The sequence below is a fragment of the Ramlibacter sp. genome (assembly GCF_035627355.1).
GTDB lineage: Bacteria > Pseudomonadota > Gammaproteobacteria > Burkholderiales > Burkholderiaceae_C > Ramlibacter.
Genome location: NZ_DASPLW010000030.1, coordinates 55,513 through 111,746 on the forward strand (window position 1 = coordinate 55,513; position 56,234 = coordinate 111,746).

49 protein-coding genes (1 of these 49 running past the window's edge) are annotated in these 56,234 nt (G+C 70.6%); 28 read left to right on the top strand and 21 right to left on the bottom strand.

Annotated elements, in window-relative coordinates:
• The 4 genes from VEC03_RS08380 to VEC03_RS08395 all read right to left on the bottom strand — a co-directional run.
• On the bottom strand, window positions 1–61 hold the start of the coding sequence (locus tag VEC03_RS08380; RefSeq protein WP_324914319.1) for a hypothetical protein. It extends 323 nt beyond the left edge of the window; the window shows 61 of its 384 coding nt (coding positions 1–61); the start codon lies at window positions 59–61; its stop codon lies beyond the left edge, outside the window.
• Window positions 62–127: 66 nt separating this feature from the next.
• On the bottom strand, window positions 128–670 hold the full coding sequence (locus tag VEC03_RS08385) for a VOC family protein (protein WP_324914320.1): 543 nt from the start codon (window positions 668–670) through the stop codon (window positions 128–130).
• Between the two features lie 32 nt (window positions 671–702).
• Window positions 703–933, bottom strand: a complete 231-nt coding sequence (locus VEC03_RS08390) for a DUF2783 domain-containing protein (protein ID WP_324914322.1) — start codon at window positions 931–933, stop codon at window positions 703–705.
• Between the two features lie 14 nt (window positions 934–947).
• Window positions 948–2,606, bottom strand: coding sequence for an FAD-dependent oxidoreductase (locus tag VEC03_RS08395; protein WP_324914323.1), 1,659 nt, complete (start codon window positions 2,604–2,606; stop codon window positions 948–950).
• Between the two features lie 198 nt (window positions 2,607–2,804).
• Here VEC03_RS08395 and VEC03_RS08400 point away from each other — a divergent pair, with 198 nt between their 5' ends.
• Together VEC03_RS08400 and VEC03_RS08405 are read left to right on the top strand one after the other, a co-directional pair.
• Window positions 2,805–3,170: a protocatechuate 4,5-dioxygenase subunit alpha gene (locus tag VEC03_RS08400; protein ID WP_324914324.1), complete on the top strand. Its 366-nt coding sequence runs from the start codon at window positions 2,805–2,807 to the stop codon at window positions 3,168–3,170.
• Between the two features lie 29 nt (window positions 3,171–3,199).
• On the top strand, window positions 3,200–4,036 hold the full coding sequence (locus VEC03_RS08405) for a class III extradiol dioxygenase family protein (protein ID WP_324914326.1): 837 nt from the start codon (window positions 3,200–3,202) through the stop codon (window positions 4,034–4,036).
• 114 nt (window positions 4,037–4,150) lie between these two features.
• Here the strand turns inward: VEC03_RS08405 and VEC03_RS08410 are convergent, their stop codons facing one another.
• The gene (locus VEC03_RS08410; protein WP_324914328.1) at window positions 4,151–4,759 is read right to left on the bottom strand and encodes a YqhA family protein; all 609 of its coding nucleotides are present in this window, start codon (window positions 4,757–4,759) and stop codon (window positions 4,151–4,153) included.
• 161 nt (window positions 4,760–4,920) lie between these two features.
• Here VEC03_RS08410 and acs point away from each other — a divergent pair, with 161 nt between their 5' ends.
• On the top strand, window positions 4,921–6,906 hold the full coding sequence (acs, locus tag VEC03_RS08415; protein ID WP_324914329.1) for an acetate--CoA ligase: 1,986 nt from the start codon (window positions 4,921–4,923) through the stop codon (window positions 6,904–6,906).
• A gap of 83 nt (window positions 6,907–6,989) precedes the next feature.
• Here acs and VEC03_RS08420 read toward each other — a convergent pair whose 3' ends face one another.
• A complete protein-coding gene (locus VEC03_RS08420; RefSeq protein ID WP_324914331.1) occupies window positions 6,990–7,295 on the bottom strand; it encodes a c-type cytochrome in 306 nt (101 codons plus the stop codon).
• A gap of 112 nt (window positions 7,296–7,407) precedes the next feature.
• Here VEC03_RS08420 and VEC03_RS08425 point away from each other — a divergent pair, with 112 nt between their 5' ends.
• A complete protein-coding gene (locus VEC03_RS08425) occupies window positions 7,408–7,650 on the top strand; it encodes a TIGR04438 family Trp-rich protein (RefSeq protein ID WP_324914332.1) in 243 nt (80 codons plus the stop codon).
• A gap of 61 nt (window positions 7,651–7,711) precedes the next feature.
• Here VEC03_RS08425 and VEC03_RS08430 read toward each other — a convergent pair whose 3' ends face one another.
• Window positions 7,712–9,208, bottom strand: coding sequence for an FAD-dependent oxidoreductase (locus VEC03_RS08430; protein WP_324914333.1), 1,497 nt, complete (start codon window positions 9,206–9,208; stop codon window positions 7,712–7,714).
• Window positions 9,209–9,285: 77 nt separating this feature from the next.
• Window positions 9,286–10,983, bottom strand: coding sequence for a dihydroxy-acid dehydratase (ilvD, locus tag VEC03_RS08435; protein ID WP_324914335.1), 1,698 nt, complete (start codon window positions 10,981–10,983; stop codon window positions 9,286–9,288).
• Between the two features lie 94 nt (window positions 10,984–11,077).
• Between ilvD and VEC03_RS08440 the strand changes: the two genes are divergently transcribed.
• The 9 genes from VEC03_RS08440 (at window position 11,078) to VEC03_RS08480 (ending at window position 19,944) form a co-directional block, all read left to right on the top strand.
• Window positions 11,078–11,998: a LysR family transcriptional regulator gene (locus VEC03_RS08440; RefSeq protein WP_324914336.1), complete on the top strand. Its 921-nt coding sequence runs from the start codon at window positions 11,078–11,080 to the stop codon at window positions 11,996–11,998.
• Window positions 11,999–12,020: 22 nt separating this feature from the next.
• Window positions 12,021–12,851, top strand: coding sequence for a prolipoprotein diacylglyceryl transferase (gene lgt / locus VEC03_RS08445; protein WP_324914337.1), 831 nt, complete (start codon window positions 12,021–12,023; stop codon window positions 12,849–12,851).
• A complete protein-coding gene (locus tag VEC03_RS08450) occupies window positions 12,848–14,197 on the top strand; it encodes a malonyl-CoA decarboxylase (RefSeq protein ID WP_324914339.1) in 1,350 nt (449 codons plus the stop codon). Before lgt ends, VEC03_RS08450 begins: the two co-directional genes overlap by 4 nt.
• Window positions 14,198–14,235: 38 nt before the next feature.
• On the top strand, window positions 14,236–15,021 hold the full coding sequence (locus tag VEC03_RS08455; RefSeq protein ID WP_324914340.1) for an enoyl-CoA hydratase/isomerase family protein: 786 nt from the start codon (window positions 14,236–14,238) through the stop codon (window positions 15,019–15,021).
• 12 nt (window positions 15,022–15,033) lie between these two features.
• The gene (locus tag VEC03_RS08460; protein WP_324914342.1) at window positions 15,034–16,554 is read left to right on the top strand and encodes a malonyl-CoA synthase; all 1,521 of its coding nucleotides are present in this window, start codon (window positions 15,034–15,036) and stop codon (window positions 16,552–16,554) included.
• A 122-nt stretch (window positions 16,555–16,676) separates the two neighbouring features.
• Window positions 16,677–16,814: a hypothetical protein gene (locus VEC03_RS08465; RefSeq protein ID WP_324914343.1), complete on the top strand. Its 138-nt coding sequence runs from the start codon at window positions 16,677–16,679 to the stop codon at window positions 16,812–16,814.
• Between the two features lie 84 nt (window positions 16,815–16,898).
• Entirely contained in the window at window positions 16,899–17,366 is a 468-nt protein-coding gene (locus VEC03_RS08470) for a DM13 domain-containing protein (RefSeq protein ID WP_324914344.1), read from the top strand.
• A 66-nt stretch (window positions 17,367–17,432) separates the two neighbouring features.
• A complete protein-coding gene (locus VEC03_RS08475) occupies window positions 17,433–18,215 on the top strand; it encodes a PaaX family transcriptional regulator C-terminal domain-containing protein (protein ID WP_324914346.1) in 783 nt (260 codons plus the stop codon).
• Between the two features lie 40 nt (window positions 18,216–18,255).
• Window positions 18,256–19,944, top strand: coding sequence for an acyl-CoA dehydrogenase family protein (locus VEC03_RS08480; protein WP_324914347.1), 1,689 nt, complete (start codon window positions 18,256–18,258; stop codon window positions 19,942–19,944).
• Window positions 19,945–19,963: 19 nt separating this feature from the next.
• Here VEC03_RS08480 and VEC03_RS08485 read toward each other — a convergent pair whose 3' ends face one another.
• The 6 genes from VEC03_RS08485 to VEC03_RS08510 form a co-directional block, all read right to left on the bottom strand.
• Window positions 19,964–20,185 carry a hypothetical protein gene (locus VEC03_RS08485; RefSeq protein ID WP_324914348.1) on the bottom strand — a complete coding sequence of 74 codons (222 nt, stop codon included), beginning with the start codon at window positions 20,183–20,185 and terminating at the stop codon, window positions 19,964–19,966.
• A gap of 135 nt (window positions 20,186–20,320) precedes the next feature.
• A complete protein-coding gene (locus VEC03_RS08490; RefSeq protein ID WP_324914350.1) occupies window positions 20,321–21,295 on the bottom strand; it encodes a hypothetical protein in 975 nt (324 codons plus the stop codon).
• A 502-nt stretch (window positions 21,296–21,797) separates the two neighbouring features.
• Window positions 21,798–22,460, bottom strand: coding sequence for a DsbA family oxidoreductase (locus VEC03_RS08495; protein ID WP_324914351.1), 663 nt, complete (start codon window positions 22,458–22,460; stop codon window positions 21,798–21,800).
• A gap of 55 nt (window positions 22,461–22,515) precedes the next feature.
• Window positions 22,516–23,598, bottom strand: coding sequence for a LuxR C-terminal-related transcriptional regulator (locus VEC03_RS08500; RefSeq protein ID WP_324914352.1), 1,083 nt, complete (start codon window positions 23,596–23,598; stop codon window positions 22,516–22,518).
• Between the two features lie 199 nt (window positions 23,599–23,797).
• Window positions 23,798–24,016, bottom strand: coding sequence for a DUF3079 domain-containing protein (locus VEC03_RS08505; protein WP_324914354.1), 219 nt, complete (start codon window positions 24,014–24,016; stop codon window positions 23,798–23,800).
• A gap of 225 nt (window positions 24,017–24,241) precedes the next feature.
• On the bottom strand, window positions 24,242–25,039 hold the full coding sequence (locus tag VEC03_RS08510) for a crotonase/enoyl-CoA hydratase family protein (RefSeq protein ID WP_324914355.1): 798 nt from the start codon (window positions 25,037–25,039) through the stop codon (window positions 24,242–24,244).
• 119 nt (window positions 25,040–25,158) lie between these two features.
• Here VEC03_RS08510 and VEC03_RS08515 point away from each other — a divergent pair, with 119 nt between their 5' ends.
• The 12 genes from VEC03_RS08515 (at window position 25,159) to galK (ending at window position 40,803) form a co-directional block, all read left to right on the top strand.
• Window positions 25,159–26,034 carry a branched-chain amino acid ABC transporter permease gene (locus VEC03_RS08515; protein ID WP_324914356.1) on the top strand — a complete coding sequence of 292 codons (876 nt, stop codon included), beginning with the start codon at window positions 25,159–25,161 and terminating at the stop codon, window positions 26,032–26,034.
• 138 nt (window positions 26,035–26,172) lie between these two features.
• The gene (locus VEC03_RS08520) at window positions 26,173–27,249 is read left to right on the top strand and encodes a branched-chain amino acid ABC transporter permease (RefSeq protein WP_324914358.1); all 1,077 of its coding nucleotides are present in this window, start codon (window positions 26,173–26,175) and stop codon (window positions 27,247–27,249) included.
• Window positions 27,246–28,046 (top strand): ABC transporter ATP-binding protein, encoded by an 801-nt coding sequence (locus VEC03_RS08525; RefSeq protein ID WP_324914359.1) that lies wholly within the window; start codon window positions 27,246–27,248, stop codon window positions 28,044–28,046. The genes VEC03_RS08520 and VEC03_RS08525 overlap by 4 nt, the downstream gene beginning before the upstream one ends.
• Window positions 28,043–28,828 (top strand): ABC transporter ATP-binding protein, encoded by a 786-nt coding sequence (locus VEC03_RS08530; protein ID WP_324914360.1) that lies wholly within the window; start codon window positions 28,043–28,045, stop codon window positions 28,826–28,828. Before VEC03_RS08525 ends, VEC03_RS08530 begins: the two co-directional genes overlap by 4 nt.
• A gap of 142 nt (window positions 28,829–28,970) precedes the next feature.
• Window positions 28,971–30,827 (top strand): long-chain fatty acid--CoA ligase, encoded by a 1,857-nt coding sequence (locus tag VEC03_RS08535; RefSeq protein ID WP_324914362.1) that lies wholly within the window; start codon window positions 28,971–28,973, stop codon window positions 30,825–30,827.
• A 23-nt stretch (window positions 30,828–30,850) separates the two neighbouring features.
• Window positions 30,851–32,014 (top strand): ABC transporter substrate-binding protein, encoded by a 1,164-nt coding sequence (locus tag VEC03_RS08540; protein ID WP_324914363.1) that lies wholly within the window; start codon window positions 30,851–30,853, stop codon window positions 32,012–32,014.
• Window positions 32,015–32,214: 200 nt separating this feature from the next.
• Window positions 32,215–34,722, top strand: a complete 2,508-nt coding sequence (locus VEC03_RS08545) for a membrane-bound PQQ-dependent dehydrogenase, glucose/quinate/shikimate family (RefSeq protein WP_324914365.1) — start codon at window positions 32,215–32,217, stop codon at window positions 34,720–34,722.
• 65 nt (window positions 34,723–34,787) lie between these two features.
• Window positions 34,788–35,957, top strand: a complete 1,170-nt coding sequence (locus tag VEC03_RS08550; RefSeq protein ID WP_324914367.1) for a hypothetical protein — start codon at window positions 34,788–34,790, stop codon at window positions 35,955–35,957.
• Window positions 35,958–35,971: 14 nt separating this feature from the next.
• Window positions 35,972–36,694 (top strand): ferritin-like domain-containing protein, encoded by a 723-nt coding sequence (locus VEC03_RS08555; RefSeq protein ID WP_324914369.1) that lies wholly within the window; start codon window positions 35,972–35,974, stop codon window positions 36,692–36,694.
• 112 nt (window positions 36,695–36,806) lie between these two features.
• Window positions 36,807–38,600, top strand: a complete 1,794-nt coding sequence (locus VEC03_RS08560) for a glycoside hydrolase family 2 protein (protein WP_324914371.1) — start codon at window positions 36,807–36,809, stop codon at window positions 38,598–38,600.
• Window positions 38,600–39,685 carry a galactose-1-phosphate uridylyltransferase gene (galT, locus tag VEC03_RS08565; RefSeq protein ID WP_324914373.1) on the top strand — a complete coding sequence of 362 codons (1,086 nt, stop codon included), beginning with the start codon at window positions 38,600–38,602 and terminating at the stop codon, window positions 39,683–39,685. Before VEC03_RS08560 ends, galT begins: the two co-directional genes overlap by 1 nt.
• Entirely contained in the window at window positions 39,682–40,803 is a 1,122-nt protein-coding gene (galK, locus tag VEC03_RS08570) for a galactokinase (RefSeq protein WP_324914375.1), read from the top strand. Before galT ends, galK begins: the two co-directional genes overlap by 4 nt.
• Here galK and VEC03_RS08575 read toward each other — a convergent pair.
• Genes VEC03_RS08575 through VEC03_RS08585 form a run of 3 tightly spaced genes read right to left on the bottom strand, consistent with a single transcriptional unit; the run spans window position 40,770 to window position 45,328 of the window.
• Window positions 40,770–42,917, bottom strand: coding sequence for a sugar nucleotide-binding protein (locus tag VEC03_RS08575; RefSeq protein WP_324914376.1), 2,148 nt, complete (start codon window positions 42,915–42,917; stop codon window positions 40,770–40,772). The two genes, galK and VEC03_RS08575, sit on opposite strands and share 34 nt — an antisense overlap.
• Window positions 42,917–44,119 carry a UDP-galactopyranose mutase gene (glf, locus tag VEC03_RS08580; protein ID WP_324914411.1) on the bottom strand — a complete coding sequence of 401 codons (1,203 nt, stop codon included), beginning with the start codon at window positions 44,117–44,119 and terminating at the stop codon, window positions 42,917–42,919. The genes VEC03_RS08575 and glf overlap by 1 nt, the downstream gene beginning before the upstream one ends.
• Before the next feature lie 30 nt (window positions 44,120–44,149).
• Window positions 44,150–45,328, bottom strand: a complete 1,179-nt coding sequence (locus VEC03_RS08585) for a glycosyltransferase family 1 protein (protein WP_324914378.1) — start codon at window positions 45,326–45,328, stop codon at window positions 44,150–44,152.
• A gap of 137 nt (window positions 45,329–45,465) precedes the next feature.
• On the opposite strand from VEC03_RS08585, the gene VEC03_RS08590 reads away from it, so the two are divergent.
• From VEC03_RS08590 to VEC03_RS08600, 3 genes are all read left to right on the top strand, one after another.
• The gene (locus tag VEC03_RS08590; RefSeq protein WP_324914379.1) at window positions 45,466–46,434 is read left to right on the top strand and encodes an aldose 1-epimerase; all 969 of its coding nucleotides are present in this window, start codon (window positions 45,466–45,468) and stop codon (window positions 46,432–46,434) included.
• Between the two features lie 10 nt (window positions 46,435–46,444).
• Complete coding sequence (locus VEC03_RS08595) at window positions 46,445–47,953, top strand: alpha-N-arabinofuranosidase (RefSeq protein WP_324914381.1); 1,509 nt, start codon at window positions 46,445–46,447, stop codon at window positions 47,951–47,953.
• A gap of 147 nt (window positions 47,954–48,100) precedes the next feature.
• A complete protein-coding gene (locus tag VEC03_RS08600; protein WP_324914382.1) occupies window positions 48,101–48,280 on the top strand; it encodes a DUF3606 domain-containing protein in 180 nt (59 codons plus the stop codon).
• 60 nt (window positions 48,281–48,340) lie between these two features.
• On the opposite strand, the gene VEC03_RS08605 is transcribed toward VEC03_RS08600, so the two are convergent.
• The 4 genes from VEC03_RS08605 to VEC03_RS08620 all read right to left on the bottom strand — a co-directional run bounded on the left by VEC03_RS08605 (window position 48,341) and on the right by VEC03_RS08620 (window position 56,089).
• The gene (locus tag VEC03_RS08605) at window positions 48,341–50,248 is read right to left on the bottom strand and encodes a chorismate-binding protein (protein WP_324914383.1); all 1,908 of its coding nucleotides are present in this window, start codon (window positions 50,246–50,248) and stop codon (window positions 48,341–48,343) included.
• Window positions 50,245–51,237, bottom strand: a complete 993-nt coding sequence (locus VEC03_RS08610) for a tripartite tricarboxylate transporter substrate binding protein (RefSeq protein WP_324914385.1) — start codon at window positions 51,235–51,237, stop codon at window positions 50,245–50,247. The genes VEC03_RS08605 and VEC03_RS08610 overlap by 4 nt, the downstream gene beginning before the upstream one ends.
• Window positions 51,234–51,611, bottom strand: coding sequence for a chorismate mutase (locus VEC03_RS08615; RefSeq protein ID WP_324914386.1), 378 nt, complete (start codon window positions 51,609–51,611; stop codon window positions 51,234–51,236). The genes VEC03_RS08610 and VEC03_RS08615 overlap by 4 nt, the downstream gene beginning before the upstream one ends.
• Window positions 51,612–51,712: 101 nt before the next feature.
• A complete protein-coding gene (locus tag VEC03_RS08620) occupies window positions 51,713–56,089 on the bottom strand; it encodes an ATP-binding protein (protein WP_324914388.1) in 4,377 nt (1,458 codons plus the stop codon).
• Window positions 56,090–56,234: the final 145 nt, after the last annotated feature.

The following is a 56,234-nucleotide window of genomic DNA, read 5'->3' on the forward strand; positions in this document are numbered from 1 at the left end:
ACATCGTGAGGCTCCACAGCACCAGGGCCAGCAGGCCGAGGATCCAGACGGCGGCGAACATGGCTCATCCTCCTTCGGGCGACCACCCGGCAGGAGTGGAGCGTCCGCCGCCGCGGAAGGTTCCCGCTCAGGCCGGGGTCGCGAATTCCTTCTCGTGCATCCAGGCCGCGTGCCTGGGCGCCTTCCGCGTCCGCGCCCACTCCTCGACCATTTCGTACTTCACCTCGTCCAGCCGCTTGTACATGTCGGGCGTGCCGGTGTTGACGGCCAGCTCCAGCCGGTGGCCGTTGGGATCGAAGAAGTAGATCGACTGGAAGATGGTGTGGTCGGTGATGCCGATCACCGGGATGCCGCTGGCCTCCAGCCGGGCCTTGGCCGCCTTCAGCTCGTCCAGGCTGTCGATCTCGAAGGCGATGTGCTGCACCCAGTTGGGGGTGTTGGGGTCGCGGCCCATGGGCGGCGAGTTGGGGATCTCGAAGAACGCCATCACGTTGCCGTTGCCGGCGTCCATGAACAGGTGCATGTAGGGGTCGGGGTCGCGCGTGGACGGCACCTGGTCCTCGGCGATGGCCAGGACCAGCTTCATGTTCATGTGCTTCTCGTACCACTCGACGGTTTCCTTGGCGTCGTTGCAGCGGTACGCGACGTGGTGGATCTTGCGGATGGGCATGGGTCGTCTCCTCTCGGGTTGGGGGCAGGGAATCAGGTGTCCAGGCCCTTGCGGGCCAGCGCGAACGCCTCGCGCAGCACGGACAGGTCGCCGATGTGGTTGCACAGCAGCAGCACCAGCCGGGCATTGAGCTGCTCGCTCTGCTCGTCGCTGAGGTCGCGGTGGGCGTCGATCAGCGCTTCGTAGAAGTCGTCGCCGGGGCTGAAGTCGCGGAAGTAGCGCTTGCCAGGCTCGGCGAAGTTGGGGGCGAGTTGCAGCGGCATGGGTCGTCCTTCCTTCAGTCGTTGCAGGTGGCACGGGCCACGGCGGCGCGCGCGCGGGCGGCGTCGAAGCCGCGCCAGCGGGCCACCACGTGCTGGTCGGGGCGGACCAGGTAGACGGCGCCGTCGCGCGCGTCGTAGCGGCGCGCGGCCAGGCCGGCGGTGTCCTGCGCGACCGTGCAGCCGGGCAGGGCGCCGCCGTCGGGCGTGACGACCAGCGCCGTCACGGGGATCGCGTCCTGCGCCAGTCCGGCCAGCTTGTCGCGCCAGCCCGCCGGCACCGCTTGCGCGGACGGGGCGAACACCAGCAGGCGGAAGCCCTCGCCGACCTGGTCCAGCAGCCAGCCGTCGCGGCCGTCCACGCGCACCGGCGCATCGTCCATGGGCGCGCCCGGGACCATCTGGCCGTCGAAGGCGTCGCCGTCGGGAGTGTTCAGGCGCGATTCGGCCAGGAAGCTGGGCACCGACAGCCGGCCCGAGTTCACCAGCTTGCGCGCGAAGGCGTGCTCGCGCGCCAGGTGCAGCACCGCATTGCGGAAGGTCTTGCTGGCCCGGCTCTTGGGCGTGATGAAGTCGGTGGACCGGGTGGAGTTCAGCAGGTTCTCGTCGGCGGCGTAGACGCGGTCCTGGCTGTAGGTGTCCAGCAGGCGCTCGGGTGCCTGGCCGGCCATCACCAGCCGCAGCTTCCACATCAGGTCGTCGACGTCCTGGAAGCCGGAGTTGGCGCCGCGCGCGCCGAAGGGCGAGACCTGGTGCGCGGCGTCGCCGACGAACAGCACGCGGCCGGCGCGGAAGTCCTTCATGCGGCGGCACTGGAAGGTGTACACGCTGACCCACTCCAGCTCGAAGGGGCGCTCGCCCAGCATGGCCTTCAGGCGCGGGATCACGTTCTCCGGCTTCTTCTCCTGTTCCGGATCGGCGTCCCAGCCCAGCTGGAAGTCGATGCGCCAGACGTTGTCGGCCTGCTTGTGCAGCAGCACCGTCTGGTTCGGGTGGAAGGGCGGGTCGAACCACAGCCAGCGCTCGGCCGGGTACTCGGCCTTCATCACCACGTCGGCGATCAGGAAGCGGTCCATGAAGATGCGGCCGTCCACGTCCAGCCCCAGCATGCGGCGGATCGGGCTGCGGGCGCCGTCGGCGGCCACCAGCCAGTCGGCTTCGATCGCGAACAGGCCGTCGGGCGTCTCCACCTGCAGGCGCACGTGGTCGCTGGCCGGCTGGACCGAGACCACCTTGTGCTTCCAGCGCAGGTCGGTGCCCAGCGCGGTGGCGCGCGCGACCAGCGCCTCCTCCAGGTGGTACTGCTGCAGGTTGATCATCCCGGGGCGCTTGTGGCCCGGCTCGGGCACGAGGTCGAAGCGGTAGACCTCCTCCTCGCCGAAGAAGGTGCGGCCGACGTTCCAGCCCACGCCCTTGTCGACCAGCGGGTCGCCCACGCCGAGCCGGTCCAGGATCTCCAGCGCGCGCTTGGCGTAGCAGACGGCGCGCGAGCCGATCGAGACGCTGTCGTCCTCGTCCAGCAGCAGTACCGGGATGCCCTGCAGGCGGGCGTCGATGGCGGCCGCCAGGCCGACCGGGCCGGCCCCCACCACGACCAGCGGGCGCCGCTGCGGCGGATCGGACCGCAGGTCCGTCGGGGGTTGGTAGGGAAAGCGCGGGTACGCGTAGGTCCCCATGCAGGCGTCTCCTGGTCTTGATCGCACCGCCCGGCGGGTGCGGGTTGCAATTTACTATTGCGAAACGCGTTTCACTAAACGTAATTCCAGATCGCTTGATCTTCGTCAAGGTCCGGGTCCGTTTTGATCTGGATCAGTGTGGTTTCGCCGAGGGGGCGGAATAGTGGGTGGGCCTTTCTTCACAACGAGCGAGACGACATGGACCGATACCCACCCATTCCGGGCACCACGCTGTTCGACGGCGCCCAGGCCCGCAAGGGCTATGCGCTGAACCGCATGTGCTTTTCCTTCAACGAGGCGGCCAACCGCGAGGCCTTCCGCGCCGACGAGGCCGGCTACATGCAGCGCTACGGCCTGAACGGGGAACAGGCCCGCGCGATCCGCGAGCGCGACGTGCTGGGCCTGCTGGCCGAGGGCGGCAACGTCTACTACCTGGCCAAGTTCGCCGGCATCCTGGGCCTGGACGTGCAGGACCTGGGGTCCGCGCAGACCGGCCTGAGCAAGGACGAATTCAAGGCCATGCTGGTGCGGGCCAACGAACAGCCGGACACCCTGGCTTCCTGAAACCACCACCAGTACCCGGAGACAGACACATGGCCAACATCCTCGGTGGCATCACCACCTCGCACGTGCCCGCGATCGGCGGCGCCATCGCCAAGGGCCTGCAGCAGCAGCCCTACTGGAAACCCTTCTTCGACGGCTACGGCCCGGTCCAGCAGTGGCTGGGCGAGGTCAAGCCGGACGTGGCGGTGATCTTCTACAACGACCACGGCCTGAACTTCTTCCTGGACAAGATGCCGACCTTCGCTGTCGGCGCCGCGCCCGAGTACCGCAACGCCGACGAGGGCTGGGGCATCCCCACGCTGCCGCCGTTCCGCGGCGAGCTGGACCTGTCCTGGCACCTGATCGAGCACCTGGTCGCGCGCGACTTCGACATCACCACCTGCCAGGAAATGCTGGTGGACCATGCCATCACGCTGCCGCTCAAGCTGTTCTGGCCGGAGGGCACCTGCCCGGTGACCATCGTGCCGGTGTGCATCAACACCGTGCAGCACCCGCTGCCCTCGGCCAGGCGCTGCTACGCGCTTGGGCAGGCGGTGGGCGAGGCGATCCGCTCCTGGGACAGCGACCGGCGCGTGGTCGTCGTCGGCACGGGCGGCCTGTCGCACCAGCTCGATGGCCCGCGCGCCGGCTTCATCAACAAGCCGTTCGACCTGAAGTTCATGGACAGCATGGTCAACGAGCCGGAGTGGGCCACGCAGTTCAGCGTGCACGAGCTGGTGGAGAAGACCGGCACCCAGGGCATCGAACTGCTGATGTGGATTGCCGCGCGTGGCGCCCTGTCGGGGCCCGTGCGCAAGGTGCATTCGAACTACCACATCCCGATCTCGAACACCGCGGCGGGGCTGCTGGCGCTGGAGGCGGTTTAGCAAGCACCCGGGGCCATGCCCCGGGTTTCTTCGCGAGGACGACGCTCCGCGCCGGACTGGATCCTCCGCCTGCGCGGATGATGACCCGATCAATCCAAGCGGCGGGATGCCCGCTCAGTGGTGCGCGCTGGCCGCGGCCGCGTTGGCCATGATCTTGTCGGTGTAGGCGATCGCCATCGCCGACAGCAGGAAGGTGATGTGGATCGCCGTCTGCGCGATCAGCACGCGGTCGGTGTAGTTGTCCGCGTTGATGAAGGTCTTGAGCAGGTGGATCGAGCTGATGCCGATGATGGCGGTGGCCAGCTTCACCTTCAGCACCGAGGCATTCACGTGGCTCAGCCACTCCGGCTGGTCCGGGTGCCCTTCCAGGTTCATGCGGCTGACGAAGGTCTCGTACCCGCCCACGATCACCATGATCAGCAGGTTGGAGATCATGACCACGTCGATCAGTGCCAGCACCACCAGCATGATCACGGTCTCGTTCAGCGAGGTGATGGGCGCCGAGGTCTTGTAGCCGATGCTGCCGACCAGCTTGTCCAGCGCGTCCTGGTTGCCCCAGGCGGCTTCCAGCAGGTGCACCAGTTCCACCCAGAAGTGAAAGACGTAGACCGCCTGCGCGGCGATCAGTCCCAGGTACAGGGGCAGCTGCAGCCAGCGGCTGGCGAAGATCAGGTTGGGCAGGGGACGCAGGGGACCGCTCCGGAGCGGGTTGTCGTGGGGCATTGAGTCTTTTGGGTGATGCGAAAGGCCGGGCGGCATTGTAGTTTTGCCCCATGACAGGACCGTGGGTTCCCGGTAACTTGTAAGCTTGCGACAGTCAGTGACCTGTAAGTGGTCCGTCTGACAGTGCCCGCCATCTTTCAACCCCATCCGGAGACAAGAGCATGAGCGCCATCGAATCGGTCCTCGTCGAGAACCGCGTTTTCCCCCCGTCCGAAGCGTCGATGCGCGGCGCCCGCATCTCCGGCATGGCCGCCTACGAGGCGATGTGCAAGCAGGCCGAGCAGGATTTCGAGGGCTTCTGGGCCAAGCTGGCGCGCGACAACCTGGTGTGGACCAAGCCGTTCACCAAGACGCTGAACGAGTCGGAAGCCCCCTTCTACAAGTGGTTCGAGGACGGCGAGCTCAACGCCAGCGCCAACTGCCTGGACAAGCACGTGGGCACGCCGGTGGAGAACAAGACCGCGGTCATCTTTGAGGCCGACGACGGCACGGTCACCAAGTACACCTACAAGGACCTGCTGCTGCGCGTCAGCCGCTTCGCCAACGCACTGAAGGCCCAGGGCATCCAGAAGGGCGACCGGGTGCTGATCTACATGCCGATGACGGTGGAGGGCCTGGTCGCCATGCAGGCCTGCGCCCGCATCGGCGCCACCCACAGCGTGGTGTTCGGCGGCTTCTCGGCCAAGGCGGTGAACGAGCGCATCATCGACGCCGGCGCGGTGGCCGTGATCACCGCCAACTACCAGATGCGCGGCGGCAAGGAGATGCCGCTCAAGGCCATCGTCGACGAAGGCCTCGCCATGGGCGGCTGCGACACCATCCGTTCGGTGATGGTCTACATGCGCACGCCCACGGCCTGCAACATGGTCGCCGGGCGCGACAAGACCTTCGAGGAGGTGCTCAAGGGCCAGCCCGACCAGTGCGAGCCGGTGCCGGTGGGCGCCGAGCACCCGCTGTTCGTGCTCTACACCTCCGGTTCGACCGGCAAGCCCAAGGGCGTACAGCACGCCACCGGCGGCTTCGTGCTGTGGGCCAAGCTCACCATGGACTGGGTGTTCGACATCCGGCCCGAGGACGTGTTCTGGTGCACCGCCGACATCGGCTGGGTCACCGGCCACAGCTACGGGGTCTACGGCCCGCTGGCGGCCGGCTGCACCCAGGTGATGTTCGAGGGCATCCCGACCTGGCCGAACGCCGGCCGCTTCTGGCAGATGATCGAGCGCCACAAGGTCAGCGTGTTCTACACGGCGCCCACTGCCATCCGCTCGCTGATCAAGGCCGCCGAGAGCGACGAGAAGGTCCACCCGAAGAACTGGGACCTGTCCTCGCTGCGCATCCTGGGCAGCGTGGGCGAGCCGATCAACCCGGAAGCCTGGATGTGGTACTACCGGAACGTCGGTGGCGAGCGCTGCCCGGTGGTCGACACCTGGTGGCAGACCGAGACCGGCGGCCACGTCATCACGCCGCTGCCGGGTGCCACGCCGCTGGTGCCGGGGTCCTGCACGCTGCCGCTGCCGGGCATCATGGCCGCCATCGTGGACGAGACCGGCAAGGAGCTGCCCAACGGCTCGGGCGGCATGCTGGTGATCAAGCGGCCTTGGCCGGCCATGATCCGCACCATCTGGGGCGACCCGGACCGCTTCCGCAAGACCTACTTCCCCGAGGAGATGGGCGGCCGCACCTACCTGGCCGGCGACGGCGCGGTGCGCGACAAGGAACGCGGCTACTTCCGCGTCACCGGCCGCATCGACGACGTGCTGAACGTGTCGGGGCACCGGCTGGGGACCATGGAAGTCGAATCGGCGCTGGTCGCCAAGACCGACCTGGTGGCCGAAGCGGCCGTGGTGGCGCGCCCCGACGAGCTGACCGGCGAGGCGATCTGCGCCTTCGTCGTGCTCAAGCGGCCGCGCCCGAAGGGCGAGGAGGCCAGGCAGATCGCCAACGAGCTGCGCAACTGGGTGGCCAAGGAGATCGGCCCGATCGCCAAGCCCAAGGACATCCGCTTCGGCGAGAACCTGCCCAAGACCCGCAGCGGCAAGATCATGCGCCGCCTGCTGCGCTCGATCGCAAAGGGCGAGGCGATCACGCAGGACACGACGACGCTTGAGAACCCGGCGATCTTGGAGCAGTTGGCGGAGAAGAACTGACGAGGGATCGGCGAGCGGGGGCGAGATGAGCCCCAACGAGAAAGGCCCGCTTCCGCGGGCCTTTCTCATGGCGTTCGATCGGCTTATTTCAGCGTCAGCACCCACGCTGCCAGCTTCTTGGCTTCGGCATCGCTGACCTGGGTGTTGGCCGGCATCGGGACCGGGCCCCACACGCCGGAGCCGCCCTTCTGGATCTTGACGGCGAGCTTGTCGACGGCGTCCTTCTGGCCCGCGTACTTGTTGGCGACGTCCTTGTACGACGGGCCGACCAGCTTCTTGTCCACCGCGTGGCAGGCCATGCAGTTCTTGGCCTGGGCCAGCGCCTGGTCGGCGAAGGCCGGACCGGCCACGGCGACCGTGGCAGCAAGGGCGAACAGGACACGTTTCATGGGAGCGATCCTCTATGGTTGGGTTACAGTGCTCAACGTCATTGTACCGACCGCGGTTGACCCGGCTGACCTGGGGACCGCGGCGAAATGCGGGTTATTGCGGAGAGATGTGATGCTGTTCCTCGGTCTCGGGATCCTGCTGGCGGCCATGAAGTATCTGGCGATCGGCCCGGTGGCCGAATGGGAGTGGTGGGTGGTGCTGGCGCCGTTCGGCCTTGCGGTCCTCTGGTGGGCCTGGGCCGACTGGTCGGGCTACACCAAGAAGAAGGCCGTGCAGAAGGAAAACGAGAAGCGCCAGGCCCGCATCGACAAGAGCCGCGCCGCGATGGGCATGGCGCCGCGCAAGAAGCGCTGAGCGCGCCCGTCTTCGGACCGGATCATCCGCGCCGGCTCTCCACCGGCGCAGTTCCGCCGCCTCAGCCCAGCGCCACCGGCCTGCGCGCCAGCGGTGCCAGCGCAGGACCCTCGATCACCGTGCCGTCCGGCCTGAACCGGCTGCCGTGGCAGGGGCAGTCCCAGCTGGTCTCCACGCTGTTCCAGTGCACCTTGCAGCCCATGTGCGTGCACACGGGCGAGACGGCGAACAGCTCGCCGTCGGGGGCGCGCCAGGCGGCCACGGTTTCGCCTTCCGCTTCCACGATGGCGCTGTCGCCGGGCGCCAGGCTGGCCAGGTGTTCCTGCTGGCCGCGGGTGAGGTAGCCCTCCACCAGCGACCGCACGGTGGTCGCGTTCTCCTCCAGCAGGGCCTTGGCGCCCTTGGCCGGCGTGAAGCGACCCGGCGCGCAGCGATCGATGAAGGCATCGCCACGCCCCGCCAGCTGGCCCGCGATGCCGATCGCGGCGACCGTTCCCCAGGTCAGTCCGTCGGTGGCGAAGCCGCTGGCGATGAAGCAGCCCGAGCGGTCGCGCCCGATGTAGGGCAGTCCGTCGTGCGACCGGTAGTTCTGGGCCGACCAGCGATGGACCGCCTGGCCCGGGCTGAGGTAGCTGTTGGCCATGGCCTCGACGGCCATCAGGGCCGCCTTGGCGTTGTGGGTGCCGACCTTGTGCTCCGGCCCCACCGCCACCAGGTAGCGGTGGCCCTCGTGTTCGTGCATGCGGATCGACAGGCTCTCGTCGCCCTGCCACCAGAAGATGCCGGCCCCGTGGTCCACTTCGCCCGCCTCGAAGGCGACCGCGTATTCGCGGTGCACCGGCATCTCGGCATGGACGAGGTGCACGCCCTTGGGCGAATGCGTGGCCAGCACGATCTCGGCGGCCTTGACCGAGCCGTCGGCGGTCCTGGCCGTGCGCGCCTGGGTGTCCAGTTCCAGCACGCGCGACTGCTCGTGCACCGCGGCACCCGCCTTGGCCGCGCGCGCCGCCAGCCCGCGCACGTAGGCCTGCGGCTGGAACTGCGCCTGGTCCGGCAGCAGCAGCACCGATCCGGACGGCGGCGGCAGTCCGCCGGGCACCGAGTCCTCCATGCGCACGGCGCAGCCCGCGTCGGACAGTGCCCGGTACTCCTTCTCGATGGCGGCGTGGTCCTGCGCGAAGCGCCCATACCGGTAGTGGCCGCAGCGGGTGAACGCGGCCGCCGGCAGCTCCCGGCACTGCCGCTCGATGAAGTCGATGGCGGCGCCGCGCTGGCGGACCACCTCGCGGGCAACCGACTTGTCCCAGGCGGACGCGATGGCGGCCAGCCCCAGGCTGGTGGTGACGTAGAGATTGCCGGTCGAGTGGCCGGTCGCGCCGCTGCCGATCCCGCCGGCCTCCAGCAACACGACCTTGCGCCCTTGTTCGGCCAGCAGCAGCGCCGTGGTCACCCCGGTGATGCCGCCGCCCACCACCAGGACGTCGCATGACTGGTTGCCCTGCAGCTTCGCGAAGCCGGGTCCGGGCGCGGTCGCGCGCCACACCGAGGTGGTGTCCATGGAGGTCTCCTGTGGGGAGCCCCCATGCTAGGAAGCGGTCGCGCGCCCCCGTGTAGGACGGCGGCGACGAACGCCGATCAGAAGTTGTCCAGCACCGCGCCCTTGCTCGCGCTCGAGGCGTTGAACGCGAACTTGGCCTGCACGCCGCGCGTGTAGCGCGGTGCCGGGGCCTTCCACGCGGCGCGGCGCTTGGCCAGCTCCTCGTCGGACACGTTCACCTGCAGCAGCAACTGGCGCGCGTCGATGGTGATGGAGTCGCCCTCCTGCACCAGCGCGATGTTGCCGCCCGCCGCCGCTTCCGGCGCCACGTGGCCGACCACCATGCCCCAGGTGCCGCCGGAGAAGCGGCCGTCGGTGATCAGGCCCACGCTCTCGCCCAGGCCGGCGCCGATCAGCGCGCCGGTGGGTGCCAGCATCTCCGGCATGCCGGGGCCGCCCTTGGGCCCCAGGTAGCGCAGCACCATCACGTCGCCGGCCTTGATCTTGCCGTCCAGGATGGCCTTGAGCGCCGACTGCTCGTCGTCGAACACGCGGGCCGGCCCGGTGATCACCGGGTTCTTCAGCCCGGTGATCTTGGCCACCGAGCCCTCGGGCGACAGGTTGCCCTTGAGGATGGCCAGGTGGCCCTGCTTGTACAGCGCCTTGTCGATGGGACGGATCACGCTTTGGTCGGCGCGCGGCTGGTCAGGGACGTCCTTCAGCACCTCGGCGATGGTCTGGCCGGTGATCGTGATGCAGTCGCCGTGCAGCAGGCCGGCGTTGAGCAGGATCTTCATCACCTGCGGGATGCCGCCGGCCTGGTGCAGGTCGACCGCCAGGTACTGGCCCGAGGGCTTGAGGTCGCAGATCACCGGCGTCTTCTGGCGCACCCGCTCGAAGTCGTCGATGGTCCACTCGACGCCGGCCGCATGCGCAATGGCCAGGAAGTGCAGCACCGCGTTGGTGGAGCCGCCGATCGCCATGATCACCGCCACCGCGTTCTCGATCGACTTGCGGGTGACGATGTCGCGCGGCTTGATGTCCTTCCTGATCGCCTCGATCAGCACCTTCGCCGATTCCCTGGCCGAGTTCTGCTTCTCGTCGTGCGGGTTGGCCATCGTGGACGACCAGGGCAGGGAGATGCCCAGCGCCTCGAAGGCCGACGACATGGTGTTGGCGGTGTACATGCCGCCGCACGAGCCGGTGCCGGGAATTGCGTGCTGCTCGATGCAGGTCAGCTCCTCGTCGCTGATCTTGCCGGCGGCGTTCTGGCCCACCGCCTCGAACACGCTGACGATGTTCAGGTCCTGGCCCTTCCACTTGCCGGGCAGGATGGTGCCGCCGTAGACGTAGATGGCGGGCACGTTGGCGCGCAGCATGCCCATCAGGCCGCCGGGCATGTTCTTGTCGCAGCCGCCGATGACGACCACGCCGTCCATCCACTGGCCCTGCACGCAGGTTTCCACGCAATCGGCGATGACCTCGCGGCTGACCAGCGAGTACTTCATGCCCTCGGTGCCCATGGCCATGCCGTCGCTGATGGTCGGCGTGCCGAACACCTGCGCGTTGCCGCCGGCTTCCTCGATGCCGGCGATGGCCGCGTCGGCCAGCTTCTGCAGGCCGCTGTTGCAGGGGGTGATGGTGCTGTGCCCGTTGGCCACGCCGACCATCGGCTTGCCGAAGTCGGAGGGCTGGTAGCCCATGCCGTAGTACATGGAGCGGTTGGGCGCGCGGGACTTGCCCTGGGTGATGTTGTCGCTGCGCAGGTGCAGGCGGATCGGTTGCTCGGTGGCCATGGGATCTCCGGAAAGGGAAGGCAGCCGGCAAGTATGCGGCGGCCCGGTGATTGCTTCCAATCCATTTTCGATGGCTGATTGATATGCTCTGCATATGAAAGAGCCCCCCATCGAGCTGCGGCTGTGGCGCCAGTTCGTTGCCGTCGCCGAGACGCTGCACTTCGGCCGCGCCGCCGCCCGCCTGCACATGACGCAGCCGCCGCTCACCCAGGCGATCGCGCAGCTCGAGCGCCTGCTGGGCGTTCGCCTGTTCGACCGCACGCGGCGCAGCGTGCAGCTCACCGAGGCCGGCGAGGCGCTGCTGCCCCAGGCCGTCGCGCTGCTCGAGCGGGCGCGCGCTCTGCCGGCCGTGGCGCGCGCGGCCGCCGAGGGCGAGGCCGGCCACCTGCGCCTTGCCTTCGTCTCCACCGTCGGCTTCACCTTCCTGCCCCGCTGGGTGCAGGCCTGGCACGCCGGGCATCCGCGCATCCGGCTCGACCTGGTCGAGGCCACCGCCGACGTGCAGTTGCCCGCCATGGCGAGCGGCGAGGTGGACGCCGGCTTCCTGCTGCACTCGCCGGGGTTCGCGCCGGCCGGCCTGGACCACCTGCGCATCGCGCAGGAGCCGCTGGTGCTGGCCATCCCCGAGCAGCACCCGCTGGCTGCGGCGCGCAGCCTGCCGCTGGCGCGCGTGCTGGCCGAGCCGCTGGTGCTGTTCCCCCGCCGCATCCTGCCTTCGCTACACGACGCGCTGTTCGGCCTGTACCACGCCGCGGGGCGGGAGCCGGAGGTGGCGCAGGAGGCGATCCAGATGCAGACCATTGTCAACCTGGTCTCGGCCGGACTGGGGCTGGCCTGGGTGCCCGAGAGCGTGCGCCAGTTCCAGCGCGCCGGCGTGGTCTATCGCGCCATCGGCGGCGCCGCCGCGCGCCAGGTGCCGCGCTGCGAGACCAGCCTGGTGTGGCGCCCGGCGCCCGGCGCGGCACTGTCGCGCTTCATCGCGTTCGCACGCGGGCAGGTGGCCGCGGGCGGGTGAGGGCAGCGGGCACAATGCCCGCATGCTGATGTACCCGAAGATCGACCCGATCGCCTTGCAGATCGGTCCGCTCGCCGTGCACTGGTACGGCCTGACCTACCTGGCCGCCTTCGCCCTGTTCTACTGGCTGGCCACGCGGCGGCTGAAGCACGAACCCTTCGCCTCGGTGCAGGGCCGGGGTGCCTGGAGCCGGCGCGACGTCGAGGACGCGCTGTTCCTGGGGGTGGTGGGCGTGATCGCCGGCGGGCGCCTGGGCTACTGCCTGTTCTACAAGCCGGCGTACTACGCGACCCACCCGCTGGAGATCTTCTTCATCTGGCAGGGCGGCATGAGCTTCCACGGCGGCATGCTGGGCGTGATCGCATCGCAGTGGTGGTTCGCGCGCACGCGCGGCAAGCCGTTCTGGCAGGTGATGGACTTCGTCGCGCCCTGCGTTCCGCTGGGGCTGGCGGCCGGCCGCGTCGGCAACTTCATCAACGGCGAGCTGTGGGGCCGCTTCGCCGACCCCTCGCTGCCCTGGGGCATGGTGTTCCCGCACAGCGGCTCGATGGCGCCGCGGCATCCGTCGCAGGTCTACCAGTTCCTGCTGGAAGGGGTGCTGCTGTTCGTGCTGCTGTGGCTGTACGCCCGCAAGCCGCGGCGCGAGGCCCAGGTCTCGGCCATGTTCCTGGTCGGCTACGGCGTGTTCCGCTTCATCGCCGAATTCTTCCGCGAGCCCGACGCCTACCTGATGTGGCTGAAGGACCAGACCGGCCTGAGCATGGGCCAGTGGCTGTGCGTGCCGATGATCGCCTTCGGCATCGCGCTGTGGCTGTGGGCGCAGCGGCGCCCGCGTGCCGGGGTGGCGGCATGAAGGCGGGAGACTGGATCAGCCGCGGCATGGCGGCGTTGCGCCCCCAGCTGGACACGCCGGCGCCGGCCTCTGCCGTGGCCCCCCGCTCGACCAGCGAGCGCCTGAAGGCGACCTTGCGACGGGGCCCCGAGGCGCTGTCGCCGCGCGCGTTGCGCCGCATCCTGTCCGAACTCCAGGCCGTTGTCGATCCGCGCGTGAGCGAGGTGGAGGGCGCCCGGCTGGCCCATGCGTTCGCCGACTGGTACGCCAGTGCCAAGGCGGAGGAACGGCGCGATTGCTGGCTGCTGATGAGCGAGCAGTTCGCACCCGATGCGGCCGAGGTCAAGGCAGCGCGCGAGCAGTACGAGGCGGCGATCGGTACCGCCGAGGAAGCCCAGGCCGAGATCCGGCTGCGGCGGGCCTTCATGTCGCCGCGCACCCGCCTGCTGCAGCGCTTCGCCGGCTATCCGGACGGCATGCGCTTCCTGGTGGACCTGCGGGCCGAGCTGCTGCCGCAACTGAAGTCGGACCGCCGCCTGCTGGCCCTGGACGCGGAGCTGGAGGGCCTGTTCTCGACCTGGTTCGACGTCGGCTTCCTGGAACTGCAGCGCATCAGCTGGGATTCGCCCGCCTCGCTGGTGGAAAAGCTGATCCAGTACGAGGCGGTGCACGACATCCGCAGCTGGGCCGACGTGAAGAACCGCCTGGACAGCGACCGGCGCTGCTACGGGTTCTTCCACCCGCGCCTGCCGGGCGAGCCGCTGATCTTCGTCGAGGTGGCGCTGATGGACCGCATGGCCGACAGCATCACGCCGCTGCTGGACGAAGCCGGGCCGGCTTCGGACACGGCGCGCGCCAGCACGGCGATCTTCTATTCGATCAGCAGCACGCAGCGCGGCCTGAAGGGCGTGAGCTTCGGCGACTCCCTGATCAAGCGCGTGGTTGAGACCCTGAAGGCCGAGTTCCCCCGGCTCAAGACCTTCGCCACCCTGTCGCCCATTCCGACCCTGCGCAGCTGGATGAACAAGCGCGCGCCGGCCGAACTGCTGGCGGCGCTGGACGATCCGCTGTCGCTGGGCCCCAAGTCGCCGCATCGGGCGCAACTGCTCGCCTGGGCCGCGCGCTACCTGGCGCGCGAAACGGACCAGGGCCGGCCCTGCGACCCGGTCGCGCGCTTCCACCTGGGCAACGGCGCCCGCGTGGAGCGCCTCAACTGGGGTGCCGATCCCTCGCCCAAGGGGCTGAAGCAGTCGTTCGGGCTGATGGTGAACTACCTGTACGACCTCAAGCGCCTGGACAAGCACCGGGCCATGCTGGCGCGGGGAGAAATCCCGATAGCCGGGGCCATCGAGGACCTGTACGGTTGAGTTTCCAGGTTCACGACCGCGCATCGCTTTCCCCAGACATGCCAGGACAGGTTCGGCTCGACTCCCAGGGCCCGGTCGCCCGGGTGCTGCTGTCGCATCCCGGCAAGCTCAACGCCATGTCGCGTGCCATGTGGCGGGAGCTGCGTGCCGTCTTCCGGCAGCTGCAGACCGACGCCGCCGTGCGCTGCGTGGTGGTGCAGGGCGAGGGCTCTGCCTTCTGCGCCGGCGGCGACATCTCGGAGTACGCCGACTTCCGTTTCGACGAAGCCTCGCTGCGCGACTTCCACGAGCAGGACGTCTGGGGCGCGTTGCAGGCCATGCTGGACTGCGACGCGCCGGTCCTCGCTTGCATCGCGGGCGCCTGCATGGGCGCGGGCATGGAGATCGCCAGCTGCTGCGACATCCGCCTCGCCGCGGCCGACGCCAGCTTCGGCGCGCCGATCGCGCGGCTCGGGTTCCCGATGGCCCCGCGCGAGGCAGACCTGGTCGCCCGCGCCGCAGGCGAGGGCACGGCGCGCCAGATGCTGCTCGAGGCGGCGGTGCTGGACGCGGCGGAGATGAAGGCGCGCGGGTTCCTGCAGCACCTGGTCGCGCCCGCCGAACTGGCGGCGCGCTGCGATGACCTGGCGGGGCGCATAGCCTCGCTGGCGCCGCAGGCCGCGCGCCTGAACAAGCGCACCCTGCGCGCCCTGCGCGAGCAGCAGGATCCGGCACGCGCCGGCGCGGCCGCCGCCGAACTCGCCGCCGCCTACCGCTATGCACCGGCCGCCGAACACCGCGAGGGCGTGGCGGCCTTCCTGGAGAAGCGCAAGCCCCGTTTCTGAGCCGACGATCCCATGAGCAACGACAACCTCTTCGCCGCCCTCCGCGCGGCCTTCCCGAAAGACCTGGACACCATCGCCGTCGAGACCGAGGACGAGCTGGCCTACAGCTGGCGCGACCTGGACCGCGGCACGGCCATGATCGCCAACCTGCTGGCCTCGCTGCAGCTGCCCGAGGGTTCGCGCATCGCGGTGCAGGTGGAGAAGTCGGTCGAGGCCATGATGCTGTACCTGGCCACGCTGCGGGCCGGCTACGTGTTCCTGCCGCTGAACACGGCCTACCAGAGCGCCGAGATCGAGTACTTCATCGGCAACGCCGAACCGGCCGTGGTGGTCTGCACGCCGAAGAACTTCGGCTGGGTCAGCAAGATCGCCTTCAAGGCCGGCACCCGCAACGTCTTCACGCTCGGCGACGACCGCACCGGTTCGCTGCTGGACCGCGCTGCCCAGCACCCGGACCGGCACGAGCCGGCCACCCGGCGAGCCGACGACCTGGCGGCCATCATCTACACCAGCGGCACCACCGGCCGCAGCAAGGGCGCGATGCTCACGCATGGCAACCTGCTGTCCAACGCGCAGGTGCTCAAGGACTACTGGGGCTGGATGCCGGGCGACGTGCTGGTGCACGCGCTGCCGATCTTCCACGTGCACGGCCTGTTCGTCGCCATCCACGGCGCGCTGCTCAACGGCAGCCGCATGATCTGGTTCGCGAAGTTCGACCCGAAGAAGGTGATCGCCGTGCTGCCGCGCGCCAGCGTGTTCATGGGCGTGCCGACGCTGTACGTGCGCATGCTGGCCGAGCCCGCACTCGACCGAACGGCGGTGCGCAACATGCGGCTGTTCATCTCCGGCTCCGCGCCGCTGCTGATCGAAACCTTCAACGCCTGGCGCGAGCGCACCGGCCACACCATCCTGGAGCGCTACGGCATGAGCGAGACCATCATGCTGACCTCCAATCCCTATGAGGGCGGCGAACGGCGCGGCGGCACGGTGGGCTTCCCGCTCCCGGGCGTGGGCCTGCGCGTGGTGGGCGACGACGGAGCGGAAGTGGCCACCGGCGAGATCGGCGGCATCCAGGTGCGCGGTCCCAACGTGTTCAAGGGGTACTGGCGCATGCCGGAGAAGACCGCCGAGGAATTCACCGCCGACGGCTGGTTCAGGACGGGCGACGTGGGCCGCATCGACGAGCGCGGCTACGTCACCATCGTCGGCCGCAGCAAGGACCTGATCATCAGCGGCGGCTACAACGTCTATCCGGCCGAGGTCGAGGGCTTCATGAACGAGCTGCCCGGCATCGCGGAAAGTGCGCTGGTCGGCGTGCCGCACCCGGATTTCGGCGAGGTCGGCGTGGCCGTGGTGATCCCCCGGGACGGTGCGCAGCTGGACCCCGACGGGATCATCGCCACCCTGAAGGCCCAGCTGGCGAACTTCAAGATCCCCAAGCGCTGCTTCGTGGCCGACGCGCTGCCGCGCAACACCATGGGCAAGGTCCAGAAGAACCTGCTGCGGGAGCAGTACAAGGGGTTGTTCTCGTAAGCGGTGGGGCGAGAGGCGCCTGAGCTGGGCGGTCGCCGCTACGTAGAAGCACTGACCGAGTGGAAAAACCAAGGGTTATCCCTATATGAAGGGAACAACCCACAGCCCTCGGAGAACCCGCAATGCTTCCTTCTCTTGTCGTCGTCGGCGGCTTCGTCGCCGCAGTCGCCCTTCGCATCTACGTCGCCTACCGCTTCATCCGCGACCCGCAAATGCCTACCCTGGTGCGTCGCACCCACGGCTTGTCCGGCGCGCTCTAGTCGCGGTAGTTCTGCATTCCGCTTGGATCGGCGCCGGCACCGATCTAGAGTTCAGCCACCGCCAACCTCACGGGGGCCGTGGCCATGAAGAAGCTCCTGCTGCTCGTCTCGCACGCCGCGGTGTTCGCCGCGGGCTTCGCGCTCGGCATCTATCTGCTGCCGGTGCTCACCGCGCCGGCGGCGCCATCCCCGACCGAAGTCACGGCTGCCGCGGGCCAGGCCCGCTATTCCGGCCAGTTCCGCCGCGACCTCAAGGACAGCGACCTGCTGCACTGGGGCGAGGGCACGGTCTCGGTCGGGCCTCGCAGCATCGCGCTGGCGGGCCGGCTGGCGCCGGGGCCGGACTACAAGCTCTACCTGTCGCCGGAGTTCGTCGAGACGGAGGCGGACTTCGCGCGCCTGAAGCCGAGGATGGTGCGGATCGGGGACGTCCGCACCTTCGAGAACTTCGTGGTGCCGGTGCCCGAATCGGTCGACGTGTCGCAGTACGACACGGTGATCGTGTGGTGCGAGTCCTTCAGCCAGTTCATCAGTTCCGCCCGCTACCGGTAAGCCCGCCTCGGTCGCGCGTTCATTACGCGTTTTGACCGATCCTGCAGGGCCGCGTAACATGCGGCCATGGCTCCCGGTGCGCGCCACCTCATCCTCAACCTGCTGCTCGGCGCCGGCGGCGCGCCCCTGAGCGCGCGGCAGGCGGTGGCCTCCTGCGCCCTGTTCGGGATCCGGGAGAACAGTGCCCGGGTCGCGCTGGCACGGCTGGCTTCCGCCGGGCTGATCGTCGCCGAGGGCCGCGGCAACTACGTGCTCGGGCCGCCGGCGAAGGCGCTGGCCGGCGACGTCGCGCAATGGCGCCAGTCCGAGCAGCGCGTGGCCGACTGGCAGGGCGGCTGGATCGCCGTCCACGTCGCCGGTCTCAGTCGCAGCGACCGCAAGGCCCTGCGGGCGCGCGAGCGTGCGCTGGGGATGCTGGGCCTGGCCGAGCTGGAGCGCGGCCTGTACCTGCGTCCCGACAACCTGGCCCAGGGCGCGGCCGGGGTGCGCGAGCGGCTGGACAAGCTGGGGCTGGACCGCGACGTCGCGGTCTTCGTGGCCCGTGACTTCGACGCCGCGCGCGAGCGCCAGGCCCGGCGGCTGTGGGACGGCGCTGCGCTCAACCGCCGCTACCGCAAGACCCGCCAGCGCCTGTCCGAGTGGCTGGCCCGCGCGCCCGGCCTGGAGCCCGACGCGGCCGCGCGCGAAGCTTTCCTGCTGGGCCACGAGGCGATCCGCGAACTCGTGTTCGACCCGCTGCTGCCCGACCCGCTGGTGGACGTTCAGGCACGCCGCGCCTTCACCGACACCCTGATCCGTTTCGACGCTGCCGGCCAGGTCATCTGGCAGCGTTTCCTGGCGGCCGCCTGATCGCCGCCGACGGTCCATCATCCCCTCCCAGGAGACCTCCATGAACGCACCCGACCTCTTCGCCAGGCACGACTGGCTCGCGGACACCCACGAGGTGATCAATGTGTCGACCGAGCTGGCCGACTACGACATGTACACCCAGGACAAGGCCCTGGTCGAGGCGGTCGCGCGCGAAGGCGCCGCCTGGGCGCACGAGGACCTCGTCGCCTTCGGCCGGCTGACCGGGTCGGCCGAGTACCTGGACCTGGGCGCGCAGGCCAACCGCTTCGGGCCGGAACTGGACACGCACGACCGCTTCGGCAACCGGGTGGACCTGGTGCGCTTCCATCCGGCCTACCACCACTTCATGAAGACGGCGATCGAGCACGGCCTGCACTCGTCGCCCTGGACCGATCCCAAGCTCGGCGCGCACGTGGCGCGCGCCGCCCACGTCTACCTGCAGACCCAGGCCGAGGCCGGCCACGGCTGCCCGATCGCCATGACCTTCGCGGCGGTGCCCTCTCTGCGCAGCACGCCGGCGCTGGCCGCGCAGTGGGAGCCGAAGATCACCGCCCGCCACTACGACCCGCGCAACGTGCCGGACAGCCAGAAGGCGGGGATCACCGTCGGCATGGCCATGACCGAGAAGCAGGGCGGCTCGGACGTGCGTGCCAACACTACGCGTGCGTATCCGCTGGGACAGCCCGGCGAGGGGCAGCCCTACGAGCTGGTCGGCCACAAGTATTTCGTGTCGGCCCCGATGTGCGACGCGTTCCTGGTGCTGGCGCAGGCGCCCGGCGGCCTGACCTGCTTCCTGGTGCCGCGCTGGCGGCCCGACGGCAGCAAGAACCCGCTGCAGGTGCTGCGCCTCAAGCGCAAGATGGGCAACGTCTCCAACGCCTCCAGCGAGACCGAGCTGCGCGGGGCGCTGGGCTGGATGGTGGGCGAGGAGGGCCGCGGCGCGCGCACCATCATCGAGATGGTCGCCATGACGCGCTTCGAGTGCATGGTGGGCTCCTCGGCCGGCCAGCGCCAGGCCGTGTCGCAGGCGCTGCACCACTGCAGCGTGCGGTCCGCCTTCGGCCGCGTGCTCAACCAGCAGCCGCTGATGCAGAACGTGCTGGCCGACATGGCGCTGGAGCAGGAGGGCTCGCTGGCGCTGACCATGCGCATCGGCCGCGCCCTGGACCATCGCGACGATCCGCACGAGGACCTGCTGGTGCGCCTGTGCACCGCGGTCGGCAAGTACTGGATCTGCAAGCGCACGCCCCACCTGGCCTACGAGGCGATGGAGTGCATAGGCGGCAGCGGCGTGATGGAGGACAGCCCGTTCCCGCGCCTGTTCCGCGAGTCGCCGGTCAATGCGATCTGGGAAGGCAGCGGCAACATCCAGTGCCTGGACGTGCTGCGGGCCATGCAGAAGACGCCCGCCGTGGTCGACGCCTACTTCGCCGAAACGGGCCGCGCGCGCGGCGCCAATGCCTTGCTCGACCGCTGGATGGCCGGCATCCAGGGCCTGCTGAAGGACCCTGCCGACGCCGAATACCGGGCCCGCGACCTGGTCGATCGCATGGCGCTCGGCATCCAGGCGGCGCTGCTGGTGCAGCATGCGCCGGCCGCGGTGTCCGATGCGTTCTGCGCCTCGCGCCTGGCCGATGGCGGCCACCGCAACTACGGCACGCTGCCGCGCGGCGTGGACGTGGGAGCGCTGATCGAACGCGCGACGCCGCGGGTGCGGGCGGCGGCCTGAAGGCGGGCGGCGGCGCGGCTCAGGCCGCGGCCGCCGTCAGCGGGCTGCCGGCGGCGCCCAGCTCGCGCAGCAGGCGCCAGGTATCGGTGGAGACGATCTGCTCGATCTGGTCGGCCGGGTGCACGACACGGCCTTCTTCGCGGGTCGCGTACCAGCCCGCGGCGAACAGGCCGCGGGCCTCGGCACTCAACCCGTCTGGAAGGGGACGCGGCCCGGAGGGCGGCTGCAGCAGGGTTTCCATGCGCGCAACATAGCCGCCGTCCGCGGGTTCGCTGCCAGCGCCCCGGCAGAGGGGCTGTCGGCGGCGTCCCACAGAGGGCGGCCTTGGAAACCGGTGCGAAGCGCCGGCCCTTGCGGCCGGCGGAGGCGGCGTCGCTTACAGCCGGGCCTTCATGGTCGAGCCCCAGGTGTTGCCGCCGTCCAGGTTCAGCTGGGCGCTCCAGCAGAACATGCCGCGGATCTCCGGATGCTCGGCCTTGATGGCGTCCCACTCGCGGATGCAGTCGTCCAGCGACGGGCCCTGCGGGTAGTTGGCCGACAGGCCGACCATCACGCGCTTGGCGGACAGGTCGTTCACCCAGTCGCGGGTGCGGGTGCGGATGAAGCCGGGCTCGTTGAAGCCGGACCAGTCGTAGTACTGCGGGGCGGCCCAGCTCAGCACGCCGGCATCGGCCATCGCCTTGAGCATGGCCCGGTCCTCCGGCGAGTTGGGCTGCGGCGGCGCGGTGATCGCGAAATCCTGGCCGTACAGGCTCTTGAGCTGCTCGGCGATCCAGATCATCTCGGCCGGCGAGGAGCCGATGTTGGCCTCGAAGTTGTTGAAGTCGCAGCCGTCCACGCCGCCCATGCGGTCGGCCATGTCGCGGAAGGACGCGATGAAGTTGCTGCTCTTGCTGCGGCTGTCGAAGTTGAAGCCGGCCTGGGCGCCGCCCATGGTGAAGATCACCCGCTGGCCGCGGCCGCGGCAGCGCTGCACGTCGGAGGGCAGCACGCTGTCCCAGAACTCGAAGGTGAACGCGCCGTTGCCCACGTTGTTCCAGTTGCCGTTGACCGGCGAGCCGTTGGGCTTGGCATGGAACAGGTAGATGGCGTTGAAGTCGGCCGGCACGTCGGTGATCGCATAGCGGCCGGTGTCCCAGCCGGTGTAGTAGCAGGCCAGCACGCGCTCGGGCAGGCCGGAGGCGGCGCTCGCCGCGGTGTTGGCGCCGGGCACGGCCGCCGGGGTGCTGGCGGCCATGACGCCCGTGGCCAGGTCGCCGACGGTGGCGGCCGTGCCGCCGCCACCACCGCCACAACCCATCAGGCCGAGGGCAGAGGCAGCGGTACCGGAGAGGAAGAGTCGTCTTTTCATGTTCAGCTTTCCGTTGAGGTGGTCATGGGGCCGCTCAGGGCGGCGGCCTTGCGAGGACCTGGTGCAGATGAGCTGAGCTCCGACTGTCGGGCCGGACCCGCAGCGCGGCGGGTGGAGATCTCAGCGAGGAGCCGGGACTGTAGTCAGCGACGTCCTACGACCCTGTAGGAGAGTGACTACAGTCGTAACCGAACATGAGCTTGGGTTTTCCGTGAATCGCTTCACGAAAAAGGTCCGGCCGCGTTTCGCCGCATCCGCATCCAAGCGGCTTGCGGATGGGCTTCCCCCGGGGCGCACGGCTGGGATTGCGTCCTACAAGGCTGTAGGACGCCACTGTTGTGCAGACGCACCGATGCAGCCCGACCATCGGCTGATCGGCGGTTGGCTCAGGCAGACGGTTACGACTTCGTCCGCGGAACGGGCCGCGGATGTGCTTGGCAGCTCAACCGTAAGGGCGCAAAAAAGCCGCCCGCAGGCGGCGTGGTGCGAAGTGCAGGGCTGGCTACTCGGCAGCGGCCCTCGCGGCGGCGATCTGGCGCAGCGCCTGCTCGAACACCTCCGGCGGCTGCCCGCCCTGGATCAGGTGCTGGTCGTTGACGATCACCGAGGGCACGGCGCGGATGCCATGCTGGGCATAGAACTGCTGCTGCTGGCGCACCTCGCGGCCGAACTCGTCGCCGGCCAGGATCGCCTGCGCCCGTGCGCGGTCCAGCCCGGCCGCGTCCACGGCCTCCAGCAGCACGGCCGGATCCGAGACGTTGCGCGCCTGGGTGAAGTAGGCGCCCAGCAGTGCCTTCTTGAGGGCGAGCTGGGCCGTCTCCGACTGCGTGCCGGCCCAGTGCAGCAGGCGGTGGGCGTCGAAGGTGTTCCAGACGCGCCCGCGGCCCTCGGCACGGAACTCGAACCCGACGGCGGCGCCGCGCTCGCGCAGCGCCGCCCAGGTGGCGGCCTGCTGCTCGGCCGTGGAGCCGTACTTCTGGTTCAGGTGCTCGGTGATGTCCTGGCCTTCGGGGCCCATCTGGGGATTCAGTTCGAAGGGCTGGAAGTGCAGCTCGGCCTGCACCTCGTTGCCGAGGTGCCGCAGCGCGCTTTCGAGCGAGGCCAGCCCGACGGCGCACCAGGGGCAGGCCACGTCGGAGACGAAGTCGATCTTGAGGGGGGTCATCGCCGCATGGTAGCGGCGGGGGAGGAACCCCGCTCGGAGCGCAGCGACGCAGCCGTCAGTGGCCGGCGTCGTGGCGCTGCACCAGGCTGCCGACGATCTGGACGACCTCGGCCTGCCGCCGCACGCCCAGCTTGTGCAGCACCGCCTTGAGCTGGGCCCGGATGGTGTGCAGGCTGACGCCGCGGGTCTCGGCCAGCTCGGCCACCGACAGCCCGTCGGCCAGCGAACTGGCCAGAGAGGCCTCCGCCGGGCTCAGCCCGTAGAGGTGGCGCAGGGCCAGTTCCGGCGCCGCGCCCCGGCGCTGCGGTCGGATGAACAGCGCCAGCCGGCGCGAACCCGCGTCGCCGTCCGGCAGCCGCAGCAGGGCGGCATGCAGGACCTGGCCCGTGTCGCCTTCCAGCCGCAGGTGCAGGGTGCGCGTGCGCGCCAGCTGCACGTCGGTGCGGGCCAGCGCGCGGAACTGATCGGCGTGCTCGGCCGAGACGAATTCGAGCCGCCGCCGCACGATGCGCAGCGAGCGCTGCGATGCCAGCAGGGCGCCGGCGCAGGCATTCATGTGGACCAGCCGCCCGTCGCTCTCTAGCAGCACCACGCCCTGGTCCACCTCGTCCAGGGTCTGCACCAGCAGGCTGGCCTGCGCCAGCCGCTGCTGGGCGCCGAGCGCCTGCTGGAAATGCGGCGCCACGGACTCGAGCAGGCGCCGCTCCCGCTCCTCGAATCGGCCGGCGCCCTCGGGCCGCACGAAGCTGACCTTGGTGCGCGACTGCGCGTCGTCGTGGATGATGCCGCCCACCACGTAGAAGACGTCGGCGTGGCGCAGCCAGCCGCTCCAGTACTCGGTCTGCTTGAGGCGCTCGTCCGGGTACAGCTGGGACGAGGTGAACACCGCGCCGGGCACCATGGCGTCGCTGGCCGCCCAGATGTTGCAGCCCGAGTAATGGCTGAAGTAGCGTTGCAGCAGCTCGTCGGAGAAGCGGTCGTTGGACAGCACGGTGGAGCTGCCGGCTTCCGGATCCTTGGCCACCCGGTAGGTGAGGTGGCCGGCCGCGCCCAGGTACGCGCAGGCCTGCGTCATGACCTCGTCCCAACCGGCCTGCCCGCAGCCCGCGTCGTAGATCCGCGGGATCAGTTCGTTCACGGCACCATCCTTTCGCTTGTATCCCGCGCCGGATGATGGGCAGGGAGCGGCTGGATCGCAACAGGAACCAGAACACAGGCGGGCTTACTCGAGCGCCCTGAAGCGCCGGCGCAACAGCTTGCGATCGGCAACGGCCGCGGGCGCGGCGCCGGTCGAGGAAACGGGAACGAAAGTGTGAGGCGCCGCGGCGCGGCAGCGCTCAGGTCTTGGCCGGTTCCGGTCGCTCCGGCTCGACCGGGATGGCTTCGAACGGATCCAGGCCGAGCGAGGCCCAGTCGTCGCCGAACAGCTCCATCGGGTGCGGCGTGCGATCCGATCCGTTGCCGCAGGCCATGTCGTGCGACGGGCAGTACTTGTCGCAACCCCAGCAGTTGCGCTCGGGGTGGGCGGGTCGGAGGGGGAACCGCTTGGTGGCCATGGCTCGAAGGAGAGTCCAGCCCATGGTGCGCCGGTGGAGCGCGGCGAGTCTTGATCTTCCGCAAGGGAGCGCCGATTGGCGCGGCGTCACCCCGCCCTCGGAGCTGTTCCCATGAACCTGGACAGGATTTGCAGCATGACCTCGTCGGCGCCGGCACCCATGGACACCAGCCGCCGGTCGGGTCCCCCGGCGGGGCCGGGTGCAGCGGGTCGCCGGCGGGCGACTTCACCCGAAGGTTCCGTGGCGGCCTTCGCCGGCCGCGAACCGCAGCGCGCCCTCCAGGCCCTCGCCCATGCAGGGTGCGCCGCCCAGCCACTCCTGGTGCAGCGCCTGCTGCAGCGGCAGCCCCCATTGGCGATAGGCGCTCAGGCGATCGGCCCGCATCGTGGCCTGGGGGAAGGCGGCGATGCGGCGCGCCAGCTCCAGCGCGCCGTCGCGCGCCTGCCCGGTGGGGACCACGCGGTTGCACAGCCCCATCTGCAGCGCCTCGGCGCTCCCCACCTTGCGGCCGGTGAGCAGCAGGTCCATCGCGTGCCCCATCCCGACCAGCCGCGGCAGGCGCACCGTGCCGCCGTCGATCAGCGGCACGCCGAAGCGGCGGCAGAACACGCCGAAGTACGCGTCCTCCTCCATCACGCGCAGGTCGCACCACAGCGCCAGTTCCATCCCGCCGGCCACGGCGGCGCCGCTCACCGCGGCGATCACGGGCTTGGACAGCAGCAGCCGCGAAGGCCCCATCGGTCCGACAGGCTGACGCTCGTCCGGTTCGAAGGCCAGCCCCGCCATGGGGTCGACGCCCTGCGCCGCCAGCCGGGCGCCGTACTGCAGGTCCCAGCCGGCGCAGAAATGCCCGTGCGCCCCGTGGAAGACCGCCACGTGCGCCTCCTCGTCGGCGTCGAACGCGACGAAGGCCTCGTGCAGGCGGCTCGCGGTCTCCTTGTCGACGGCGTTGCGCACGTCCTGCCGGTCCAGTGTCACTAGGGTGACCGGTCCTTGCTTCTCGATCCGCACGGTGGGTTCCATGGCGGCATTAGACAGGGCGCAGCACGCGCCCGCAATCGCGGTCTCTCGGGACGAACCCTGTATGGAGCGCGCACGTGCGCGGCTATAAACCTCGCGACAACGAAAGGGTGCGGGGCGCAGTGCAATTCCTCCAACTGGTGATCAGCGGCATCGCGCAGGGATGCATCTACGGGCTGATCGCGCTGGGCTTCGTGCTCATCTACAAGGCCACCGAGACGGTCAGCTTCGCGCAGGGCGAGCTGATGATGCTGGGCGCCTTCGGCGGCTTCGCCGCCATGACCTTCATGGGCATGCCGTTCTGGCTGGCCGTGCTCTCCGCCATCGCCGCCATGGGGCTGTTCGGCGTGCTGCTCGAGCGGCTCGTGATCCGCCCCATCCTCGGCCAGCCCGCCTTCTCCATCGTGATGCTGACCATCGGCATCGGCTACGTGGCGCGCGGCGCCATCACCATGATCCCGGGCATAGGCACCGAGACGCACACGCTGGCGGTCCCGTACCGCAACGAGATCTGGAAGCTGGGCGGGCTGGTGATCAACGCCGAACAGGTGGTGGTGATCGTCGCCACCGCGGCGCTGTGCGCGCTGCTCTATGCCACCTTCCGCTACAGCAAGGTCGGCATCGCGATGCAGGCGGCCTCGCAGAACCAGCTCGCGGCCTACTACATGGGCATTCCGGTGCGCCGCCTGAACAGCCTGGTGTGGGGCCTGGCGTCCGCCGTCGCCGCCATCGCCGGCCTGCTGCTGGCGCCCATCACCTTCGTGCACGCCAACATGGGCTTCATCGGCCTGAAGGCCTTCCCGGCCGCGGTGGTGGGCGGCTTCGGCAGCCTGCCCGGCTCCATCGTGGGCGGCCTGATCATCGGCGTGGTGGAGTCGCTGTCCGGTTTCTACCTGCCCGAAGGCTTCAAGGACATCGCGGCCTACATCGTGGTGCTGGCGATGCTGGTGGTGATGCCGAACGGGCTGTTCGGCGAGAAGTTGAGGAAGAAAGTCTGATGCCGATCCCGTCATTCCCGCGGAGGCGGGAATCCAGAGCGTCGCTCCCGCAGGCGCCGCAGGCGCGTTGCGCTGGATCCCCGCCTTCGCGGGGATGACCAAGTAAGACGAGCTGACGATCAGCGACCGGTTCTCCCCATGCGCTTCATCTTCAAGACCGACTACCTGCAGGACATCCGGCTGGCCCAGCATGGCGGGCACACGTTCTGGTACGGGTTGCTGGGGCTGGTGCTGCTGGCGGCGCCCTGGCTGATGTCGGAGTACCTGCTGGCGCAACTGACCTTCGTGCTGATCTACGGCATCGTCGGCCTCGGGCTGATGCTGCTGGCCGGCTTCACCGGGCTGTTCTCGCTGGGACACGCCGCCTTCTTCGGGGTCGGCGCCTATGCGCAGGCGGTGCTGACCAACATGGGCTGGCCGTTCCCGCTGGCGATGGCGGTCGCGGGGCTGCTGGCGGCCGCGGTTGGCGTGGTGGTGGGCCTGCCGGCGCTGCGGGTCAAGGGCATCTACCTGGGCATCGCCACGCTGGCCTTCGGCTTCATCGTGGAGGAGGGCTTCGCCCGCTGGGAGTCGGTGACCGGCGGCAACTCCGGCCTGGCGGTGGACGTGCCGCGGGCCTTCGGCTGGGCGGCCGACGGCGCCACCTCCTTCTACTTCGTCTGCCTGGTCACCGCGGTGCTGGCCACGCTGGCCTGCCGCAACCTGCTGCGGGCGCCGACGGGCCGCGCCTTCGTGGCGATCCGCGACTCCGAGATCTCGGCCCAGAGCATGGGCATCCACCTCGCGTACTACAAGACCCTCAGTTTCGCGATCTCGGCCGCGCTGGCCGGCATAGGCGGCGCGCTGTACGCGCACCAGATCCGCTTCCTGTCGCCCGACCAGTTCAACATCATCCAGTCCATCGACCTGCTGCTGATGGTGGTGATCGGCGGGCTGGGCTCGCTGCACGGCGCCTTCCTGGGCGCGATCTTCCTGATCGGACTGCCGCAGGCGATCTCGGCGGTGAAGGACTTCCTGCCGGAACCGATCGGCAACGCGCCCGGCCTGAAGGCCGTGGTCTACGGCGCGGTGCTGATCGCCTTCGTGCTGTTCGAGCCGCTGGGCCTGTACGGCCGCTGGCTGAAGGTTCGCACCTGGTTCCAGCTGTTCCCGTTCTACCGCCAGGGCATGTTCCGGCGGCAGAAGGCCTTCCAGAAGTCCGAGAGGTTGCGGTGAGCGACGTCCTGCTATCGGCGAAGAACCTGTCGGTGCGCTTCGGCGGCGTGCTGGCCGTCAACGACGTCAGCTTCGACGTCCGGCGCGGCGAGGTGTTCACCCTGATCGGCCCCAACGGCGCCGGCAAGACCACGGTGTTCAACCTGATCAGCCGCATCTACCAGCCCACGGCGGGCCACATCGACTACGAGGGCCAGCCGCTGACGGCCCAGCCGCCGCACCGCATCGCCCAGCTGGGCATCGCGCGCACCTTCCAGAACATCGAGCTGTTCGAGCACGCCACGGTGCTGCAGAACCTGCTGATCGGCCGCCACACGCACCGGCGCACCGGCCTGTGGGCCGACCTGCTGTTCACGCCCAAGGCGCGGGCCGCCGAGGTCGAGGCGCGCGAGAAGGTCGAGCGCGTGATCGACCTGCTGGACCTGCAGCACCACCGCGAGTCCATGGTGGCGGGCCTGCCCTATGGCGTGCGCAAGGTGGTGGAACTGGCGCGCGCCCTTTGCACGGAGCCCAAGCTGCTGCTGCTGGACGAGCCGTCCTCTGGCCTGAACGTCGAGGAGACCGGGGACATGGCCTTCTGGATCCAGGACATCCAGAAGGAGCTGGGCATCACGGTGCTGATGGTGGAGCACGACATGGCGCTGGTCTCCCGGGTGTCCGACCGGGTGCTGGCGATGAACCAGGGCGAGGTGCTGGCCGTCGGTACGCCGGCCGAGGTGCAGTCGCACCCCGGCGTGGCCGAGGCCTACCTCGGTTCGGTGGAGGACGTCGCCTCGCTGCGGAGGGTGGTCGCATGACGACGGCAACGGACGTGCCGGTGCTGCGGCTGGCCAACGTGGAGTCGGCCTACGGGCCGGTCAAGGCGATCCGCGGCGTCAGCCTGCAGGTGCGCCGCGGCGAGATCGCCACCGTGCTGGGCTCCAACGGAGCCGGCAAGACCACCATCCTCAAGACCATCTCCGGGATCATCGACCCGCTCAAGGGCCACGTGGAGTTCAAGGGCGAGAACATCACCGCGCGCGATCCGGCGGCCATCGTGCAGCTGGGCCTGTCGCACGTGCCCGAGGGCCGCGAGGTGTTCCCGCTGCTGTCGGTGCGCGACAACCTGGCCATGGGCGCCTACACCCGAACCGACAAGGACGGGATCGCGCGCGACCTCGAGGCGGTCTTCCGCTATTTCCCGATCCTGAAGGAGCGCGCGGCGCAGGACGCCGGCCTGCTCTCGGGCGGCCAGCAGCAGATGCTGGCGATCTCGCGCGCCATCATGGCCGCGCCCGAGCTGATCCTGCTGGACGAGCCCAGCCTGGGGCTGTCGCCCAAGCTGACCAAGGAGATCTTCGAGATCGTGGTGCGCATCAACCGCGAGCGCGGCACCACCCTGTTGCTGGTCGAGCAGAACGCCAACATGGCGCTGAATGCCGCCGACTACGGCTACGTGCTGGAGAACGGCCGCATCGTGATGGAGGACACCTGTGCCCGCCTGCGCGAGAAGGAGGACATCAAGGAGTTCTACCTGGGCATGAAGGAAGCCGGCGCGCGCGGCGAGCGGCGCTGGAAGAAGAAGAAGACGTGGAGATGAGCGAACACATGGCGAGGAGAGGGCACCTGTCTTTCTCCCTCCCCCCCTGGGGGAGGGTCGGGGTGGGGGCACGCACGGCCCGCCGCCTGCCCCCGCCCCAGCCCTCTCCCAAAGGGGGAGGGAGTTCCTTGGTGCGCACGGCATGAGCAATCTCTGGGACCTCTCCCACATCCGGGCCCGCACCGAAGTCGTGCTGCCGGGCGACACCATTCCCGCGCTGTTCTGGAACGCCGTGGCGCAGCGCGGGCCGCAGGTGTGGCTGCGGCAGAAGGAACTGGGCATCTGGCGCAGCCACACCTGGACGCAGGTGGGCGAGGCGGTGCGCGAGATCGCCGGCGGGTTGCTGGCGCTGGGCTTCCGGCGTGGCGACACTGCCTCCATCCTGTCCAACACGGTGATCGAATGGGTGCTGGCCGACCTGGCCGTGCTGTCCTGCAACGGCGTGTCCAACGGCATCTATCCCACCGATGCGCCGACCCAGGTGCAGTACCTGTGCGAGGACTCGGGCACCAGCATCCTGTTCGTGGAGGACGACGAGCAGCTGGACAAGGCGCTCGCCGTGCGCGACCGGCTGCCGGCCCTGCGCAAGATCGTGGTGTTCGACATGGAGGGCCTGCGCGAGCTGCAGGATCCGGGCGTGATCAGCCTGGCCGCGTTGCGCGAGATGGGGCGCGAGTACAACGCGCAGCACCCGAACGCGGTGGCCGAGCGCGCCGCTGGCTGCAAGCCGGGCGACCTGGCGATCCTGGTCTACACCTCGGGCACCACCGGCAAGCCCAAGGGCGCGATGCACAGCCACGCCGGGCTGGTCTACGAGGCGCACGGCCTGAACACGCTGATCGCCCGCACCGAGCAGGACGAGTGCATGTGCTTCCTGCCGCTGTGCCACATCGCCGAGCGCATGGGCGGCGAGTACTTCTCGCTGTACACAGGCGCCAGGCTCAATTTCGTCGAGAACCCCGAGACGGTGCCGGAGAACGTGCGCGAGATCGCGCCCACGGTGTTCACCGCTGTGCCGCGGGTGTGGGAGAAGTTCTATTCGGGCGTGACCATCGCGCTCAAGGAAGCCAGTGCGTTGCAGCGCGCCGCCTATGGCTGGGCGATCGGGGTCGGCCGCGAGATCGCCGACCGCGTGCTGGCAGGCCGCCCGGTCGGCCCGATGCTCAAGGCCAAGTTCACGCTGGCGCGCTGGCTCGCGCTGGACAACGTGCGCAAGCTGATCGGCATCCACCGCGCACGCTTCCTGGTGACCGGCGCGGCGCCGATCTCGCCCGAGCTGGTGAAGTGGTACCTGTCGCTGGGCGTGCCGATGCTGGAGGTCTGGGGCATGACCGAGACCTGCGGCGCTTCCACCGGCGTGCCGGCGCACCGCATCAAGCCCGGCTCCATCGGCCCGGCCGCGGGTTTCAACGAGGTGAAGCTGGACCCGGCCACCGGCGAGATCCTGGTGCGCGGGCGGAACGTGTTCATGGGCTACCTGAACCAGCCGGAGAAGACCCGCGAGACCATCGATGCCGACGGCTGGCTGCACACCGGCGACGTGGGCACGGTGGACGAGGAGGGCTTCTTCCGCATCACCGACCGGATGAAGGACATCATCATCACGGCCGGCGGCAAGAACATCACGCCCAGCGAACTGGAGAACGAGCTGAAGTTCTCGCCCTACATCACCGACGCGGTGGTGATCGGCGACAAGCTGCCGTACCTCACGGTGATCGTCATGATCGACCAGGAGAACGTCGAGAAGTACGCGCAGGACCGCGACGTGCCGTTCAGTAATTACGCCAGCTTGACACGTGCACCCGAAGTCCAAGAATTGATCCAGTCCGAGATCGACCGCGTCAACGCGAAGTTCGCGCGGGTCGAGCAGATCAAGAAGTTCTTCCTGCTGGACACCCAGCTCACGGCGGAGGACGAGGAGCTCACCCCCACCATGAAACTCAAGCGCAAGCTGGTGCAGAAGAAGTACGAAACCCAGATCGAAGCGATGTACCGCTGATACAACCCGAAGGAGACAAGAGCATGAAACGCACGATCGCCGCAGCCGCGGCCCTCGCCCTGGCATCCGGCCTGGCCGGCGCCCAGAACAGCAACCAGGGCGTGAGCAAGGACGAGATCGTCCTGGGCTCCATCCAGGACCTCTCCGGCCCGCTGGCCGGCTTCGGCAAGCAGGTGCGCCTGGGCATGATGCTGCGCGTCGACGAGCTCAACGAGCAGGGCGGCATCAACGGCCGCAAGGTCCGCCTGATCGTCGAGGATTCCGGCTACGACCCGCGCAAGGCGGTGCTGGCGGCGCAGAAGCTGGTCAACCAGGACAAGATCTTCGCCATGGTGGCCCACATCGGCACGGCGCAGAACATGGCGGCCATGCCGGTGCAGTTCCAGAAGAACGTGATCAACTTCTTCCCGGTCACGGCCGCGCGCGAGATGTACGAGCCGTACCACCGCCTGAAGTACTCCTTCGCCGCCACCTACTACGACCAGATCCGCACCACGCTGCCCAAGCTGGTGAAGGAGAAGAACGCCAAGAAGGTCTGCACCATCTACCAGGACGACGAGTTCGGGCTGGAGGTCATGCGCGGCGGCGAGGCGGCGCTCAAGACCATGAACATGGAGTTCGCCGAGAAGACCACCTTCAAGCGCGGCGCCACCGACTTCTCCTCGCAGGTGGCGCGCATGAAGGCGGCCGGCTGCGACTTCGTCGTGCTGGGCACCATCATCCGCGAGACCATCGGCACCATCGCCGAATCGCGCAAGACCGGCTTCTCGCCCACCTTCCTGGGCTCCAGCGCCGCCTACACCGACCTGATCCACAAGCTGGGCGGCCCGGCCATGAACGGCCTGTACGCCACCATGACGGTGCAGCATCCCTACCTGGACGAAGCCTCGCAGCCGATCCGCTTCTGGGCCAACAAGTACAAGACCAGGTTCAACGAGGACCCGACGGTGTTCTCGGTCTACGGCTACAACGCGATCGACGCGTTCGCGCAGGCGGCGTCCAAGGCGGGCAGCGGGCTCAACACCGACAGCTTCGTGAAGGTCATGGACAGCATGACCTACCCGGCCGACATCTTCGGCAGCGCCCCGGCCACCTATGGCCCGAAGAAGCGCCTGGGCAGCGAACTGTCGCGCCTGTCGCAGATCCAGGACGGCAAGTGGAAGGTGATCTCCGACTACGTCAAGTAGTCAGCGCGGGGCTCTGGCCCCTTCGCGAACGAGCCGGGCACTGCCCGGCTTTTTTTCGCCCGTGCGCGCCGCCCCGTCGCGCCAGAGCGGGGGAAGCCCTCCTACACGGCGCGTATGCAGCGTCCGAGGCCGCGAGCGGGCGTCGCTCCTAGGATGGGCGCGGATCGCCTGCAGGTGCGGGCGCACCGACGGCAGCGCACATGCACGAATCCCGTTCCTTCCTCCGCCGGGCGCTGGCCGTCGTCATTGCCCTGTGCGGGCTCGGGCTGGCGGCCGGCGGCGCCTGGCTGGCGGCGCTGGGCGGCTCCTGGTACTACCTGCTCGCCGGCGTCGTGCTGATGGTGGATGGCGGCTTGCTGTGGAAGGACCGTGCCTCGGCCTGGTGGCTCTTCGCCCTGCTGTCGGTCGCCACGCTGGCCTGGGCCCTGTGGGAATCCGGACTGGACTGGTGGCCGCTGGCGACGCGGCTGGACCTGCTGTTCGTCCTCGGCCTGCTGATGCTGTTGCCGGCGGTGGCGCGCGGACGATCCGGTGCCGCTCGCGCCGCCGTAGGAGCCTCGCTGGCGGCGATGGGCGTGGTGGCGGTGGCCAGCGCGTTCGTCGATCCGCAAACGCTGGAGGGCCGACTGCCCACGGCCGCGGCGTCCGGCCCTGCGCCCGGTGCGCCGCAAGCCGACTGGACGGCGTACGGCGGCACCTGGCATGGCCAGCGCTACTCCGGCCTGGCCCAGATCACGCCGGAAAACGTCGGCCAGTTGCAGCCGGTATGGCACTACGAGACGGGTGACACCCGCGGCCAGGCAGGCGATCCGCCGGAGACGACCTTCGAGGTGACGCCGCTGAAGATCGGCGACCGGCTGTTCTTCTGCACGCCGCACCAGCACGTCGTGGCGCTGGACGCCGGCACCGGCCGTGAGCTGTGGCGCTTCGATCCGCGCATCCAGGGCGAGCTGGCGCTGCAGCACCTGACCTGCCGCGGCCTGAGCTGGCAGCCGCCGGCGCCGGAGGCCGCCGCCAGTGCCCCCGTTTCGGCGCCGGCGGGCGGCCCGCCTGCCGCGGCCGCAGCCACGCCCGTCCCGGTACCGGGAGCGGCCGCCGGCGAGATGCCGGCGGAGGCCGCGCCCGATGGGGCGGCACCCGAGCGCGCACCCCTGGTCGCGGCCAGCAGCTCGCCGGCTGACGCGGCCTGCCCCGTCGGCAAGCTGTTCATGCCGACGGCGGATGGGCGGCTGATCGCCCTGAATCCGGAAACTGGCCACGTGTGTGCCCGGTTCGGCGGCGGCACCGGGCAGATCTGGTTGTGGCGCGGCATGCCCAATTACCGGCCCGGCGCCTACTACTCGACGTCCCCCGTGGTGGTGACGCGCAAGCTGCTGGTCGTCGGCGGCACCGTGCTCGACAACGTCTCCACGCAGGAGCAGTCGGGGGTGATCCGCGCCTACGACATCGAAACCGGCGAGCTGGTGTGGAACTGGGATTCCGGCAACCCTGGGCGCACGGGACCGATCGCACCCGGCCAGAGCTACACCGCCAACTCCCCGAACAGCTGGACCATCCTCGCGGCCGACGAGCAACTGGGCCTGGTCTATGTCCCGCTGGGCAACCAGCCGCCCGACCAGTGGGGGGGCCGGCGCTCCGCGCCGGTGGAGCGCTATTCGTCCTCGATCGTGGCGCTGGACCTGGCCACAGGACAGGTGCGCTGGCATTTCCAGACGGTGCACCATGACCTGTGGGACTACGACGTGCCGTCCCAGCCCTCGCTGCTGGACCTCCGCACGGCCGACGGCATGGTGCCGGTGCTGGTCCAGCCCACCAAGCAGGGCGAGCTGTTCGTGCTGGACCGGCGCAATGGCCGGCCGGTGCTGCCGGTGCGCGAGCAGCCCGCGCCGCAAGGGGCTGCGCCGGGCGACCACACGGCGCCGACGCAGCCGCAGTCGGCGCTGTCGTTCGCCCCGCCGCCGCTCACCGGCGCCCGGATGTGGGGCGCCACGCTGCTGGACCAGCTGGCCTGCCGCATCGCCTTCCATCGACTGCGCTACGAGGGGCGGTTCACGCCGCCCTCGCTGCAGGGATCGTTGATCTACCCCGGCAACTTCGGGGTGTTCAACTGGGGTTCGATCGCCGTCGACCCGGTCCGTGGGTACGCGTTCGCCACGCCTGCCTACCTGGCCTTCACCTCGCGGCTGCTGCCGCGCTCCGATGCCACCAGCCTGGTTTCCAACGACGCGCCGCCGCATGGCGCGCTGCCGTCCCTGAACGAGAACTTCGGCGCGCCGTACGCGGTGGCGATGGAACCCTTCCTGTCGCCGCTGGGCATCCCGTGCCAGCAGCCGCCCTGGGGCTACGTGGCCGGCATCGACCTGGCGACCGGCCAGGTCGCCTGGCAGCACCGCAACGGCACGGTGCGCGACCTGGCGCCCGTGCCGCTGCCGTTCCGCATGGGCGTGCCCAGCCTCGGCGGGCCGCTGGTCACCGCCGGCGGCGTTGCCTTCCTCTCCGGCACGCTGGACAACTACGTGCGCGGCTACGACCTCGCGACCGGCCGCGAGCTGTGGAGCAGCCGCCTGCCCGCGGGCGGGCAGGCCACCCCCATGACCTACCAGGCCGCCGACGGCCGCCAGATGCTGGTGGTGGTGGCTGGCGGCCACGGCTCGCTGGGCACGAAGGCGGGCGACGACGTGATCGCCTATGCCTTGCCGGGCCGCTGACCGCGCCGCCCCGGGGGAGTGGCATGGCAGTTGCCACCGGAAGCCTCCAACCGGAAAGGACCCCCATGGCCATCAATCTCTTCACCGACAAGGGCGTGCCGCTGGAGCGGCAGCGCTTCACCTGGAAGGAGCTGGTCGGCAAGCCGATCAGCAAGCTGGACGACGACGCCTTCACCCGCGTGCGCGTCATCCTGATGAACGGCATCGAGACCGACGCACTGCGCGTGTCGCAGGTGCTGCTGCGCATGCAGCGCGAGGCGCGAGTGCCGCTGGCCCAGCTCACGCGGGTGGAGAACCACCAGGCGACGGCGATCAACTGGATGGTGTCGGCCGACCATTCGCCGCTCGAGACCACCATTGCCTACGAGCAGGTGGCGATCGAGGTCACCGCCTCGGTGGCCCAGCACGAACCGGACGCGTACATGGCGCAGGCCTACCGCTATGCCCTGCTGGAGGACTTCGACCACCTGTACCGCTACGCGGCCCTGATGGACCGGCTGGAGGGCAAGGACGCCAACAGCATCACCCAGGGCTACACCGACATCGTGCCCGGGCGCCCCACGGTCGTGCACCACCGCAGCCCGGAGAACGACCTGCTGGAGTGCTACGCGCGGGACGCGGCGCTGGCGACCAAGCTGCACGCCATCACGCTGGTGGGCGGCGAGTACCAGACGCACGACTACTACATCCACTACGGCCCCTGGTTCGCGGACCCGGTGGCGCGCCAGCTCTATGCCGAGATCGCGTCGGTGGAGAGCCAGCACATCGTGCACTACGGCTCCATGCTCAACCCGGACGAGAGCCCGCTGGAGAAGCTGCTGCTGCAGCAGGCCAACGAGGTGTGGAACTACCAGGCCTGCGCCAGCCAGGAGACCAACCCGCGCGTGAAGGCGCTCTGGGAGCAGTTCCTCGAGTACGAGCTCGGGCACGTGCAGTGCGCCCTGCAGTTGTTCAAGGACATCGAGCGGCGCGACCCGGCCGAGGTGCTGGGCGACGGCAAGCTGCCGCGGGGGATCGAGTTCAGGAGCCACCGCGACTTCCTGCGCCAGGCCCTGGCCGAGGTGCCGATGCGCAAGGACGGCACCCGCTTCGTCGACGAGGACGACGAAGCCGTGGCCTCGCTGCAGTACCGCAACCACATGAACTCGCAGGGCTCGCCTTCGCAGGGCGTCTCCAGCGCCTACCAGTGGATGCCGGGCACCGAGCTGGCCGCCCGCCCGGCCACCATCGCCTGAAACCGGAGAGACACATGGACAACACGACTGCCGTCGGCATGAACCGCACGGGGCTGGACATGGCCCCGCTCAGCAAGGACCAGCTGGTCGAATTCGCACGGGAACAGGCACCGCGGGCGCCGCACGAGCCGGCCGGGCTGGCCGAGGTGCGCAAGCAGTACGCGCTGGAGGCCGACCGCGTAGGCTCGGTGCCCGTGCCCGCCAGCCTGAAGGGCGTGGCCAAGGCGGCGATGGGCAAGCTCAAGGGCGACAATCCGGAGGTGCTGATCGACAAGCTGGGCGAGCGGCTGGCGTTCGAGCGCACCGGCGTGCGGCTGTACGAGGCGCTGATCACCAAGGCTGGCGCAGCGAGCCAGGGCCCGATGCTCGACCTCGCCCAGCTGCAGGCCATGCGCGACGACGAAGCCTCGCATTTCGAACTGCTCACCCGCTGCCTGCAGCAGCTCGGCGCGGACCCGACGGCGGTCACGCCCTGCGCCGACGTGGCGGGCGTGGCTGCCACCGGCCACCTGCAGGTGCTCACCGATCCGCGAACCACGCTGGCCCAGGCGCTCGGCTCCATGCTGATGGTCGAACTGGGCGACAACGCCAGCTGGGAGCTGCTGGCCGAGCTGGCCCGGCAGTCCGGGCACGAGCCGATGGCGCAGGCCTTCGCCGGTCCGCTGCAGGCCGAGGCGCGGCACCTGGAAACGGTGAGGGGCTGGTTGCGGCAGGCGGTGCTGGACGAGGGAGGCTGAAGCCGTCCGCTGCGCCGGTCGCCCGGGCCGCCGGGTTCGGGCCCTTGTCCGACACGCCCGGCCCGCATCCCGACGCCAAGCTCGGGTCCCCTTGCCGAAAGAGATGACCGACGTGGACCCAGCGATCCGACACGGCTACCCACGGCCGCAGCTCAGGCGTGCCGACTGGTTGTCGCTCAATGGCGCCTGGCGCTTCCGCTTCGACGACGACGGCCGCCTGGGCCGTCCGGACGAGGTGGCGCAGTGGCCGCTGGAGATCACCGTCCCGTTCCCGCCCGAGGCCGAAGCCAGCGGTGTCGGCGATCGCGGCTTCCACAAGGCCTGCTGGTACCAGCGCGAGTTCGAACTGCAGCCGGGCAGCGACCGGGTGATCCTGCATTTCGGCGCGGTGGACTATGCCGCCCGCGTGTGGGTCAACGGCCACCTGGTGGCCACGCACCAGGGCGGCCACACCCCGTTCCAGGCCGACATCACCCAGGCGCTGGACCCCGGCGGCCGGCAGACGGTCACCGTGCGCGCCGAGGACGATCCGCACGACCTGACCAAGCCGCGCGGCAAGCAGGACTGGCAGCTGGAGCCCCATTCGATCTGGTATCCCCGCACCACCGGCATCTGGCAGACCGTGTGGCTGGAGCGGGTGTCGCCGGTGCACATCCGCAAGATCCGCTGGACACCGCGGCTGGACAGCTTCGCCCTCGGCATCGAAGCCCTGGTCGAGGGGGACACCGGCGCCGACACCTCGCTCGAGCTGGAACTGCGGCACGGCGAGCGCCTGCTGGCGCGGGACCGTTACCGGGTGGTCGACGGCGAAGTGGACCGGCTGGTGGTGCTGTCCGACCCCGGCATCGACGACTTCCGCAACGAGCTGCTGTGGAGCCCCGAGCGTCCGACCCTGCTGGAGGCCCGCCTGCGGCTGTGGTGCGACGGCAAGCTGGTCGACGAGGTGGAGTCGTACACCGCGCTGCGCTCGGCCAACGTGCTGCGCGACCGCTTCATGCTCAACGGCCGACCCTACGTGCTGCGCATGGTGCTCGACCAGGGCTACTGGCCCGAGTCGCTGCTGGCGGCACCCAGCGACGACGCGCTGCGGCGCGACGTCGAGCTGGCCAAGGCCATGGGCTTCAACGGTGTGCGCAAGCACCAGAAGATCGAGGACCCGCGGTACCTGTACTGGGCCGACCGGCTCGGCCTGCTGGTGTGGGAAGAGATGCCCTCGGCCTACCGCTTCACGCGCACGGCGATCGAACGCACGGTGCAGGAATGGTCGGAGGCGATCGAGCGCGACTACAGCCATCCCTGCGTGATCGTCTGGGTGCCCTTCAACGAATCCTGGGGCGTGCCGGAGCTGCCCACCGTGCGGGCCCACCGGCATGCGGTCGAGGCGCTGTACCACCTCACCAAGACCCTGGACCAGACACGGGCCGTGATCGGCAACGACGGCTGGGAGTCCTCGGCCACCGACATCATCGGCATCCACGACTACGACTCCAACATCGAGCACATCCGGCAGCGCTACGGCCCGGAGGTCGAGCCCGAGAAGCTGTTCGACCGGCGCCGGCCCGGCGGCCGGGTGCTGACGCTGGACGGCTATCCGCACCGCGGTCAGCCGATCATGCTGACCGAGTTCGGCGGGATCACCTTCCAGGCGCGGGCCGAGGCCGGGGTGAAGAAGATCTGGGGCTACACCGAGGTCACCGACGAGGAGACCTTCGCGCAGTTGTACGAGCAGCTGCTGCAGACCGTCATCTACACGGCCCTGTTCAGCGGCTTCTGCTACACGCAGTTCGCCGACACCTTCCAGGAAGCCAACGGGCTGCTGCATGCGGATCGCACGCCCAAGATCCCGCTCGAACGCATCCGCCGGATCACCTCGCTGTCGCGCACCTACATCCAGGGGGGCGTCTGATGCACCGGCTGGAACTCGCCAAGCCGGACGGGCGCCGCCTGACGCTCTATGGCCGGCAGCCGCTCCCGGCCGGGCTGGCGGCGCCCAGCCCGTTCGCCGACCCGCTCTCGGCCGGGCCGCACCTGCGCTGGCACGTGCTGCGCGGCGAATGGGTGACCTACGCCGCGCACCGGCAGGATCGCACCTTCCTGCCGCCGCCCGAGTACAACCCGCTGGCGCCCACCACCGACCCGGCTAACCCGACCGAGGTGCCGGCCGGCCCCTGGGACGTGGCCGTGTTCGACAACCGATTCCCTTCGCTGGGCGGCTTCGTGCCGGCGCCGCCGGAGCTGATCGTGCCCACGGCGTCGGCCCAGGGGCACTGCGAAGTGGTCGTCTTCACGCAGGACCGGAAGACCTCGCTGGGGGCGCTGCCGCTGGACCACATCGAGCTGCTGCTGCAGGTGTGGGGCGAGCGCACCGCACGGCTGGGCGCGCAGGAAGCGATCCAGTACGTGCTGCCGTTCGAGAACCGCGGCGCCGAGGTCGGCGTGACGCTGCACCATCCCCATGGGCAGATCTATGCCTACCCGATGGTCCCGCCGGTGCCGGAGCGCATGCAGCAGGTCGCGGCCGACCACTTCGCGGCGCACGGTCGCGGCGTGCTGGAGATGCACGTGGAGGCGGAGCGGCGCGAGGGCGCGCGCCTGCTGTACGACGGCCCGCATGCCGTCGCCTTCGTGCCGGCCTGCGCCCGCTACCCGTACGAGGTGTGGATCGCGCCCGTGCGGCCGGTCGAGGGCTTCGCGCAGCTGGAACCGGAGGCGCGGGCCGACCTGGCGCGCGCACTCAAGACGGTGCTGCTGAAGTACGACGGGCTGTGGCAGCGGCCCTTTCCCTACCTGATGGCCTGGTACCAGGCACCCACGGACGGCCGGCCGCATCCGGAGTCGCACCTGCATGCGCAGCTGTGGCCGCCGTACCGCACCCGCGACCGGCTCAAGTACCTGGCCGGCACCGAACTGGCCGCCGGCTTCTTCGCCATGGACGCGCTGCCCGAGGACAAGGCGCGCGAGCTGCAGCAGGTGGAAGTGGATCTCCCATGAGCGACGCGGCGCCCCCAGCCTGGGAAGCGACAGCCGATGCGCCCGGCCGGGTCAACCTGCTGGGCGAGCACACCGACTACAACCAGGGCTTCGTGCTACCGGTGGCGATCGCCCAGCGCACCCGCGTCGCGATGCGCCGCAACGGCGGCACCCACTTCACGCTGCACGCGGCCGAACTGGGCAGCCGCTCGCGCTTCAGCTTCGAGCAGCCGCCGGCGGAGCACTTCGCGAGCTATGTGTTCGGCTGCCTGGCGCTGGTGCGCGAGCAGGGGGTGCAGGTGCCGGGGCTGGACATCGAGGTGCGCTCCGAGGTGCCCATGGGAGTGGGCCTGTCGTCCAGCGCCGCGCTGGAGGTGGCGACGCTGCGCTGCCTGCGCGAACTGCTGGGGCTGCCGATGGACGACGTGCTGGTCGCCCAGCTGGCGCAGCGGGCGGAGGTCGAGTTTGCCGGGGTGCGCTGCGGGATCATGGACCAGATGGCGTCCAGCCTGGCCGCGACCGATCGCGCCCTGCTGATCGACACGCGCTCGCTGGAGCGGCGCGAGGTGCCGCTGCCGTCCGGCACCGCGGTGCTGGTGCTCGATTCGGGCGTGGCGCGCACGCTGGCCGCCAGCGGCTACAACCAGCGGCGGGCCGAATGCGAGAGCGCCGCCCGCGAGCTCGGCGTGGCGTCCCTGCGCGAGGTGGCCGACGCCGCCGCGGCCGACCGCCTGCCGGAGGTGCTGCGCCGGCGGGTGCGCCACGTGCTGAGCGAGAACGCGCGCGTGCTGAAGGCCGCGGCCTGCACCGGCGCACCGGCGTTCGGCGCCCTGATGAATGCCTCGCACGCCAGCCTGCGGGACGACTACGAGGTCTCCACGCCGGAACTCGACCTGCTGGTGGGCCTGCTGCAGGCCCGTGCGGGCGTGCACGGGGCGCGACTGACCGGGGCCGGGTTCGGCGGTGCCTGCGTGGCGCTGTGCGACGCCGGCGCCGTTCAGGCCGCGGCCCGCGAGGTGCTGGCCCGCTACCGGGACCATGGTCACCAGGGCCGGCAACTGGTGCCCGGCAGCGACGACCCGAAAACCTGGGCGCTTGGCGCGCCTCAAGACGCGGCCGCCGGGCAGTCCGCCAGGTAGCGCTGCACGCCGTCCTCCAGCCGCGGCATCAGCAGGCCGCGCTCGCTGCCCAGGGCCGAGTAGCGCGGCCGGCGGGCCCGCTGCCCGAGCGCTGCCCCCGGCAGCGCCTGCACCAGCGCGGTGTCCAGACGGGCCGCTTCGGCGGCCATGCAAGCCAGTTCCGCCCAGCTGACCGTGCCGCGATTGGCCAGGTGCCAGATGCCGCTCTCGCCGTCCACCAGCAGGTCCAGGGTCCCGTGCACCAGGTCCGGCACGTAGGTCGGCGAGACCCACTGGTCGCCGGCCGCGCGCCAGGGCTCGCCACGGCGCAGGCTCTCCAGGGCGCAGGTCACGAAGTTGTGGCGGTCCCAGGGGCCGAAGAAGGCGGCCGCCCGGATCACCAGCGCATCCGGGTGCTGCCGCAGCATCAGCCGCTCGGCCTCCAGCTTGGCCCGGCCATAGGCATTGAGCGGCAGCGCGGGATCGCCCTCGACGTAGGGCTGCTGCTTGGCGCCGTCGAACACGAGGTCGCTCGAGAAGCCGACGAGGCGGATGCCGTGCCGGGCACAGGCCTGCGCCAGCACCTGCGGCCCGGTCACGTTCTCGCGCCACTGCCGCGGATCGTCCTCGGCGTCGTCCACGCGCACGAAGCCGGCGGTGTTGACCACGGCCCAGGGTTGCCAGCGCCGCAGCGCCGCCTCGACCGATGCGGCGTCCGCGATGTCCATGTCGGCGCGGCCCAGCAGGTGGTGGGGCAGGCCACGGAGCCGGCACAGTCGCGCGAAGGCCCGGCCGAGGGTGCCGGTGGCGCCGGTGACGAGCAGCGGCCGGCCGGCCAGTTCCGCGCCCTGCACCGGGCCGTGTGGCGGGTATTCCAGGCGCTCCGTCCGCAGCCACCAGCCCGGGCTCTCCAGCACCGGGTGATCGGGCGGCTGGCCGGACGCGAGGTCGCTCGCGAGCCGGGCCAGCGCGGTGCGCCGCGGCGGATCGGAGCGCAGGTCCCAGAGACCCGGCTCGTAGTGGCCGTCATCGCGCGTGACCAGGCTGTTCCAGTCGAAGCTGCCGAACGCGGCCCAGCAGGTCAGGGCCCGCACGTCGATCCCCTCGTCCTGCAGCCGGCTGGCGGTGCGCCAGGCCTGGAGCAGCCAGCGCATCTGCTCCTCGCGCGAGCAGCCCAGGTGCACTTCGGTGATCGCCAGCGGCAGGCCGTAGCGCGCGTGCGCCTCGCCCAGCCGCGCTTCGAAGCTGCCGACCGGCGTGCCCAGCACGCGCACGGCCTCGACGTCGGCGTACGCATGCCGGCCGTTGCCGCCGATGCAGCGCGCCGGGTAGTGCTCGACGCGCGAATCCAGGTGCCGCTCGCTGGTCAGATAGCTGTTGATGCCGACGATGTCGGGCGGGCAGGGCGCGTCGGCGAACCACGCGAGCTCGTCTTCGCTCGCGCCGGCGCGCCGCAGGTAGTCCCAGAGTCCGTGGTGGCGGTCGACCTTGCCCGCCAGCAGGTCGAAGCTGAGCCATCGGCGCAGGTTCTCGAAGTCGGCCTGGTAGGCCAGGTCCGGCGAGCTGGTCGTGAAGCCCAGGTCCTCGGTCTGCACCAGCAGCGCCCCGGGATGCACGCGGCGGATCGCGCGCATCGCCAGCACGGTGCCGCGCAGCTGGTGGAGCAGGGCCCGCACGAAGCTCGCGTCGTCGCGCCGGTGCGGGTACCACAGGCCGTACAGGCCGCTGAAGCGCGCGGTGGTGAGCGGCTCGTTCACCGGCGTCCAGGCGTCGATGTGCGGATAGCGTTCCGCCGCCGCCGCCGCGTAGTCGGCCAGCAGCCCGGGGAAAGCCGGATCCAGCAGGTCGGTCCAGCGCGGACCGCTGCCGTGGTGCAGCAGCCCGGCGATCGGGGCCACGCCCAGCTCGCGCAGCCGGGCCAGCCAGGTGTCCGCCCAGGCCCAGTCGGGCCGGCCGCGCTCGGCTTCGGTGCGCTCCCAGACCAGCGGAAAGCGCATCCGGGCGATGCCCAGCCCGGCCAGCCGGTCCAGGTCCTCGATCCGGATGTCGAAACCGCTCTGCGCCAGCTGGTCCTTGAAGCGGTCGCCGACCCGGTTGACCGTGCATTCCGGGCCGGCCCACAGCGCCAGCGGCATCAGGCCTCCGCCGACTGCGCGCGCTGCCGCGCGACCTGGATGCTGCGCTCGGCCGCCGAATGGGCCGCCTGCAGCTTGCGGAAGGCGGCCAGGGCCTGCCCGACCACCTGGTCCATGTTGTAGTAGCGGTAGGTTGCCAGGCGGCCGACGAAGGTCACGTTCGGCAGCTTCTCGGCCTCGGCTTCGTAGCGCTTGTACAGCTGCGCGTTCTCCGGCCGCGGCACCGGGTAGTAGGGATCGCCCTCGGCACAGGGGTACTCGTACACGACCGAGGTGGTCGGGTGCCGCTGGCCGGTGATGTGCTTGAACTCGCTGATGCGGGTGTAGCCGTAGTCGTTCGGGTAATTGACCGTGCCTACCGGCTGGAACTGCTCCTGCGGCAGGTTGACGTGCTCGAACTGCAGGCTGCGGTAGGGCAGCTTGCCGAACCGGCAGTCGAAGAAGTCGTCGATCGGCCCCGTGTAGATCATGTGCTTCCACGGCAGCAGCCCGACGATGTCGCGGTAGTCGGTGTTGAGCATGACCTTGATGTTCGGGTGCGCCAGCATGCGCTCGAACATGCGCGTGTAGCCGTGCAGCGGCATGGCCTGGAAGTGGTCGGCGAAGTAGCGGTCGTCGCGGTTGGTGCGGGTGGGCACGCGCGAGGTCACGCTGGCGTCCAGCTCGGACGGGTCCAGGCCCCATTGCTTGCGCGTGTAGCCGCGGAAGAACTTGTTGTACAGCTCGCGGCCGATCTTGCCGACCACCACGTCCTCCGAGGTCCGGATCTCGTCCTTCTTCTCGGCCAGCGACGCGAGGAAGCCCTCCACCTCGAACGAACTCAGGTTCAGCCCGTACAGCCGGTTGATGGTGTCCAGGTTGATCGGCATCGGCAGCAGCTGCCCGTCCACGCTGGCCAGCACCCGGTGCTGGTACGGCCGCCAGCGCGTGAACTGCGACAGGTACTGGAAGATGTCCTCGGAGTTGGTGTGGAAGATGTGCGGCCCGTAGGGGTGCACCAGCAGGCCGGCGTCGTCGTGGCGGTCGTAGGCGTTACCGCCGATGTGCGGGCGCTTGTCCACCAGCAGCACGCGCTGGCCGAGCACGCTGGCGAGGCGCTCGGCGAGCACGCTGCCGGCGAAGCCGGCGCCGACGACCAGGTAGTCGAAGCCGGCGGCGGAGCCGTGGGTGGGAGCGGCCGGCCGCAGGTCGGGTCGGGTCATGTCCATGGGCGATCCTCGTGCGGGCTGCGGTCAACCCGCCAGCGCAGCGGAACCGGTCGAGACGCGGGCGAGCTCGGCGGCGACACGCCGCACCACCGGCAGGGCATCGGCCCGGCGTGCCGCCTCCGCCCTGGCGACCAGGTCCGCCATGGCCGCGGCGGTGCGGTCCCAGGAGGTGCGGGCGATGATCCCGGCCAGCGCGGCCTCGTGTCCGGCGCGCTCGGCGGCGCTGGCGTGCAGGAACGCCTCGCAGGCCTGCACGAAGCCGCCCGCGTCCTCCCGGATCGGCACCACGTGGCCGTAGGGTTCGACCACGTCGCGGATGGCGGTGCTCACCGCCGGCCGGCCGCAGGCCATGTACTCGAGCGTCTTGGTCGGGCTGATGAACCGGGTCGATTCGTTCAGCGCGAAAGGCAGCAGGCAGACGTCCCAGCCGTTGATGAAGGCGGGCAGGTCGTCGTAGGCCTGCTGGCCCAGCCAGTGGATGTTGTCCCGGCGCGGCACGCTGGCCGGATCGATCTTGACGACGGGGCCGACCATCACGAAGTCCCACCCGGGGCGTGCGTCCGCCATGCCGGCGATCAGGTCCAGGTCGATCCGCTCGTCGATCACTCCGCTGTAGCCGATACGCGGCCGGCGCAGTGACGCCTGCAGCGAATGGTCGGCCGCGCCGCGCCGGAAGTGTTCCGCGTCCACGCTGCTCGGAAAGCAGTGCACGTCGGAATGTCGGTCACGCTTCGCGTTGTAGAGGCTGCGCCCGCCGGTGAAGACGACGTCCGCCGTGCGGAACAGGGCTTCCTCCTGCTCGACCAGTTCGCGCGGTGCGCCGCGGAACAGCGAGAGCTCGTCCATGCAGTCGTAGACCACGCCGCCGGGCTCGAACAGCCCGGTCAGCGGCAGCGCCATGGGCGTGTAGAACCACAGCCAGTAGTCCCGCACGTCCGCGCGCCGCAGCGCGGCACCGATCAGCCGCTGGAGCACCGCCTGGTGCTCGGGGTGGAAGCCGTAGGCCGATCCCCGCACGTGCGGACGCCACACCTGCACGCCCGGCGCCGCCTCGATGGGCTCGAGATGGTCGCGTTCGGAGCCGGGCACCGGTTCCTCGATGAACACGACCGGCCATCGCCGCGCAAGCCTCGACAACAGGTGCTGCGGACGCTGGTAGACGAAGTTCCAGCGCAGGTGGGAGAAGACGATCAGGGTTTGCATGGATGCATTCTGGGGAGTGGCAGCCCTTCCATGGGGGAGCGGCTCACCAAATGGGCCGCGTCCTACGCGAGCGATCAATGGAACCGGGCCAGCCGTGCCGCGCAGCAATCGGGATCGCCCCCACCATGCGGCTGGTCATGGGTGCACCGATCGAACAGGGTGGCGGCGCGGCCACCGAGCCGCTGCTGGTCCTCGCCGCCGGTGAGTTGCATGCCGTGCTGGCACCGAGCGCCGGCGGCTCGATCGCGGCCTTCTCGCGTCGCTGGCGCGACGGACGGCGGCGGCGCGAGCTGCACTGGCTGCGACCGGCCACGGCGTCCGACCTCGCGGATCGCAACCCGCTGGGCATGGCCAGTTTTCCGCTGCTGCCGTTCTGCAACCGCATCCGGGATGGCCGGGCCCGCTTCGAAGGCCGCGAGATCCGCTGTCCGCCCAACCATCCGGGCGAGGATTCGCCCCATCCGCTGCACGGCATCGGCTGGCTGCGGCCGTGGACCGTGGAGGCCGCCGGGCCCCGGGAAGCGCAGATCCGCCTGCAGGTCGAGGCGGGGTCCGCCTGGCCTTGGCGCTTCTCGGCGCACCAGCGGTTCACCCTGGACGAGCACGGACTGTCGGTCGAGATCGCCGTGCGCAACGAGGACGACGCGGCCATGCCGCTGGGCATCGGCCACCACCCCTACTTCCCGCACCATCCCGGCACGCGCCTGGCGACGGCCACGCAGGCGGTCTGGCTCACCGACGGCGAGGTGATGCCCACGCAGCTGGCCCGGGCCGAACCGGTGGAGGCGCTGATTCGCGGCATCGAACTGGGCCGGCTCGATCTCGACAACAACTTCACCGGCTGGAGCCGGCGCGCCCTCATCGAGTGGCCGGCCGACGTGCACGGGCCGGCCCGCAGCCTGGCCCTGGAGGCCGAGCCCCCGCTCGACCATTTCGTGCTGTACTGCCCGCGCGGCCAGGAACACTTCTGCGCCGAACCGGTCAGCCAGTGCACGGACTGGCTCAACCTGGCGCCGCGCTTCGGGCCCGACGCGCTCGGTGGCGCCCGGCTGGCCCCGGGCGACAGCCTGGTGGCGCGCTTCACCTTGCAGCCCGACTGGGCCTGAGCGCGGTTCCATGTTCCGCGCCCGGCTCGTCCTCGACCGCGACTTCGTGGTCGGAGCGCTGGACCGGCGCCTGTTCGGCGTGCTGGTCGAGCACGTCGGACGCAGCGTCCACGGCGGCCTCTTCGAGCCCGGCCATCCCACCGCCGACGCGCACGGATTCCGGCAGGACGTGCTGGCCCTGGTGCGCGAGATGGGCGTGACGACCGTTCGCTACCCCGGCGGCAATTTCCTCTCGGGCTACGACTGGGAGGACGGCGTCGGCCCGCCGCAGCAGCGTCCGGCGCGGCTGGACCTCGCCTGGCACTCGACCGAGAGCAACGCCTTCGGCACCGACGAGTTCATCCGCTGGTGCCGGGCCGCCGGCGTCGAGCCCATGCTGGGCGTCAACCTCGGCACGCGGGGCGCCGACGCCGCACGGCGGCTGGTGGAGTACTGCAACCACCCCGGCGGCACGCAGCTGTCGGACTGGCGGCGCAGCCACGGCTTCGATGCGCCGCACGCGGTGCGCGCCTGGTGCCTGGGCAACGAGATGGATGCGCCCTGGCAGATCGGCCAGAAGTCGGCGGCCGAGTACGGGCGGCTGGCCCGCGACTGCGCCCGCCTGATGCGCGCTGTGTCGCCGGACCTACAGCTCACCGCCTGCGGCTCGTCCAGCCGCTCCCTGCCGACCTTCGGCCAATGGGAGTACGAGGTGCTGGAGCAGTGCTTCGAGGAGGTCGATCTGGTCTCCTTGCACGCCTACTTCGAGAACCCGCAGGCCGACAGCTGGGAGTTCCTGGGCAACATCGACAGCCTGGACGGGCACATCCGCGAGGTTGCGGCGATCGCCGATGCCGTCGCCGCGCGCCGGCATTCGCGCAAGCGCACCCTGCTGGCGGTCGACGAGTGGAACACCTGGTACCGGGCTCGCAGCGGCGAGCATGCCCGGCAGCCGGGCTGGCCGAGCGCGCCGCGCCTGATCGAGGAGATCCATACCTTCGAGGATGCCTTGGCCGCGGGCGGGGCCCTGTGCGTGCTGATGAACCACGCGGACCGGGTGAAGGTGGCCTGCCTGGCCCAGCTGGTCAACGCCATCGGCGCGATCCGGACCGAGCCGGGCGGGCCGGCGTGGCGGCAGGCGATCTTCCACCCGTTCGCGCTGGCGTCGCGCCACGCCCGTGGGCAGGTGCTGCAGCCGGCGATCGATTCGCCGGCGGGCAGCGGGCGCCTGCACCCGGAGATGCCGTACCTGGTGGCCAGCGCCACGCACGATCGGCAGGCGCAGCGCACCGCCATCTTCGCGCTCAACCGTCACCTGGCGCAGCCGATGGCTCTGGAGGTGGAACTGCGCGGGGCCGACCCGCGCTGGGTGCTGCAGGAGGCGGTGGAGTTGCACCACCCCGAACTGCACGCGATCAACACGGCGGCCGAACCCGACACCGTGTCGCCGCGTCCGCACCGGGGCGTGGAATTGGAGCCCGGCCGCTTGCGCGCGCGGCTGCAGCCGGGCTCGTGGAACGTGTTCGTGCTGGCGTGCTGATCGGCGATGCGGTTCCGGCTTTCAGCGGGCCCATCCGTGCGCCTACAGCGCAGGTGGGCGGCTTCGCACCGGATGGCACCGCGGCATCCGATGGCGCCGCGGCCGGCCTTGCATACGCTGGCAGCGAACAGCTTCATGGAGGCCCACATGCCGGACGACGACGATGCCTGCACCGCCGAGGAACTGCTGGTCAGCCTGGAACCCGACTGGGAGCGACGCAACTGGGCGCGCTGGCTGGGCTGCAGCGAACAGGAACTGCGGCACGCGGTCGAGTCGGTCGGTGCCGACGCCGACAACGTGCGGCGTTTCCTGCGCCAGGCCCGCTGAGCGCGCTTCGGCCATGGCCGGCTCGTACCGGGCCGTGCGGGTCGTCGGGCCCCGCAGGCTTCAGGCGAGCGCGCCGACTTCCTCGACCAGGCTGCGCAGCAAGCCGCGCGCCGTGTCGTCGGACAGCAGCGAATCCGGCCGGTAGAGCAGGCAGGCGAGCGGGCCGCGGGCCAGGGCCAGTGGCGCGCCGCCGGCGTCCACCGCGTGCACGGTCCATCCCGGTGGTGCGGCGACCAGCCGGTGGCGGGCGTAGCGACCGGCGCTGAAGCGCACGCCGTCGGCGCAGCGAGAGCCCTCGAGCGCGCGCCCCTGTTCCGGGGCGCAGGTTTCGACCGCCGCGCCCGCCGCGGCCAGCGCCTCGTAGGCGGCGTCGCCGACGAACACCCGCGGCCGGTCGCCGGGGCTGGCCAGGCGACCCGCCACGACCACGACATCGGCAGCGGGATCGATCGCGAGGTTCAGCCCGGCCAGGCAGTCCGCGAGGGCGGCGGCAAAGGGGTCCCCCTCGGCCTGCAACTGCACGGCCAGCGGCCGGCGCGCACCCGGCGCGGCGGCAGTGGCATTCGTCGCCGCGTCCGTTTCCAGGCCGAAGGCGCGCCACACCGAGCGCGTCTTCAGCCGCGATTCGGCCTCCTCGCGCGGCGGGGCGGAGTCGGCCAGCAGGTCGCCGCCGGTGCGCACTTCGGCGATCCCGTCGCGCACCGCCGCCGCGCGCAGGATGGTGCCGGCCAGGGCGTCGCCGTTGCTCGCCACCTGCACCACCATGCCGCCGTACCAGCCGCGCGGGCTGGCCTCCAGCTCGGCGATCGCCTGCAGCGCCTGCGGGCGCGGCGTGCCGGTCAGCATCACGGGCGCGGCCGTGGCGGCGATCGCGTCCCAGGCGTCGCAGCCTTCGCGCAGGCGTCCGGCCAGCCGGTCCACCGCATGCACCACGGTGGCCAGCGACATCGGCCGGCGCCGGTCCAGCAGGCGCAGGCTGCCCGGTTCGCACAGGGGCGCCAGGTCGTTGCGCAGGGCGTCGCTGCACACCGCCAGGGCGGCAGCATCGACCTCTTCGTTGAACAGCTCGCGCAGCGATTCGGCTTCGCCCTGGGCACCGGGCCGGCGCGCCACCGTGCCGCACACCGGCAGCGCCTGCACCTCGCCGTTCGCGACCACGAGCTGCAGGTCGGGCGAAGCGCCGAACAGGCGCAGGCCGCTGCCGTCGTTGAGGAAGAAGCTGGCCGGCGCCGGATTGGCCGCCCGCAGCCGGGCGAACGCCTGCGACGGGGGCAGCTCCACGCGGCGCCGGTAGCTCGCGCTGAGCGTCAGCGACACCAGCGGCCGTTCTCGCAGCACCGCCAGGGCGCGCTCCACCATGGCCGCGTAGCCGCCCGCCGGCAGGTCGTCGGCGGGCTCGGCTGCAACCGGTGGCACGCTGCCGGCTGCCGACGCAGGCGGCGTGGCCTCGGCCGGCAAGCCCGGCAGGCCGAGTTGCACCGACGTCCAGTGGCCCTCGGCGTTTCGCCGCAGCAGGTGCTCCGGCAGGTACAGCACGCCCAGCGCTGGGTCATTCCCGCGAAGGCTGGCACCGTCCTGTGCGGCGGAGAGGGCCAGCCGCCAGGCCTCGAACGGCAGCGCGCCGACCAGCAGCACGTCGGCCGAGGGCTCGAAGCAGGCGAGCAGGGCGCGTGCGATCGCCAGGGCGCCCTCGCCGCGTCCGCGCCCCACGCGGGAGCGCCAGCCGGCGAGGGCCTGGTGCGCGAGCAGCGCCTGCCCCAGCGGCGTCAGCGCCCGGACCTCGGCGCCGTCGGCGAACAGCGCCAGCCGCAGCGCCGGCCGGGTGGCCAGCGTGGCCTGCAGCGGGTGCAGGCCCGCGATGCCCGTATCGACGCCGAAATAGACGCCCTCGTGCCCGTCCAGCGCCGCCAGCGCGGGCGGGACGTCCGCCGGCGGGCAGGGCGCCCGCCGTACGTCCAGCCGGATCATTCCATCGAGATGCCGGTGCGCTTGATCACCGGGGTCATCTCGCGCAGTTCCTGCTGCATGAACTTCGCCAGGTCCTGCGGCGAGCCGCCGATCGGCTCCATGTACTGCGCGTTCAGCTTCTCCTTGACCTCCGGCATGGCCAGCACCGCGTTGATCTCGCGGTTCATGCGCTGGACGATGTCGTCGGGCGTGCTGGCCGGCGCCATGATGGCCATCCAGGCCAGGCTCTCGATCTCGGGCAGGCCGCCTTCCTTCATGGTCGGGATGTCGGGCATCAGCGGGCTGCGCTTGGCCGTGGACACGGCCAGCGGCCGCAGCTTGCCGGACTTCACGTGCGGCATCACGGCCACCGGCGGCACGCAGGCGAACTGCACGTCGCCCTGCAGGATGGCCAGGATCGCGAGCGGCGACGAGGCGTAGGGGATGTGCACCGCGAAGGTGTCGGTCTTGACCTTCAGGAGCTCCACGCCCAGCTGCGACAGGCTGCCCACGCCGGTGGAGGAGAAGTTGAAGGAGCCGGGATTCTTCTTCATCGCCGCGACCAGGTCGCGCAGCGAGTTGATGCCCGAGTCGGTGCGCACGGCGCAGACGTTGGGCTGGCCGCCGGCCAGCACCACCGGCCGCAGTTCCTTGAACGGGTCGTAGGGCAGGTTCTTGTACAGCACCGTGTTGTAGACCAGCGGGCCGTTGGTGCTGATCAGGTAGGTGTAGCCGTCGCCGGCCGACTTGGCGACTGCGCCGGTGCCGTTGTTGCCGCCGGCGCCGGGCCGGTTCTCGACCACCACCGGCTGCCCGATGCGCGGGGACAGCCGCTCGGCCACGATGCGCGTGATGACGTCCGGCGAGGATCCGGGGCCGTAGGGCACGACGATCTTGACCGGCTTGTTCGGCCAGCCCTGCTGCGCCATGCCGGCGAGGGCGAATCCGGCCAGCCCGAGGGCGGCGAGGGAACGGACGAGGAGGCGGCGGGCGGACAGGGGTGTCTTCATGGTTCGATGGCTTCGGTTTGCTGGAACAACTGGCCCTCGGCGGCGATGTAGCCCGCCACGAGGGTGCGATAGGCGGCCTCCACGATGTCGGGCAGCCCGGGGAACGCGGATTCGTGCGCGGCGGCCAGGGCGCGCACGTGCTCGAACACCTGCGCCTGGCGCGCCGGCGCCTGGACCTGGAAGGCGTCGCGCTTGAAGCGGGTGGCGTCGCGCACGCATTCGGCGCGCTGGGCCAGCAGCGCCACGATCTGCTCGTCGAGCGAGTCGATGCGCTGGCGCAGCTCGGCCAGCGACCCGGCCACGGGGCGGTAGGCGGGATCGCGGAAGCGCCGCACCGGCGGCGCCGTGGTGGAAGGCTCGTTGGAGGCGGTCATCCGGCGGCAGGTTGAAAAAAACGTCAAGCGTAACGCACGCGCCGGTGCCCGCCGCGCCGGGCCGCCGCGCAGCGGCCTGCAGGAGTCGCTGCGGACGGCCCTCAGGCCGGCACGCCGCCGCTCACGCGGCGCAGCAGGTCCTGCAGCGCGTCGATCTCGGCCGGCTTGACCAGGTGCTCGTCGAAGCCCGCCTCGCGGGTGCGCTGGCGATCCTCGGCCTGTCCCCAGCCGGTCAGCGCCACCACGTGCATGCGCCGGCGCTCCGGGTGCGCGGCCAGCCGACGCACGACCTCGTAGCCGTCCATGCCTGGCATGCCCAGGTCCAGCAGCACCAGCTGCGGCGCCTGTTCCTGCGCCGCCGCCAGGGCGTCCGGCCCGCCGTAGACCACGCGCGTGCTGGCGCCCATCATGTCCAGCATGGTCCCCAGGCTGTCGGCGGCGTCGCGGTTGTCGTCGACCACCAGCACGGTGGGACCTTCCGCCTCGGCCGGCGTCCGGGCGGGCTCGGAGGCGGGCGCGGGTGCCTCCTGGGCCTGGGCCGGCAACGTGGGGATCCGCACCTCGAAGGTGCTGCCCTTGCCGGGCCCGTCGCTTTGCGCGCGCACCTTGCCGCCGTGCAGTTCCACCAGGCTGCGCACGATCGACAGCCCGATCCCCAATCCGCCCTGCGCGCGGGCGGCGGAGCGGTCCGCCTGCACGAAGGGCTGGAACACCTCTTCCAGCATGTCGGGCGCCAGCCCCATGCCGTTGTCCTGCACCTGCACCACGGCCTGCGATCCTTCCTTCCATGCCACCAGCACGATGCGACCGCCGGGGTCGGTGTACTTGGCGGCGTTGTTCAGCAGATTGGCGAACACCTGGCCGAGGCGCAGCGGATCGCCGTCCACGTGCACGGCGGCCACCCGCCCGATCGACACCTGCAGCGTGTGGCTGGCCGCCTCCAGCACCGGCCGGCTGGTCTCGGCCGCGCCGGCCAGCACCTCGTGCAGCGACACCCGGCTGCGCTGCAGCACCACCTTGCCGGAGGTGATGCGCGAGACCTCCAGCAGGTCATCGACCAGCCGCACCAGCTGGTCGATCTGGCGGCGCATCATGGCCTGCACCCGGGCTCCGCCGTCGGGCCCGCCACCCAGCTCGAGCAGTTGCACGCCGTTGCGAAGAGGCGCCAGCGGGTTGCGCAGCTCGTGCGCCAGCGTGGCGATGAACTGGTCCTTGCGCCGCTCGACCTGCTGCAGGGCCGCCAGCGCCTGCGCCAGCGCCTCGGCGGCCTCGCGCTGCCTGAGCTGCACCTGGGCCCGCTCGAAGGCCTCCCAGCAGCGGTGCGCCGCTGCCTGCACCAGCGAGATCTCGGACTCGGTCCAGGCACGCGGGTGCCGCTGGTGGACGGCGATGCCGGCCACCAGCCGCCCGGCGCGCAGGATCCCGAAGGAGAGGTTGGCCGCGCTGCCTATCGCGCGATGGGAATCGCGCTGGCCGGCCAGCCGCGGGTCGGTCTCGATGTCGTTGACCGCGAACACCCGTCCGGACCGGTACATGGCCAGCTGCTCGCCGCCGAAATCGCTCAGCCGCAGGTGCCCGAGGATGGAGGGCAGGCCTTCGCGCCGGTACTCGCCCCGGACGTCCAGGCCGTCCTCGTCCTCGTCCACCAGCGCCCAGCAGCAGCGGTCGGCCTGCAGGTGCTGCGCCAGCGCCTGCACCGCGGCGTCGAGCACTGCTTCCGGATCCAGCGTGCGCTGCATCAGCTCGCTGAACTCGGCCAGGAAGCGCTGCTGCGACTCGCTCTCGCGGATGCCGCGCTCCATCAGCCGTGACTGCAGCACGTCGTGGAAGGAGCACGCCAGCCCGCCCGAGGCCAGCGGGTAGACGCCGATCTCGAACCAGCCGGCCAGCGGGTCGTAGGGCCCGTCGACGTTGAGCGCCACCCGCTCGCGCATGGCGCGCCGCAGCGGCTCCTCGAACACCGATCCCAGGACGGTGGGGAACAGCTCCCAGTAGTTGCGCCCCAGCATGCTCTCGCGCGAACGGCCGAAGATGGCCTCGGCGGCGCCGTTGACGTAGCTGAAGCACCAGTTCGCGTCGAGCGCGACGAAGGCATCGGTGATGCTCTCCACCATGCCCTGGATCTCGGCGCGCAGCGCCTGCTCGCGCTCCATGGCTTCGCGCCGCACCTGGGCCAGGCGCAGGGTGGCCGACACCCTCGCCAGCAGCTCGCGCGCATGGAAGGGCTTGACCAGGAAGTCGTCGGCCCCGGCTTCCAGCGCCTGCAGGCGGTAGCTGTGGCCGGCGTTGGCCGACACCATCACCACCGGCAGCGCCGCCGTGGACGGATCGGCCCGCAGGCGCTGCAACAGGCCGAAGCCGTCCAGCCCCGGCATCATCACGTCGGTCAGCACCAGGTCGGGCAGGCGCTCGTGGATGGCCTGCAGGGCCTGCCAGCCGTCCCCCGCGACCTGCACCGCGTGCTCGTGGCCGACCAGCTGGGCCAGGTAGCCGCGCATGTCGGCGTTGTCGTCCACCACCAGCACCCGTGCGCGCGCGTCGATCGGGTTCGGAGCCGGTTCGTTCGCCACCAACTCGGGGGCGAACGCGGAGTCCATGGACAGCTGTCCGGCCTCGGCGTTCACTATCCAGCCCTCGACCTCGTCCAGCCAGCCATGCGGCGGTTGCGCGAGCGGCAGTTCGGCGGCGGCATGGTCGACCTGGTTGGCGGGCAGGTGTTCGCTGCCCCAGGGCAGGTCGATCGTGAACGTGCTGCCCCCGCCGAGCCGGCTGCGCACCTGCACCGTGCCGCCATGCAGGCGCACCAGCTCGGCGACCAGCGCGAGGCCGATGCCGGTGCCTTCGATGCTGCGGCCCTGCGAGCCCTCCACGCGGTAGAAGCGCTCGAACACGTGGGGCAGGGCCTCTTCCGGGATGCCCACGCCGGTGTCGGCCACCTCCAGCCGGGCGCCGCCGGGCGTGGGCTGCAGGCGCACCACGACCTGGCCGGCCAGCGTGTACTTGATCGCGTTGGAGACCAGGTTGAAGACGATCTTCTCCCACAGGCTGCGGTCGACGTACACCGGCTGCGGCAGCGGTTCGCACCGGATCTGCATCCCCAGGCCGGCGCGGGTCGCGGCCGACTGGAAGAAGGCCGCCAGCCCGGCGGTGTGGGCGGACAGGTCGAGCGGGCGGAAGCTGGCCTGGACGCGGCCGCCCTCGAAGCGCGAGAACTCCAGCAGCGTGTTCACCAGCCGCTGCAGGCGATAGCCGTTGCGCTGGGCCAGCCGCAGCGACTCGCGGGCGGGGCCGCTCACGGCCGGGCCCTCCAGCAGGTCGCCGAGCGGGCCGAGCAACAGCGCCAGCGGCGTGCGCAGCTCGTGGCTCACGTTGGAGAAGAACAGCATCTTGGCGCGGTCCAGCTCGGCCAGCGAGCGGGCGCGCTCGCGCTCCATCTCGAAGCGGTGGGCGTCGGCAATGGCGCTGGCGACGCGCCGGGCCGCGAGCCCCAGGTAATCGAGGTAGTCGCCGTCCAGCGGCCGGCGCGGGTTGAGGCCGGCCACCATGAAGCCGCTGGGTGCGCCGGGGGAGGACACGTTCAGCGGCAGCACGACCGCGTCCTGGACCGGCTCGGGCCACGGGCCGGCGGGCACCTCGGCGCGCGCGGCCAGCCCGTTGACCACCATGGGTTCGCGCCGCTCGGCCACGGCCGCCAGCGGCCAGGGGGCGGCCGCCGCCTGGTCGATCTCCGGCAGTGCCAGCCGGGGATCGTTCACGCCGGTGCGCGCCGCCAGCCGGGCCGTCGCGCCGTCCTGCAGGTAGAGCAGCACGAACGGCAGGTCGTGCGCATTGCCGGCCAGCGCCGCTGCGGCGCTGTCGCAGGCCCCGCGGGGGCTGTGTGCATCCTGCACCGCCGCCGCCAGCGCAGCCAGGCTCTTGAGGCGCCGCTCGCCCAGCACGCGCGCGGTCTCGTCGGTGCAGGCGCAGAACACGCCGCCGACCTCGCCCTGGTCGTCGAAGCAGGGGCTGAAGGAGAAGGTGAAATAGGTTTCCTCGGCGAAGCCCTCGCGCTGCAGCATGAGCTGCTGGCGCTCGTTCCAGGTGGCGGCGCCGCGCTGCAGCACGGCATCGATCTGCGGACCGATGACGTGCCAGATCTCGGCCCAGGTCTCGCGCGCGCTGCGCCCCAGCGCCCAGGGATGCCGCGTGCCCAGGAACTCGGTGTACGCGTCGTTGTAGATGGAGATCAGCTTGGGCCCCCACCCCACGCACATGGGGTAGCGCGAACCGAGCAGCAGCCGCACCGTGTTCTTCAGGCTCTGCGGCCAGTGCTCGGCCGGTCCCAGCGGCGTGGCGGCCCAGTCGTGCTCGGCCACCAGGGCGGCCATGTCGCTGTCGGCGATCGCTTCGGCCTCTGCGGCGCGCCCGGACACCAGCGCGCCGGCTGCCGGCTGGCAGTGGACTGTGGTCGCTTCGGTCAGGCCCGTGGGTTCGCTCATGTCGTCACTGTGGATGTGGTCGCGCTGCGGCCGGGCCGTTGCGCAACCGCTGCCCGGGGAGCCCATCGCTCCCTGCAGCCCGGCCGCCGTGCCCGGCGGCGTTGCTCCCCTGCAGCCCAGCCGCTTGCTGCAGCGAAGCCGCTTT

Excerpts from the sequence above, each read along its gene's own strand:
- VEC03_RS08385 (WP_324914320.1), bottom strand. The coding sequence starts at position 670 with ATGCCCATCCGCAAGATCCACCACGTCGCGTACCGCTGCAACGACGCC.
- VEC03_RS08390 (WP_324914322.1), bottom strand. The coding sequence starts at position 933 with ATGCCGCTGCAACTCGCCCCCAACTTCGCCGAGCCTGGCAAGCGCTAC.
- VEC03_RS08395 (WP_324914323.1), bottom strand. The coding sequence starts at position 2,606 with ATGGGGACCTACGCGTACCCGCGCTTTCCCTACCAACCCCCGACGGAC.
- VEC03_RS08400 (WP_324914324.1), top strand. The coding sequence starts at position 2,805 with ATGGACCGATACCCACCCATTCCGGGCACCACGCTGTTCGACGGCGCC.
- VEC03_RS08405 (WP_324914326.1), top strand. The coding sequence starts at position 3,200 with ATGGCCAACATCCTCGGTGGCATCACCACCTCGCACGTGCCCGCGATC.
- VEC03_RS08410 (WP_324914328.1), bottom strand. The coding sequence starts at position 4,759 with ATGCCCCACGACAACCCGCTCCGGAGCGGTCCCCTGCGTCCCCTGCCC.
- acs (WP_324914329.1), top strand. The coding sequence starts at position 4,921 with ATGAGCGCCATCGAATCGGTCCTCGTCGAGAACCGCGTTTTCCCCCCG.
- VEC03_RS08420 (WP_324914331.1), bottom strand. The coding sequence starts at position 7,295 with ATGAAACGTGTCCTGTTCGCCCTTGCTGCCACGGTCGCCGTGGCCGGT.
- VEC03_RS08425 (WP_324914332.1), top strand. The coding sequence starts at position 7,408 with ATGCTGTTCCTCGGTCTCGGGATCCTGCTGGCGGCCATGAAGTATCTG.
- VEC03_RS08430 (WP_324914333.1), bottom strand. The coding sequence starts at position 9,208 with ATGGACACCACCTCGGTGTGGCGCGCGACCGCGCCCGGACCCGGCTTC.
- ilvD (WP_324914335.1), bottom strand. The coding sequence starts at position 10,983 with ATGGCCACCGAGCAACCGATCCGCCTGCACCTGCGCAGCGACAACATC.
- VEC03_RS08440 (WP_324914336.1), top strand. The coding sequence starts at position 11,078 with ATGAAAGAGCCCCCCATCGAGCTGCGGCTGTGGCGCCAGTTCGTTGCC.
- lgt (WP_324914337.1), top strand. The coding sequence starts at position 12,021 with ATGCTGATGTACCCGAAGATCGACCCGATCGCCTTGCAGATCGGTCCG.
- VEC03_RS08450 (WP_324914339.1), top strand. The coding sequence starts at position 12,848 with ATGAAGGCGGGAGACTGGATCAGCCGCGGCATGGCGGCGTTGCGCCCC.
- VEC03_RS08455 (WP_324914340.1), top strand. The coding sequence starts at position 14,236 with ATGCCAGGACAGGTTCGGCTCGACTCCCAGGGCCCGGTCGCCCGGGTG.
- VEC03_RS08460 (WP_324914342.1), top strand. The coding sequence starts at position 15,034 with ATGAGCAACGACAACCTCTTCGCCGCCCTCCGCGCGGCCTTCCCGAAA.
- VEC03_RS08465 (WP_324914343.1), top strand. The coding sequence starts at position 16,677 with ATGCTTCCTTCTCTTGTCGTCGTCGGCGGCTTCGTCGCCGCAGTCGCC.
- VEC03_RS08470 (WP_324914344.1), top strand. The coding sequence starts at position 16,899 with ATGAAGAAGCTCCTGCTGCTCGTCTCGCACGCCGCGGTGTTCGCCGCG.
- VEC03_RS08475 (WP_324914346.1), top strand. The coding sequence starts at position 17,433 with ATGGCTCCCGGTGCGCGCCACCTCATCCTCAACCTGCTGCTCGGCGCC.
- VEC03_RS08480 (WP_324914347.1), top strand. The coding sequence starts at position 18,256 with ATGAACGCACCCGACCTCTTCGCCAGGCACGACTGGCTCGCGGACACC.
- VEC03_RS08485 (WP_324914348.1), bottom strand. The coding sequence starts at position 20,185 with ATGGAAACCCTGCTGCAGCCGCCCTCCGGGCCGCGTCCCCTTCCAGAC.
- VEC03_RS08490 (WP_324914350.1), bottom strand. The coding sequence starts at position 21,295 with ATGAAAAGACGACTCTTCCTCTCCGGTACCGCTGCCTCTGCCCTCGGC.
- VEC03_RS08495 (WP_324914351.1), bottom strand. The coding sequence starts at position 22,460 with ATGACCCCCCTCAAGATCGACTTCGTCTCCGACGTGGCCTGCCCCTGG.
- VEC03_RS08505 (WP_324914354.1), bottom strand. The coding sequence starts at position 24,016 with ATGGCCACCAAGCGGTTCCCCCTCCGACCCGCCCACCCCGAGCGCAAC.
- VEC03_RS08510 (WP_324914355.1), bottom strand. The coding sequence starts at position 25,039 with ATGGAACCCACCGTGCGGATCGAGAAGCAAGGACCGGTCACCCTAGTG.
- VEC03_RS08520 (WP_324914358.1), top strand. The coding sequence starts at position 26,173 with ATGCGCTTCATCTTCAAGACCGACTACCTGCAGGACATCCGGCTGGCC.
- VEC03_RS08530 (WP_324914360.1), top strand. The coding sequence starts at position 28,043 with ATGACGACGGCAACGGACGTGCCGGTGCTGCGGCTGGCCAACGTGGAG.
- VEC03_RS08535 (WP_324914362.1), top strand. The coding sequence starts at position 28,971 with ATGAGCAATCTCTGGGACCTCTCCCACATCCGGGCCCGCACCGAAGTC.
- VEC03_RS08540 (WP_324914363.1), top strand. The coding sequence starts at position 30,851 with ATGAAACGCACGATCGCCGCAGCCGCGGCCCTCGCCCTGGCATCCGGC.
- VEC03_RS08545 (WP_324914365.1), top strand. The coding sequence starts at position 32,215 with ATGCACGAATCCCGTTCCTTCCTCCGCCGGGCGCTGGCCGTCGTCATT.
- VEC03_RS08550 (WP_324914367.1), top strand. The coding sequence starts at position 34,788 with ATGGCCATCAATCTCTTCACCGACAAGGGCGTGCCGCTGGAGCGGCAG.
- VEC03_RS08555 (WP_324914369.1), top strand. The coding sequence starts at position 35,972 with ATGGACAACACGACTGCCGTCGGCATGAACCGCACGGGGCTGGACATG.
- galT (WP_324914373.1), top strand. The coding sequence starts at position 38,600 with ATGCACCGGCTGGAACTCGCCAAGCCGGACGGGCGCCGCCTGACGCTC.
- galK (WP_324914375.1), top strand. The coding sequence starts at position 39,682 with ATGAGCGACGCGGCGCCCCCAGCCTGGGAAGCGACAGCCGATGCGCCC.
- VEC03_RS08575 (WP_324914376.1), bottom strand. The coding sequence starts at position 42,917 with ATGCCGCTGGCGCTGTGGGCCGGCCCGGAATGCACGGTCAACCGGGTC.
- glf (WP_324914411.1), bottom strand. The coding sequence starts at position 44,119 with ATGACCCGACCCGACCTGCGGCCGGCCGCTCCCACCCACGGCTCCGCC.
- VEC03_RS08585 (WP_324914378.1), bottom strand. The coding sequence starts at position 45,328 with ATGCAAACCCTGATCGTCTTCTCCCACCTGCGCTGGAACTTCGTCTAC.
- VEC03_RS08590 (WP_324914379.1), top strand. The coding sequence starts at position 45,466 with ATGGGTGCACCGATCGAACAGGGTGGCGGCGCGGCCACCGAGCCGCTG.
- VEC03_RS08595 (WP_324914381.1), top strand. The coding sequence starts at position 46,445 with ATGTTCCGCGCCCGGCTCGTCCTCGACCGCGACTTCGTGGTCGGAGCG.
- VEC03_RS08600 (WP_324914382.1), top strand. The coding sequence starts at position 48,101 with ATGCCGGACGACGACGATGCCTGCACCGCCGAGGAACTGCTGGTCAGC.
- VEC03_RS08605 (WP_324914383.1), bottom strand. The coding sequence starts at position 50,248 with ATGATCCGGCTGGACGTACGGCGGGCGCCCTGCCCGCCGGCGGACGTC.
- VEC03_RS08610 (WP_324914385.1), bottom strand. The coding sequence starts at position 51,237 with ATGAAGACACCCCTGTCCGCCCGCCGCCTCCTCGTCCGTTCCCTCGCC.
- VEC03_RS08615 (WP_324914386.1), bottom strand. The coding sequence starts at position 51,611 with ATGACCGCCTCCAACGAGCCTTCCACCACGGCGCCGCCGGTGCGGCGC.
- VEC03_RS08620 (WP_324914388.1), bottom strand. The coding sequence starts at position 56,089 with ATGAGCGAACCCACGGGCCTGACCGAAGCGACCACAGTCCACTGCCAG.